A 57,671-nucleotide genomic window follows, 5' to 3' on the forward strand; every position below is an offset into this window, starting at 1 on the left:
GGCAGGGACCTGGTCCAGGGCAGCGCCTCATCCAGATGATCCAGCGTCTTCGGGAGAATCTGCTCCATGGCGGTACCGGAGGCGGCAGATACCTGGCGAGCCTGCTGCGCCTCGGCAGGGTCTTCGTCCGGCGGTCTGGACCGTTTCGACTTGCCGATCATGACGGCCGGTCCATCAGTTCACCGGCGCGGGCGCGGCGGCTCTGCCGGACCATGTCCAGGATCAGGAAAGGCACCACCATGTCCACCGGCAGCATGTGCCGTTCGAAGTTGTTGGCCGGAGCGGTGATCATGACCCCCATGATCAGCAGGAGGGGGAACCAGCACAGGACCCCGCGCCAGCGACCGGCTGCCAGGCGGGCGACGATCAGCAGCAGGGCGGCCACCACCCAGAAGTTGGCCCGTGCCACCAGGCCCAGCAGGGGGGTGTCGGCCCAGGTTCTGACGAATCCGGTCACCCCGTTGCGCCAGTCGTGGCACCAGGCCGCCAGCCAGGAGCCCGAGTTCTGCACGTAGCCATTGTTGAGGTAGTAGGACATGGCCACGTAGGCAGGATCCCCGGGGTCGAAGTAGCCGTAGGCCTCGGCCATGAAGGCGTCCAGGTAGATCACCGGATTGCGCAGTCCCACCTGGAGCCAGGCCCGGTTGAGCCGGGACATCTGCTCGGGCGTGACGGTCCTCCAGCGGTAGACGATCAGTTTGGGTTGGTTGCCCGAGGACTTGACCCGGTCGGCCTCCCAGGGGGTGTATTGGATGGCGGCATTGTCCAGGTCCATGATGGGCTCAAGATCAGCCCTTGCCTGGGCCGGAATCCCCTGGGGGTTGCGCTGGGCCACCCGGGCGATCTGCTGCAGCTGGATGCTGCGGCTCTCCACAGGGTCACCCTGAATGACTGTCCCCGTGGCTGTCAGGGCCCCGGTCACCCCTGTGAACAGGACCAGGGGCAGCAGGAGTCCTATCAGGATGGTGGCCCATTGGCGACGGCGGATGATCAGGGCCAGGACCAACTGGACCAGAACGATGTAGAGGGCGTACTTGGCGCTGATCAGCATGATCAGGGTGCTCAAGGCGAGGCCGGGCCGCAACTTTGCCGCCTGGCTGGCGTAGAGCGGCGAGTCCTTGTCCCCTGACTCCAGCTGGCGCCAGATGCCGAACCACCAGATGAAGGCGAAGGCGAAGAGGGGGGACTTGGTCAGGCTGAAGGTGCTGAAGACCACGAAGGGGGAGAAGAGGAAGAAGAGCATGACCAGGGTGCGGGCCAGGGCACCGACGTGTTCGGTTCCGCTGCCGCGCAGGAAGCGATCCGCGGTGACGGCGCAGCAAAAGGCCGCGAAGATCACCTGCAGCCCTGCCAGGAGCACGATGCCCGCGTCATAGGATCCGGTCAGATGGTTGGAGGCCATGATGGTCATCCCGTAGACCAGGGTCAACACCATGTTGTGCTGGTCGGTCAGGAAGACCGGGTGCCCTGGCAGCAGATAGTGGCCGATGGGGTAGACGTCCATCTGGGTGAAGGCATTGCCGCCGTAGGGGGGCTGATCGCCCTGCAGCTGGGCCAGGAAGTTGGCGCATTCCTGGGCCTGCGCGTACAGGTCGGCCCCATAGGCGGCCAGCAGGGTAAGAAAGGCCCAGGCCCAGCCCAGCAGAAGCAGGCGCATGATGGGCCGCCAGCCGCTGGTTTGCCGGGTGATGAAGACCGCGTAGGCACGCATCCGTGGGCGCTGCGCCAGGGCGGTCAGCCGCTGTGGCATTCGGATGGGTTCGCAGCCCAGCAGAATCCGGCGGCAGGCCAGGACCAGGGCCAGGCAGATGGCCAGGGTTCCCAGCATGATCAGCACCTGGGCCAGGCCAACCTGTGTCAGCGAACCCTCTTGACGGTAGATGGGGCCCAAACCAGTGCAGAAAGCGATCCAGAGGCAGGCCAGCAGGGCCAGGACCAGGCCGGCGGCCCGAGATGCGCGGGATCCAGGCCTTCCGGTCTGCAAGGCCGAAGTCTGCACAGGTTGTTCGCCCGCCTCTCTCGGTTGCGTCCTTCCGCTGTCTGCGCTCAAAAGAACCCCTTTCGCGGGTCGTGCCTGGTCTACGGCTTCCCCATTTTATCCAGTGCCCATCCGAGGATGCGCTCAAAGCTGTCCAAGGGTCTCCTGTGAAAAGATACAAAAACCGGCCGCCGCTTTTGTGGATGGTTCGCTACCGGGGCTGACCCCTTGTGCCGTATAGTGGAACGCGTGCCTCATCAGAATATCAAGTGGCAGCCATCGGCATCGCTGGACAGTGGCGTACTCTCCTCGATCGTGGTGCTCGACACCGTCGATTCGACCAATACGCTCGTGGCTCATGCTCTGGAAGCCTCGGCGTATTCGGATGCGCGCGACCGGGTCGAGCGGCTGTTTGGGGGCGGTGAATCGACAACGAGCACGGAGACCGTGAAGGGACTGGCCTCTGGCACATGGGGAAAAGCCGAAAGTACGCCTCGAAAAAACGCCCGTCAGGGTGTTTCTACGACTACACGGTACGAGGGAAGAGTCGCAAGTAAAGGTATTCGGCGATGGCCGGGCGCCGGGGGGAGCACCATGCCGCTGAGCGTAGCGGTTGCCGATGCGCAGACCCGGTGCCGCGGTCGTCTTGCCCGAACCTGGGTCAATCAGCCCCGATGCTCCCTGCTGGCTACTTGGGCCCTGCCGCTGCCCACTGAACTGCTGACTGGGCCCTTTGGCGGATGGATGCCTATGGTGGCGGGACTGGCCGCTCTTGAGGGCCTGCAGGATGTGCTTGAGTACCACGGCTGCCGGCTGGCCGACGGCGGCGCTCCTGAACGGGTTCTGACCCTCAAGTGGCCCAACGATCTGTTCTGCCGCGGGGCCAAGCTGGGCGGCATTCTCTGCGAGCTGGTCCGGGTGGATCAGGACTGGTCGGCCCTGGCTGTCGGCATCGGCATCAACCTCTTGCTGCCCCGGCAGGTGCTGCCTATTGCGGAGTCCACCTCCCTGCAGTTCCACTACCAGGACCTGCCCGACTACCAGACCCTGCGCGACGACCTGGTCGATGCCATCAGCTGGCACCTGAGCGGGGAGATGGCCCCCCTTGGCCTTGACGGGTCGTTGGACAGGGCCTTGAACGGGCCGCAAGGGCTGCGCTCGCGGATTGCCGCGCTCAGCTGGACGCTGGGCAGGCGGGTCAGGGTCGTCCCCGTAGCCGGTGAGCCCATAGAGGGCCGTGCCCTGCAGATCAATCCGGACGCTTCCCTGCGGGTGCGGTTGCCTGACGGCAGCCAGGTCGACGTGTCCACGGCCGACGTGGGCGTCCTGCCCGAAGTGGCCGTTGTGGGAGCCTAATTCCTGCCTTGTTCATGCTTTTCGTCAGTCCAATCGCCCTTGATCAACCAGTGAGGAGAGGGGAATGAAAAAACTGCTGATCGCCAACCGCGGCGAAATAGCCTTGCGGGTCGTGCGCACCGCCCAGGAGATGGGCATCGCCACCGTGGCCGTCTATGCTGACCAGGATCGGGACGCCCCCTATGCCCAGATGGCGGACGAGGCCTACCTCTTGCCTGGGGACACCAATATGGAGACCTATCTGAACGAGGACCTGATCGTCTCCATCGCCCGCCGGTCCGGCGCTGACGCCCTCCACCCTGGCTATGGCTTTCTGTCCGAGTTCTCCTCCTTCGCGCGCAAGGTGATCGAGGCGGGCATCACCTGGGTGGGGCCGGATCCCGAGATCCTGGACGAGCTGGGCGACAAGATCACCGCCTGCAAGGTGGCCGAGCGGGCCAGGGTGCCCGTGGTGCCAGGCCTGAGCGAACCCGTCACCGACATGCGCCCTTTGCTGGACTTCGCCGACGAGCACGGCTATCCGGTCATGATGAAGAAGGCTGACGGCGGCGGCGGCCGGGGGATCACCCTGATCAACGACAGCGACGAACTGCGCACCTTCTACATGAACCATGATGCCCTTCAGGGCGGCGACCTGGGCGACTACTTCATCGAGAAGTTCGTGGACCGGGCCCGGCACGTGGAGACCCAGTCCGGCAGGGACAGCCACGGCCAGTTCACCGTCTACTCCACCAGGGACTGCTCGGTCCAGCGCCGCAACCAGAAGCTGGTGGAGGAGGCCCCGGCCCCCTTCCTGTCCGACGACGTGATCGCCCAGCTGGAGGGATTCTCCCGCCGCTTGTTCGACACGGTGGGTTACGTGGGCCTGGGCACCTGCGAGTTTCTGGTCACCCCCAGGGACGATGTCTACTTCATGGAGGTCAACCCCCGGCTGCAGGTGGAGCATACGGTCAGCGAGCAGGTTTGCGGACTGGACCTGGTCCGCGAGCAGCTGCGGATCGCCGACGGCGGCTCCCTGAACGTGGCGCCCCCGCCCCGCGGCCACAGCTTCGAGCTGCGCATCACCAGCGAGGATCCGGCCACCAATCTGACGCCCAGCTCAGGGACCATCGAGTCGATTCAGTGGCCCTCCGGCCCCGGCATCCGCGTGGATTCGGGCGTCGAGGTGGGCGACACGGTCTCGCCCAGGGACGACTCCATGATGGGCAAGCTGATCGTGACCGCCCAGGACCGTCCGGCGGCCGTGGCCAGGGTTCGTCGGGCCCTGCGCGAGATGAGCATCAGCGGGGTCCCCACCCCGGCCGGCCTCTTCCAGAAGATCTTCACCAACCCCGAGTTCACCGCCGAGGACGGGCACTCCTTCGACGTGTCCACCAAGTGGCTGGAACGGGTCTACCTGAACGTGGAGCCTGCCTCCAACGGCAGCGGCCAGCCCGCCTCGGTCTCCGGCGCTTCGGCCCAGGAACAGGACCGGGACAGCGATCCCATGGAGACCTACAACGTGGAGATCGACGACAAGCGGGTCAGGCTCGCTCTGCCCCAGTCGCTGTTGGGCGGCATGGGCGGCGTCGGCGGCCACGGCGGTATTGCCCGGCCCCGGCAGCCCCTGCGCGGGCGCGGGCTGCGGGATCAGGAGCCCGGCGCACCCCGGCAGGATGCGGCCCGGTCCGGCGTCATCGTGGCCACCATGCAGGCGGTGGTCACCCGCATCAACGTGGCCCCCGACCAGGAGGTCGACAAGGGCGACCTGCTGGTGGTGCTGGAGTCCATGAAGATGGAGAACTACGTCTATGCCCCGGCCAAGGGCCGCGTGAAGACCATCGATGTGGCCGTGGCACAAGGGGTGGATCCGGGCCAGACCCTGGTCAACCTGGATCTGGGCGGGGAGGAGCAGGCATGAGCGTCACCGAATCCACCTTGGGCTCCCAGCCGGTGCGCCAGGGCATCCATCGGGCCGCCGCTCTGGCCAAACAGGCCGAGGAGCACGCCCGCGACCGGCAGCATGCCAAGGGCAAGCAGACCGCCCGTGAGCGCCTGGACCTGCTCTTCGACAAGGACACCTTCGAGGAGGTGGGACGCTTCGCCGGCGGTGACATCGCCGGGGACCGGGCGGGCTCTGCGGTCATCACCGGCTTCGGCCTGGTCTACGGGCGCAAGGTCGGCGTCTACGCTCAGGACTTCTCCGTTCGCGGCGGCACCCTGGGCCGGGCCGAGGGCGAGAAGATCTGCCGGCTCATGGACATGGCCCTGCGGATCAAGGTCCCCATCGTGGCCATGATCGACTCGGGCGGCGCCCGCATCCAGGAGGGTGTGGCCGCCCTGACCCAGTACGGCCGCATCTTCCGCAAGACCTGCCAGGCCAGCGGCTTCGTCCCGCAGATCTCCCTGATCCTGGGCCCTTGCGCAGGCGGTGCCGTCTACTGCCCGGCCCTGACCGACCTGATCATCATGACCAAGGAGAACTCGGACATGTTCGTCACCGGTCCCGACGTGGTCAAGGCGGCCACCGGCGAGACCATCAGCATGGACCAGCTGGGCGGCGGCTACGTGCACAACACCCGTTCCGGCGTGGCCCACTACCTGGGCGAGGACGAGGCCGACGCCATCGATTACGCCCGGACCGTGCTGGCCTACCTGCCTGCCAACAGCGACCAGGAGCCTCCCCGGTACGCCTTCATCTCCGGCCATGCCGAGCGCCAGGCCGCCAAACGCCTGGCCACGGTCATCCCCGAGAACGACCGGCAGCCCTACGACGTGCTGGACGTCATCCACGCCATCGTCGACTACGGCGAGCTGGTCCAGGTCCAGGAGCTCTACGCCCGGTCCATCGTGGTGGGCTTCGCCTGCCTGGAGGGCCGGCCGGTGGGGATCGTGGCCAACCAGCCCATGGTGGATGCAGGCAGCCTGGATGTGGAGTCATCCGAGAAGCTGGCCCGATTTGTCCGCCTCTGCGACGCCTTCAACCTGCCGGTCATCACCCTGGTGGACACCCCTGGCTACAAGCCGGGCTCGGATCAGGAGCACGCCGGCATCATTCGTCGGGGGGCCAAGGTCATCTACGCCTATGCCAACGCCCAGGTGCCCATGGTCACCATCGTGCTGCGCAAGGCCTTCGGCGGCTCCTACATCGTCATGGGCTCCAAGGCCATCGGCGCGGATCTCAACTACGCCTGGCCCTCCTCGCAGATCGCCGTGCTGGGGGCCCAGGGCGCGGTCAACATCATCCACCGGCGCGACCTGCAGGAGGCCAAGGAGGCCGGTCGGGACGTGGATGAGCTGCGCAACCGGCTGGCCCAGGAGTATGAAACCAGCACCGTCAACGCCAATCTCTCCCTGGAGATGGGCGAACTGGACGGCATGATCGACCCGGAGCAGACCAGACCGGTCCTGATCCAGGCCATGGACCTCCTGGCAGACAAGCAGCGCGTCAGGGTCAACGACAAGCACCACGGCAACCAGCCTCTATGAGCTTCCCCTCGTCATTATCAGCAATCCCCAACTCTCTATGAATAGGACATCATGACCAGTACATTCTTCATCAACCGTCTCGCCGAGCAGCCGCACGCGCTCATGTTCGCCGGCCAGTCCAACCCCTGGACTGTAGCCCTGGCCGATCTGCAGGGCGATCCCGACATCGACAAGGCCCTGAGGGAGCGGATGGCGGCGGCCACCGACCTGCTCAGGGCGGTCAAACCCGACCTGCTGGCCACCAATGGCCGTCAGCTGGACCTGTTCGGCTACAAGCCCGACCCGGTCAGACTGGGACCGGCCGCCGACGCGGCGGTCAGCGTGCCCGGCATCGCCCTGGTGCAGCTGGGCGCCCTCATGGACATGGACCAGCTGGGCTACGATGCGGCCCAGGCCCGTCCGGTGGCCCTGCTGGGACACTCCCAGGGCATCATCGGCGTCCACATGGTCCAGGAGATCCAGGCGGCTGGATCCATGAAAGCCGCCCAGGGCGCCATCGACCAGATCCTGGCCACCGCCATGCTGATCGGCGCGGCCGGCACCCGCCAGGCCCGTCGTCTGGGCATCCACCGCCAGGGTGAGGCCACCCCTATGCTCTCGGTGCGCGGCGCCACCCGCCATCAGGTGGAGGTTCTGGTCGACCGGGTGCCTGGCGCTCGCGGCCCCATCAGCGTGGCTGTGACCAACTCGGATCGCAACCTGGTCCTGTCCGGCTATCCGGAGGATCTGGCCGCCTTCGCCATCGAGGCGAGCAAGGAGAGCGAGCACCAGCGCCAACTGCGCGAGGACAAGGTCCGTGGCGGAACCGCCTTCTCGCCGGTTCTGGAGTACCTGGATGTGACCCTGCCCTTCCACTCGCCGCTCATGAAGGAGGCTGTGGATCTGAGCGTGGACTGGGCCTCCCGCTGCGGTCTGGACACCGAGCGTGCCCGGGTCCTTGCCGAAGAGGTCCTGCTCAACCATGCCGACTGGGCCGGCCGGATCGCCGAGGTCATGGACCAGCAGGATGCCGCCTCCCTCTGGCTGGTGGATCTGGGCCCGGGCGAGACCCTGGGCAAGCTGGTGGACAACCTGGTCCAGGGCACCGGCGTGGGCGTGGTCGAGGCCTCCAACCAGGCCCGGCGCGCACAGCTGTCCACCATGGAGGAGGATCCGGCCAGGACCCAGGACTGGTCCAAGCTGGCCCCCCGTCTGCTGGAGACCCCTGCCGGTCCCCGGGTGGAGACGGCCTTCAGCCGGTTGACCGGCAAGCCCCCAGTCATGCTGGCCGGCATGACCCCGACCACCGTGGAGCCCGAGATCGTCGCTGCGGCTGCCAATGCCGGCTACTGGGCCGAGCTGGCCGGCGGCGGCCAGGTGACCGCTGAGGTCTTCGACCGCCACGTGTCCCAGCTGGAGGACCAGCTGCAGGAGGGCCGCACGGTCGAGTTCAACGCCATGTTCATGGACCGCTACTTGTGGAACCTCCAGTTCGGCAGCCAGCATATCGTGCCCAAGAAGCGCGCCTCCGGCACCCCCATCGACGGGGTGGTCATCTCTGCCGGCATCCCCGAGCTGGACGAGGCCGTGACCCTGATCCGTCAGCTCAACGAGGAGGGCTTCCCCTACGTGGCCTTCAAGCCCGGCACGGTGGACCAGATCCGCCAGGTCGTGGCCATCGCCCGCAAGGTCGCCCCCACCCATATTCTCATGGAGGTCGAGGGAGGTGCCGCCGGAGGCCACCACTCCTGGGAGTCCCTGGACGACCTGCTCTCGACCACCTACGCCGAGGTTCGTGCCTGCCCCAACATCGTTCTGGTGGCCGGGGGCGGCATCGGCACCCCTGAGCGGGCGGCCGACTACATCAGCGGCCAGTGGTCCCGCGCCTACCACCTGCCGGACATGCCCGTTGACGGCGTCATGATCGGCACAGCGGCCATGACCGCCAAGGAGGCCCACACCAATCCCGAGATCAAGCGGGCTCTGGTGTCCACCCCCGGCATCGACAGCTCCACCCCTGATCCGGATCCCTTCGCTCCCATGGGCGAGAAGTGGGTGCCCAGCGGCAAGTCCGTGGGGGGCGTGGGCTCCGGCCTGAGCCACCTGCACGCCGATATCTACGAGATGGAGAACTCCTCCGCCGAGTGCGGCCGCCTGCTGGTCCGGGTCATGAAGCATCCGGAGGAGCTGGAGACCCGCCGCGGGGAGATCATCGAGGCCCTGAACAAGACCGCCAAGCCCTACTTCGGCGATCTGGAGACCATGACCTACCAGGACTGGGCCCAGCGTTTCGCCGACCTGGCCTACCCCTGGGCAGACGACACCTACATCGACCGTTTCCTGCACCTGCTGCGGCGCATCGAGGCCCGTGTCTGCGAGCGTCAGAGCGGCGAGTTCGACTCCATCTTCGCCTCCAGGCAGGATGTGGCCGAGCCGGAGCAGGCGCTTCGCCGGCTGCATGAGGCCTACCCCCAGGCAGCCGAGCTCAAGGTGGTGCCCACCGATGTGGCCTGGTTCCCTGTTCTGGTGCGCGAGTACCCCAAGCCCATGCCCTTCGTGCCGGTCATCGACAACGATCTGCTGCGCTGGTGGGGTCAGGACCAGCTCTGGCAGTCCGAGGACCCCCGCTACGGCGCCGACTCGGTCAGGGCCATCCCCGGACCCATCTCCGTGGCAGGCATCACCACGGTGGACGAGCCGGTAGCCTCCATTCTGGCACGGTTCGAGCAGGCGGCCATAGGCCGGGTGCGCGACCTGGGCAGCGGTCCCGCCAAGGCCTACAGCCAGCTGGCAGGCGCTGCTGATGCGCAGGAGTTCATCCGCCGCAGCCCCAACATCTCCTGGGTGGGCCATCTGATGGCCAATCCGGCCTACGGGACGGCCATGGACGACCCCAACTACACCATCACCGCCACCGGCCAGGACGACCTGGGCGAGCACTACGACCTGGACATCCATCTGGACACCTACTGGGACGACGACCCCGACGGCGGCCTGGACCGGCATGCGGTGCGCCACATCGTCGTGCCGCTGACCATCAAGAGCGACCAGGTCGGCCTCTTCCCGGTAGTCGACCGCACCCGCCTGCCCAAGGACGTCTACGCCTTGCTGGCCGACACTGCCGGCATCGGCAACACCACCATCACCGGCGACAAGCTGGCGGCCATGCCTGCCATCGAGAAGGACGATGACCCCGAGCACCCCTTCGGCCTGGCCCACAGCGGCTACACCCTGGCATCCAACCTGGGCTTCGACCATGAGGCGGCCACCGGAGGCGCCCTGCCCGATGCGCTGATCCCCTCTGGCTTCGCCCCCGATGCGCTGGTGGGTCCGGCCTGGCCGGCCATCTACGCAGCCCTGGGATCCGTCTATGTGGATGGCTTCCCCATCATCGAGGGATTGCTCAACGCGGTCCATCTGGACCATCTGATTGAGCTGGAGGTCAGCGAGAAGCGCCTGCTGGAGCATACCGGCCAGCGGATCGAGCTGACCAGCTGGGCCGAGCCTTACCAGGAATCTTCCTCCGGCCGGGTGGTGACCATCCACGTGGTTCATGCCGCCCAGGACGGGACTGTGCTGGCACGCGAGGTCGAGCGCTTCGCCATCCGCGGCCGCGCCTACAGCGACCAGCTGCCCCAGGAGGCTCCCGAGTACGGCGGCATCAGCGCCGACACGGTGGACACACCACGCAGGCTGCTGCGCCGCGTCACCGTCACCGCCCCCAAGGACATGACCGCCTTCGCGCGCACCTCCGGGGACTTCAATCCCATCCACACCTCCAAGCGGGGTGCCGCGGTCTCCGGCCTGTCTGCGCCGCTAGTGCACGGCATGTGGCTGTCGGCCACCGCCCAGTACGCGGCGCAGGCTACCGACGAGCAGGGCGTCCACTACGAGATCGCCGGATGGACCTACAACATGTACGGCATGGTCCAGCTGGGCGACAAGGTGGAGATCAGCCTGGAGCGCGTGGGCAAGGTTCGCCATGGCGGCCTGGTCCTGGAGGTCACCTGCAGGATCGACGGCCAGTTGGTCTCCCGCGGCACGGCCATCGCCCGCGCCCCACGGACCGCTTACGTCTATCCCGGCCAGGGGATTCAGCAGCAGGGCATGGTCCTGGACGAGCGGGCCAAGTCTCCGGCCGCCCGTGAGACCTGGGAACGGGCCGATGCGCTGACCCGCAGCAAGCTGGGGTTCTCTATCCTGGCCGTGGTACGCGATAACCCGCACACCCTGACGGCCAAGGGGGTCACCTATCATCATCCGGAGGGGCTGCTCAACCTGACCCAGTTCACCCAGGTGGCCCTGGCCACCGTGGCCTTCGCCCAGACCGCCCGCCTGCGTGAGTCCGGCATGGACATCTGGCCCGCCTACTTCGCCGGCCACTCCCTGGGCGAGTACAACGCCCTGAGCTCCTTCGCCGGGGTCATGTCCCTGGAGACGGTCCTGGAGCTGGTCTTCCACCGTGGGTCCACCATGCACTCCCTGATCGAACGCGACGAGCAGGGACGCAGCAACTACCGGATGGGCGCCCTGCGTCCCAACCAGTTCGGCGTGGGCGACTCCGGCGTCAAGCAGTATGTGGAGTCCGTATCCAAGGAGTGCGGCGAATTCCTGGAGATCGTCAACTACAACCTGGCCGGTCAGCAATACGCCGTGGCCGGGACCATCGCCGGTCTGGAGTACCTGCGCGCCGACGCCAACCGCCGGGCCAAGGAGGCGGGCGGCAAGCCGGCCTTCATGTACGTGCCCGGCATCGACGTGCCCTTCCACTCCACCCTGCTGCGCAAGGGGGTGCCCGAGTTCCGCGACACCCTGGATGCCCTGCTGCCCGAGCACATCGACTACTCCCGCCTGGAGGGTCGCTACATACCCAACCTGGTTGCACGGCCCTTCCAGATGACCAAGGAGTTCGCGGCCTCCATCCTGGAGGTGGTTCCTTCCGAACGCATCAAGCAGGCTCTGGACGATCCCCAGGTCTGGGATCAGTATGCGGCCGACGACCAGAAGCTGGGCCGCCTGCTGCTGACCGAGCTGCTCTCCTGGCAGTTCGCCTCTCCTGTGCGCTGGATCGAGACCCAGGCGATTATGTTCGATGCCCCTGAGCAGGGCGGCCTGGGCGTGGAGCAGCTGATCGAGGTAGGACTGGGCCATTCGCCCACCCTGGCCAACCTGGGCACCAAAACCCTGAAGCTGCCAGACTTCCGCGAACGTCACGTGAGCGTCTACAACCTGGGCAGGGACGAGAGCCGGGTCTATCTGACCGACACCGATCCCATGGCCCCGGTGGAGGAGGAGCCCGCAGCCCCGATCCAGGACTCCAGCCCTGAACCTACTCAGGCTGCTGCGCCCGCACCTGCATCGGCTCCGGCTCCTGCCCCTGCAGCAGTCGAGGATTCGGCTCCTGCTCCGGCCCCGGCGACCGGCGGCCCATCGGGTGCCGATGTGGCCGACCTGCCCTTCAAGGCCTCGGATGCCATCGCTGTCCTGCTGGCCTACTCCACCAAGATCCGCCCCGAGCAGATCGGGCAGACCGACACCACCGACACCCTGACCAACGGCGTCTCCTCCAGGCGCAACCAGCTGCTGATGGACATCAGCTCCGAGCTGGGCGTGGCCAGCGTGGACGGCGCCGCCGAGGCCAGCATGACCGACCTGAGCGCCCTGGTGAACAAGGTGGCCCCCAACTATCGGCCCTTCGGACCGGTGCTCTCCGACATCGTGCGTGAGCGCATCCGCGACCTCTTCGGCCCCTCCGGCCTCAAGCTGCAGCAGGTGGAGCAGCGGGTCTCCGACGTCTGGCAGCTGGGTGCCGGCTGGGTCTCGGCCACGGTGGCCAGCCTGGTCCTGGACACACGTGAGGGCGCCTCATCGCGTGGCGGCGACCTGGCGCTCCTGCCCACCGAGGCTGTCTCCACTGTGCCTGCGGCCAATGCGCTGATCGACCAGGCTGTTCAGCAGGTGGCCCAGCGTCACGGCGTCACGGTCTCCATGCCCTCTGCAGGCGGTGCCGCCGGCGGTGCCGTAGTTGACTCCGCCGCCCTGGATGCCTTCGCAGCCCAGGTGACCGGCTCCGAGGGTGTGTTGGCCTCCACCGCCCGCTTCCTCCTGGACAAGCTGGGGCTCAAGCCTCCGACCGTCCAGCCTGGCGAGAATGAGGATGCTGCCGTCGTGGCTGCCGTCGATGCCGAGCTGGGCAGCGACTGGCCCGAGCAGGTGGCGCCACGGTTCGAGGCCTCGCGCGCCGTCCTCTTCGACGACCGCTGGGCCAGCGCCCGCGAGGATCTGGCTCACATCTACCACGAGCACGATGATGACCGCAGTCATCTGAGCTTCGTAGGAGCCGGACGCGAGGTGCACGATCAGGCCGTCTGGTACGCCGAACAGGCGCGCAACCGTGGCGAGCAGGATCTGGCCCGGGTCTTCAGCGGCATCGCCGACCAGGCCATGACCCCTGCCGACTCGGACCAGACCGCCGCACGGTTCGCCAAGGACGTGGCCGTGGTCACCGGCGTGGCTCCCAAGTCCATCGCGGGATCGCTGACTGCCGGCCTCCTGGAGGGCGGGGCGACGGTCATCGCCGTCTGCCACTCCCTGAAGCCCCAGACCGTCATCTGGGCCCGCGATCTCTACCGTCGCCATGCCGTGGGCGGTGCCCGTCTCTGGATCGTGCCCGCCAACCTGTCCAGCTACCGGGATGTGGATGCCCTGGTCGACTGGGTCGGCAACGAGCAGCGCAAGACCACGGGGGCCACGACCACCGTGCTCAAGCCTGCCTACGAGCCTACCCTGCTGCTGCCCTTCGCAGCCCCCGCCATGCACGGGACCATGGCCGACTCGGGCCGGCTCTTCGAGTCCCAGGCCCGGCTCATGCTCTGGAGCCTGGAACGCCAGATCGCCGGGTTCGCCGGCATCGGGGCGGATACCGACGTTGACCACCGTCTGCATGTGGTCCTGCCTGGCTCACCCAACCGCGGCATGTTCGGCGGCGACGGAGCCTACGGGGAGGTCAAGGCCGCCCTGGACGCCATCGTCAACCGCTCCCGCCCCGAGCAGGACTGGTCCGGCCGGGTCACCTTCGCCCACCCGCTGATCGGCTGGGTCCGTGGCACCGGGCTCATGGGCGGCAACGATCCCCTGGTCAAGGTGGTGGAGCGCCACGGCATCCGCACCTACTCCACCGGGCAGATGGCTGACTCCCTGCTGGAGCTCTGCACTGTGCAGGCCCGCCAGCAGGCTCTTCAGGCCCCGCTCCAGGCCGACCTGACCGGTGGCCTGGGCTCCAGCCCGCTGGACCTTAAGGCCCTGAAGGCCGAGGCTGCCCAGGACGACAATCCGTCGACACCGACTCCAGCCGGAAAGTCCGGGGATGCATCCGCAGATGCCGACAAGGACCCGGACCGGGTCATCAAGGCCCTGCCCACACCTCGTGTGCCTGCCCAGGCCCCGGTGGATCTGCAGGACTGGCAGGGCGTGACCGCTCGGCCCGAGGATCAGATCGTCATCGTCTCCATCGGCGAGATGGGTCCCTGGGGCTCCGGCCGCACCCGCTTCGAGGCCGAGATGGGCATCCACTCGGATGGCCAGGTCGACCTGAGCGCCGCAGCCGTCCTCGAACTGGCCTGGAACATGGGTCTGGTCGAATGGCAGGACAGCCCCAAGCCGGGCTGGTACGACACTGATGGCGAGCTGGTGCCCGAGCAGGACATCGCCGAGCGCTACCACGACCAGGTGGTGGCCCGCTCCGGCATCCGTCCCTTCGATGATGGCATGGGCTCCGACTACCGCCAGGGCACCAATGAAGAGGAGGTGGACGTCTTCCTGGATCATGACGTGGCCTTCTCGGTGCCCACCAAGGACATGGCTCAGGAGTATGTGGCCCAGGATCCGGACCACACCAGCATCGCCCGCGACGAGCAGTCCGGCGAGTGGACCGTCACCCGCCTGCCCGGCTCCCGCATCCGCGTGCCGCGCCGGGCCACCATGTCCAGAACCGTGGGCGGCCAGTTCCCCAAAGGCTTCGACCCGGTCAAGTGGGGCATCCCCGCCTCCATGGTCGGGGACGTGGATCAGATCGCCCTCTGGAACATCGTGACCACCGTGGATGCCTACCTGTCGGCCGGATTCACCCCGGTGGAGATCCTCCAGGCTGTCCATCCCTCCAAGGTGGCTTCCACCCAGGGGACCGGTTTCGGCGGCATGGCCTCCATGCGCAAGCTCTACCTGGACCGCTTCCTGGGCAAGGAGATCCCCACGGACATCCTCCAGGAGGCCCTGCCCAACGTGGTGGCCGCGCACGTCATGCAGTCCTACATCGGCGGATACGGCAACATGGTCCAGCCGGTCTCGGCCTGCGCCACGGCTGCGGTCTCCCTTGAGGAGGGCGCCGACAAGATCGCCCTAGGCAAGGCGGACTTCGTGGTCACGGGCGCCATCGACGACATCGGCGTGGAGTCGGTCATCGGCTTCGGCAACATGAACGCCACCGCCGATTCCGCCGAGATGTACGCCAAGGGCATCCAGCCCCGGTTCTTCTCCCGGGCCAACGACCGTCGGCGGGGCGGCTTCCTGGAATCCCAGGGCGGCGGGACCATCCTGCTGACCCGAGGCGACATCGCCCTGCGCATGGGTCTGCCCGTGGCTGGCGTGGTCGGGTACATCCACTCCTTCGCGGATGGCGCCCACACCTCCATCCCCGCACCCGGGCTGGGGGCTCTGGCCGCCGGCATGGGCGGCAAGGACTCGGACCTGGTGCGCTCGCTGGCCAAGCTGGGGGTGGACCCTGACGACATCGCCGTGGTCTCCAAGCATGACACCTCCACCAACGCCAACGACCCCAACGAGTCCGAGTTGCACAACACCCTGGCTCACGCCATCGGGCGGACGGACGGCAACCCGCTCTACGTCATCTCCCAGAAGAGCCTGACTGGCCATGCCAAGGGTGGTGCCTGCATCTTCCAGATCAACGGGCTCACCCAGCTCTTCCGGTCCGGGGTCATCCCGGCCAATGCCTCCCTGGACTGCGTGGATCCGGTACTAAGGCGCGACGACCATCTGGTCTGGCTGGAGCAGCCTCTGAAGGTGGGCAGGGTCAAGGCCGGGCTGGTCACCTCCCTGGGCTTCGGCCATGTCTCCGGCATCGGGGTCATCGTCAGCCCCGGAGCCTTTGAGGCAGCCGTGCTCCAGACCTCCGGCCAGGAGGCCCTTGATGAGTGGCGTCGCCGGGCCAACGACCGTCTGGCCGCTGGTCAGCGCCATCTGGAGGAGGGCCGCATGGGTCGGGCCCCGCTCTATGAGCCCATCGACAACCGCCGCTTCCATGAGGATGGCCACGGGTATGTGGGCCACGAGATTGAGAAGGCTATGCTGCTGGATCCCCAGGCTCGCCTGGGTGCCGACGGCTACTACGACCGGGGATGAGAGCAGTGTGAACCAGCTGGACTTCCGTCTGAAGCAATAGGCGGGAGTCCGGTGAGGGAACAGTCATTGCGATGATCGGGGAGGTGGGCCAGACGGCTCGCCTCCCTTATTGTCTCGCCATTGGGTGCGGCTGTCCCTCGTCTTCATGCCGTATGTACAAAGGCTTCCTTGCAGGTATGCGAGCTATCTGGTCGTCAGGACTTATTGGTCATCGAAGCTGTTGTAATGGCTGCGCATAAGGGATTTTGTCCGAATATTGCCCGCATGTTGCTCAACCGGCGGTGTGCTATTGCCAGGCTGCGATTGGAGCCTTTTCACAAAAAGGTATAAAAAGTAGATGGGTGACCCAGATTTTACTTGGGATTATTGCTGGGCCACCCAAATGGCCGAACTCGTCTTGGGGGAGTGTCCGGCCTCTTACTCGTGCGAAGTTTTAGTGCTAGCGATCGCTCTAATGGAATTCCTACTGCTGAGGTTTGCTGCCATAATACTCATGGCAAGAAGCCCGATTATCATAGCCACGCCGATATTTTCCCCTTCAGCTGTGGGCAGGACGCCGACAGTCAGGGGGAGTTGCAGGTTGTTGATGTCGCCGGATCGGTCGATCGAATTGAACGTTTAGCGGATGGCCACTGTCGCCATAATTGGTTGTATGCGGGGGTTGGGGTGACATCCCAAGTGTCATCGCCGTTTCGTATCAGTCAGGTTCTCTGCTTCTGCTCAAGGAGCATCTCAGCGGACACACCGCTTGCAGGGAAAAGGAATTGCGGCGGTAAAGCGATTGACTGCATTGAGGGGATTGCCTGTTTCTAGTGGTCTATTCGGATTTGTTTCCTGGACATGAGTCCTTATGCCTGCAGCCAGGTCCTGGGAATGGAAGGCACCTATGCTGCATGGAGTGATTTGTAAGGAGTACCGTCTTATTATTCGGAACAAAGGCAGGCAAACCCTGCGTGTGCACGATGTTGTCGCCCAGCTCTCACTAATTATTGACGCCACACGGATAGGTGCCCCTCATAGGAAGCGGCAGCCAGTGAATAAGGGTAACTCGTACTGACCGAGCGTTTCCGCTTAGGAACCGCACTCATCGGTGCTCACTGCGCTCGCGTGCATAGTCATATTGCAGCAAGTTATCGTTCATGTCTAAGGGAATACAAGGAACATCGCGACACCGAAAGCGACACCGCACAATCCGAATATCGTAGCCCCAGCAAGTTGCTTCATGTAATTCGGCTTGCCCCAATTGTTTTTGAGGTCATTTGAACATGCTGACAGACAATGTTTAATAACTGATACCATTTCATTCCCTTTCTTAAGAAGGAGCTGCAAGATGCAAGACTGTCAAAATAGGTAGGGTCAATCCCGTCGATGCTGAAGCAGAACAAGTCGTGGCATAGGTTATGGTGCTAGCTGTGCATCAGCAAGCTAGCATCTGACCTTATCTGCAAACAAATTTCATCTCTTCGTTAGTCAAAGCAGAAGAACCTGGCTAACTTCTCGTCAATTATGTTTGGCTATAGTTCCCTTCTCAACTGTGATCAACTACTTGTTTCCCGCCATTCTCGTTTTTGAGAACCGCGTAATAGATATCTACTGATGTTGCTGTAAATGCTATCAGAAGAATTGATGCTCATACTGTTATCGCCAGCATGATTTCAACTTTTGTGATCGATGCTCGGGCATAGTGGAATTCCCATTTTCGAAAGATAAAGTTGTTGTGTGTGGAGAATTTGTCGACGCCAATGTCAATTATCTCTGATTTTCGTTCTCTAACATTGTATGGCAGTACGTTACCAGTCTGATTCCCCTTGCTCTGTAAGAATGAATAATCTTGCGGAAATCTGTCAGCCAAGTTCCGTGCAGAACGTTTATTCTTTCCATGCATATCCTTCGATAAGGAGTGGTCACCGCGTGAGCATGGACGATCCCGCAGTACTCCGGCAGTCGCTGGAACGGACGAGGTGTTCCTTGGATCCACGGGATTGATCCATGGATACGCAAAGAAGCTATACCGGCGACGGCGCGATCTCTTATTCATGGTGGGTGAACCGCCGGAGGCTAGTCCACAGCCGACAAGGGATCAGAATTTCTGTATGGATCTTCACGATTATCCGCAGAGGAGGGGTAATCAGCGCCGGTTTCCATGCCACCGAGGGGTTCTTCCCAGTGATGTATGCGTGCGTTTATTGCTAAGTTCAACCGCGCGATGACCAATGTACTGCATGTTCCGGCCGGCCCATGTGCTATGCTCTGTACCGAGCCAACGGCTTTGCGGGCGTAGCTCAATGGTAGAGCCTCAGTCTTCCAAACTGATTACGCGGGTTCGATTCCCGTCGCCCGCTCCACGATAATCGCTGATATTCCGCTATTCTTGGCGGGTTTTTCAATCGCTTGGAGCGGTCAGGATCGGACCTGACTGAGCGAGATTTTCCCCAGTATTCGGCATTTTACGGGCTAAATGGGTACACGATAGGGTGCACGGCGGATACTGCTGGATGGTAGTGGCTACAGAGCTGTCCAACAGCGTCATGCCAGCGTTATGACTCCTGCTGCTGATATAGCGAAATTCCTTTTTCCCCTCTGCAGTCGTTCGCTCAGGAACATAGCTATCAATGACGCAGTGGGGGGGGGGTGGGGAGTCCTCAATTACCGGCCGGATGATTTGCTGCATGGGACGATGAGGGGCATACTCGGGCCTATGGATGATGCCGGGTTTGGACAAGTGCTGGGGTTGGGACATGATCTGGTCGATCTGGAGGAGTTCGGCCAGCAGCTGGCTATGCCAGGCACACGTATGACAAGCTTGTTTTCGCCACGGGAGCGGCGGCAGGCCGAGCAGCGGGCCCTGCTCAAGCATGATGACACAGCGGCGCACTTGGCGGTGCGCTGGGCTGGCAAGGAGTCGGTGCTCAAAGCCTGGTCGCAGGCGCTGGGGCCTGAGCCATCGCCCTATGGTTTGGATGATTTTCCTTGGAGCGGGGTGGAGATCCTGGACGACGGCCGGGGTCGGCCGAGTGTCAATCTAGAATCCTCCGTGGAAGCCAGGTTTTATGATTCCTTGCTTCTGACCGGTGGTCAGGCCAATCGAGTGCAGTTGTGCTGGCACATCGCTCTCAGCCATGATGGACCGGTGGCTTCGGCGGTTGTGCTTCTGTGCAGGTGCGTCTGGAATTAGACTAAGACGTGGGCGTTCGGTGAATTCGTAACTGGCTCGTTAACCTATTCAAAACAGCAAGTTTGACAGACGCGATAATACTTTGATTTCGTTGGAGTTGTTTCGGATACTCAAGGTCTCACACAGGGTAGGTGGCGTGCAGTACATGCGTCATTCTAAGGGTTGACCATGGTTACCATGTAGACTATATACAGCCTCTTCTTGAGGTGTGTTCCCCGCGTGGGTGGGGATGATCCTAGGCGTAGGGGTATGAGGGGAGGGGCACGTATGTGCTCCCCGCATCTGCGGGGATGATCCTTGGTCATTCAGCGCAAAGGTCGCTTTGAACCGGTGCTCCCCGCATCTGCGGGGATGATCCGTGCAGCAGGAGTCGTCGCAAAGCAGCGGCGCCGTGCTCCCCGCATCTGCGGGGATGATCCGTCCGTAGGTAAACCGTCTGACAAAGGCTGCATGTGCTCCCCGCATCTGCGGGGATGATCCCAAGGCCGTGCTGGAACGGCAGACCGCCACGCAGTGCTCCCCGCATCTGCGGGGATGATCCCGGGTCTATAAGCCGCATTCAGCCGCAAACCCTGTGCTCCCCGCATCTGCGGGGATGATCCTACCACGCTTTAAATTTTTTGAGAAAAGGAGACGTGCTCCCCGCATCTGCGGGGATGATCCTCGTCGGTATCGTCCTGGGCCTTGGTCGTTTCGGTGCTCCCCGCATCTGCGGGGATGATCCCTCAACTACGCAAAGGAGGCCTGACATGGCTGGGTGCTCCCCGCATCTGCGGGGATGATCCTGCGATGGCTGACATACTCGACTGTGACTTCAGGTGCTCCCCGCATCTGCGGGGATGATCCCTCAGGCCGTTTCTACAAGACCGGGCCGTTGACGTGCTCCCCGCATCTGCGGGGATGATCCTGGGTGGGGCTCGCGTTCCTGCCTTTGCTGGGGGTGCTCCCCGCATCTGCGGGGATGATCCTCTACTTCCAGATTCTCCAGATTACCGGCATTCGTGCTCCCCGCATCTGCGGGGATGATCCTGTTTTTCAGCGTGGTGTCATCGCCATAGGCCAGTGCTCCCCGCATCTGCGGGGATGATCCTTATGCAGAGCACCGAACTTTTTCGCATTGTCCGTGCTCCCCGCATCTGCGGGGATGATCCTACGGTCTTTTTACCGACCAGATCATACGATGTGTGCTCCCCGCATCTGCGGGGATGATCCTAATTCTTGGCAGATAAGGCGGTATATCTAATGGTGCTCCCCGTATCCGCGGGGATGATCCGCACCGGACGAAGGGTTCTCTGCATTCCACCGCGTGCTCCCTGCATCCGCGGGGATGATCCCGACAAGACCATGGGCTTCATCATCCGCAACCGGTGCTCACCGCATCCGCGGGGATGATCCTGACGGAGAAGTTGCTGCTCGACCACATCGAGCGTGTTCCCTGCATCCGCGGGGATGATCTTAAAGGACATCTAATGGATGCCTTCAGGTTCACCAATATGAGAGGAGACGATCAGAAAATACTTGAGGATTTCATGAGAGAAAGGGCATCCAGGAATTGTGCCTGTACCTGTCATGACAACATTCATGAGGATCTGATCGATGGCTATCCGTCGAGACATCCCCTCATCGAGAAATGGGTGAAACCGAACGCCTGGTCTGGGATTCGCTGGATGATGCGGACAGGAGAATGATCCAATAGGATCGCATATACTACGGTACAGGCTGTGGCGGCGGCAAAGCAGAGGTGAATTTCTATGAAGTTATCGGTATAAGGCGATTCGACTAGTTCATTCCCGGGCTCCGACATACTGTTTCAATCAGTAAAAGAATCACTATTAGGAGTGTCGGCGAAGAATCCATAACCACTTCATGGTTTGAACATGAGTATGGTTTGAAGAGGATTGTTTGATTCTCTGGAGATGATCCGGCTGTCTATTCGGCCAAGGACGAGAATGCTGTGCGCTCCCTGCATATGCGGGGATAATCCCATTGGCGGTGTGGCTGGTGCGGCAGTAGGAAAGTGCCCCTTGGCATCCGCGTGGACAATCCTGCAGGGCATCGGATGGATACCCTCATGTTCGCAAAGATGAGAGGAGATGAATGGCTGTGGACGAGGGTTTTATGAGAAAATGGCAACCAAGGATAAGGCCTGTAGCACTTATGACCATATTCCCCAGAAGAGGATTGATGACTATACGTCAAAGTATCCCATTACTGATGACATGGATGATGCAGAGCGCAGAGTCTGGGATTCGTTGGATGATGAGGACAGGCGAATGATCCAGTCGGATCGTACATACTATGGGACAAACTATGGTGCTGGCTTCGGCGGCGACACCAAGGTGAGCTTCTACGATGTCCTCGGCATCAGGCAGTTCGACTGATTCATCCCCGGATTCCTGTATGCTGCTGTGATCAGCAAGAGAATCGCCGCTGGAGCGCTGGGGGAGAGTCCGTAACCGCTTCATAGTTCGTACATGAGTGTTTGATTCTCTGGGGATGGTCCAGCCGTCTGTTCGGCCAAAAATGAGAATGCTTTGTGTCCCCAGCAGGCGCGGGGATGATCCTGCAGGGCATGGGATGGATGCCCTGCAGGTTCGCAAAGATGAGAGGAGATGAATGGCCATGGATGAGGATTTCATGAGAGAAATGGCAACCAAGGATAAGGCCTGCACCACTCATGACAACATCCCCCAGGATCTGATCGACAGTTATGCGTCCAGGCATCCCATCACTGAGAAAATGGATGAAGCCGAGCGCCGGGTCTGGGATTCGTTGGATGATGAGGATAGGAGAATGATCCAGTCGGATCGCGTGTACTACGGCACAAATTACGGTACAGGCTGCGGTCCCGGTGACGAGTATGTGAGTTTCCGTGATGTCATCGGCATCAGGCAGTTCGACTGATTCACCCACCAGGCTCCCATATGCCGCTGCAATCAGCAAAAGAATCGCTATTGGAGCGCTGGGGAGGATCCATAACCGCTTCATAGTTCGAACATGAGTGTTTGATTCTCTCCAGCCGGAGTAATCGCATTGGTGTGCCCTGATTGAGGGTTTTGTCTGCTTCGCAGATGACTAGCAGGGTGCTTGAATACGGATTGTCATGGTTTTCAGATGAGCATGATCGGCTGGTCAGAAGACGCGGCCCGGGTGCTCATCGGATGCGTGGGGGATGAGTCTGGGTCTGCAGCATTTTTGGTCGCCGAAATCAGGTGTTCTTCGCTTCTGCGTGGGTGAGCTGTGTCGCTTTCAGGATGACTCCATTTATCTGCTATCGTCTGGATGCCGAGTGCCAGTGAATTGACCTTTTGCATTCTTGGGCGCGGGTGCGCCGCCCGGTATAAGCTTGTAGGCGATGTGTCCACGAGTAGCGGACTTGGAGGTGTGGTCGCCGATGGAGCAATTCGACGATGCGGATGGCGCGGAATCCGGCAGAAGCGATGCAACGGATTCCTCAGTCGTGCAACCGCACCCGGATGAGGCGACCGCAGTGAACAAGGTTTCGGCTCATCCTGAGGCGACCATTCCGGACTCTGAATACTCTCTGGCTGAGATTGAGCAGCGCCGTGCCCGCCCGGTCCGCTGGGTGGTCTTTGCACTGGCGATCCTTCTGGCCATCGTCATTCCTTATGGATATGGGCGCTCGCTGGCCATCAACCATACCCAGGGCGTGCTCCACTATGCCTCGGTCCTGGACCCGCGCGGCATTGCCCTGATTGCCTGGACCGTGACTGTGCTGACCTTTATGGGCATCGGCATGTCCATCATCGAGTCGTCTTCCTGGTTCTGGCGGGTGGTCTTCGTGCTGGGCCTGGCCGCCGAACAGCTGATCGCCGGCCTCTGCCTGCTCAAGATGAACTTCTGGTACAGCACCTTCGTCGTCTACCAGCATCAAGCCATCCTGGCCAACGCGGCTAACCTGGGCATCATCGCCGCTGGCTTGGGCGTGGCGGTCTTTGCGGTTATCTTTGTGGCCATCCTGGTCTGTGTGCGCAAGGATTCCCCTTGGAACACGCTGACCCACAGCTGGTCGGCCCTCTCCTTATTCTTTATCATCGAGCTGGTGGCCATCGCCATTGTCCTCTTCGGAGGCCTGATCACTGCGGCTTGACCTTATCGCCGAGTCCGTCAGGGATGCATGTGTTTCTCCTCCCATTCCGGCATCCGGTCCCATCGCTGTGTATAATGGACTTTTGGCGTGTTTCGCCCGCGGATCGAGAGCGCTTCAGCATAGGGCTGGTGCACCGCGTAACGGAAGAATGCAAGAGGAGGAGCCGTGGCTCTTACGAGTGAGCAGAAGCAGGCAATCGTCAAGGAATACGCGACCCACGAGGGTGACACCGGTTCCCCCGAGGTCCAGGTGGCTCTGCTGAGCAAGCGCATCTCCGACCTGACCGAGCACCTCAAGCAGCATCAGCACGACCATCATTCGCGTCGCGGCCTGCTGCTCATGGTCGGCCATCGTCGCCGGTTGCTGGATTACCTCAAGAAGGTGGACATCAACCGCTACCGTTCCCTGGTGGAGCGTCTTGGACTGCGCCACTAATATGCATGCTTTCGCCCGGGCCTAGCGCTCGGGCGCTTTTGCATGACTGAACCAGGCACCGTCGACCCCGGGATGGGGTTGCAGAAGATGGTGCCAAGCTGAAATGCAAGGCTGGTCCGCAAGGCATGAAGATGGCCGGACATGGGGTTCGGCAGGACCAGACCGAAGTAGAAGGATCTCCGGCAGTCAATTGATGCCGAGCATCCTGACATCAGGTAGTAAACAAGAAGTAAACAAAAGGAGGAACCCTATGGAGGGTCCCGAAATCACGGCTGTAGAAGCCACGATCGATAACGGATCATATGGCAGGCGCACGGTGCGCTTCGAGACGGGTCGTCTCGCCCAGCAGGCGGATGGGGCAGTAGCCGCCTATCTTGATGACGATTCCATGGTGCTGTCCACCACCACCGCCGGATCCAGCCCCAAGGAGAACTATGACTTCTTCCCGCTGACCGTTGATGTGGAAGAGAAGATGTACGCCGCGGGCAAGATCCCCGGCTCCTTCTTCCGCCGCGAGGGTCGGCCCTCCAACGAGGCCATCCTGGCCTGCCGGCTGATCGACCGCCCCCTGCGCCCCCTCTTCCCGCACACCCTGCGCAACGAGGTCCAGGTCGTGGAGACCATCCTGGCTGTCAACCCCGAGGATGCCTACGACGTGCTGGCCCTGAACGCGGCTTCCGCCTCCACCCTCATCTCCGGTCTGCCCTTCGAGGGCCCGGTCTCGGGTCTGCGCCTGGCCCTGATCGATGGCCAGTGGGTGGCCTTCCCCCGTTGGAGCGAGCGCGAGCGCGCCGTCTTCGAGCTGGTCGTAGCCGGTCGTGTGGTCGAGGGCGGGGATGTCGCCATCGCCATGATCGAGGCAGGCGCCGGCAAGAACGCCTGGAGCCTGATCTATGACGAGGGCCAGATCAAGCCCGACGAAGAGGTGGTCGCCCAGGGTCTTGAGGCCGCCAAGCCCTTCATCAAGGTTCTGTGCGAGGCCCAGAGCGAGCTCAAGGCCAAGGCTGCCAAGCCCACCAAGGACTTCCAGCTCTTCCCCGAGTACACCGACGAGCTCTACGAGCGCATCGACCAGGTGGCTCATGCCGACCTGGACCAGGCCCTCTCCATCGCGGAGAAGCTGCCCCGCCAGGATCGCATCCACGAGATCAAGGAGAAGGTCCGCGAGGCTCTGGCCGACGAGTTCACCGACATGGACGAGGCCGAGAAGGACAAGGAGCTGGGCAACGCCTTCAAGGAGCTCCAGCGTCAGATCGTACGCCGCCGCATCCTGACCCAGGACTACCGCATCGACGGCCGTGGCCTGCGCGACATCCGCACCCTGTCCGCCGAGGTGGACGTGGTGCCCCGCGTGCACGGCTCAGCCCTCTTCCAGCGCGGCGAGACCCAGGTGCTGGGCGTCACCACCCTGAACATGCTGAAGATGGAGCAGACCATCGATGCTCTGTCCGGCCCCACCACCAAGCGCTACATGCACAACTACGAGATGCCGCCCTATTCGACCGGCGAGACCGGCCGCGTGGGTTCGCCCAAGCGTCGCGAAGTCGGCCATGGCAACCTGGCCGAGCGCGCGCTGATCCCGGTGCTGCCCAGCCGCGAGGAGTTCCCCTACGCCATCCGTCAGGTCTCCGAGGCCATCGGCTCCAACGGATCCACCTCCATGGGTTCCGTTTGCGCCTCCACCCTGTCCCTGCTGGCTGCCGGCGTGCCTCTGAAGGCCCCTGTGGCGGGCATCGCCATGGGCCTGGTCACAGGCGAGGTCGACGGTCGGCCCACCTACAAGACCTTGACCGACATTCTGGGTGCCGAGGATGCTTTCGGCGATATGGACTTCAAGGTGGCCGGCACCTCCGAATTCATCACCTCCCTGCAGCTGGACACCAAGCTGGACGGCATCCCCGCCGACATCCTGGCCGCCGCGCTGCAGCAGGCCAAGGAAGCCCGGGCCACCATCCTCGACGTGATCAACGAGTGCATCGACGGGCCCGCCGAGATGAGCCCCTATGCGCCGCGCATCATCACCACCCAGGTCCCGGTTGACAAGATCGGCGAGGTCATCGGCCCCAAGGGCAAGATGATCAACCAGATCCAGGAGGATACTGGCGCCGATGTCTCCATCGAAGACGACGGCACGGTCTACATCGCCTCCGAGGGCGGCGAAGCAGCAGCCAAGGCCAAGGAGGTCATCGACCAGATCGCCAATCCGCATGTGCCCGAGGCGGGGGAGACCTTCAATGGCAAGGTGGTCAAGATCACCAGCTTCGGCGCCTTCGTCAACCTGACCCCCGGCACCGACGGACTTCTGCACATCTCGCAGATCCGCAACCTGGCCAACGGCGAGCGCATCGACTCCGTGGAGGACGTCCTCAAGGAGGGCGACACCGTCGAGGTCATCGTGCAGGGTGTGGACGACCGCGGCAAGATCTCTCTGGCCATCCCCGGCTTCGAGGACCAGGAGTCCGCAGGCGGCCGTGATCGCGGTGATCGCGGTGGTCGTGGTGACCGTCGTGACCGTGGTGGCGATCGTCGTGAGCGTGGCGGCCGTGGTGACCGTGATCGTCGTGATCGCCGCAGCCGTTCCTCCGAGCGTGATGATCGGTATGAGGCCCCGCGCCGTTCCCGCTCCGAGCGTGATGATCGCTATTATGACGACGAGGATCAGGAGGATCGTCCCCGGCACCGTCGTCAGAGCCGCGGCCGCGACTATGAGGATGGCGGAGACTGGTTCGAGGACGAGGACCGCGGCTCCCGTCGCGATCGTCGTCGGGTCTCCCGCGATGATGACGAGGATCGTGGAGGCCGGGGCCGCGGCGAGCGTCGTGGCCGTGGCGACCGCGGCGGTCGTCATGAGCGTCGCTCTTCCGGACGTGGCGGCTACCGTGGCCGCAGGGAGAACCCGCGTTATGCCGCCGACGAGCACTACGACGAGTACCGGGCCGACCGGGAGGAGCGCTCAGAGCGCCCCCGTCGCCGCGTGCGCAGGGATTTCGATCCCTTCGACAGTGAGGACTGATTCCCACTGATGCCGGGACCCCGTTCCATTGGACGGGGTCCCGTTTTTGTCTCTTCTGAATTTAGTGAGAGAATGATGGCATGTCCGTATCAATGATCGTGCTCATCATCATCGTTTTGCTGGTCGTGTTGCTGGTCATCTGGGGAATCGGTATCTACAACGGTCTGGTCAACTTGCGCAACCGGGTGGCCAATGGCTGGGCCCAGATTGACGTCCAGCTCAAGCAGCGTGCCGACCTGGTGCCCAACCTGGTCCAGACGGTCAAGGGCTACGCCTCACACGAGTCCACCGTCTTGGAGGAGGTGACCAAAGCCCGCGCCGACGTGGCCCAGGCCCAGACCCAGACGGCTGGCGGGGACCAGATGCAGGCCCGTGCCGATGCCGAGCAGCGGCTGGGCCAATCCCTGGTCACTCTGATGGCTCGGGCGGAGGCCTATCCTGAGCTCAAGGCCAACCAGAACTTCCTGGACTTGCAGCGTCAGCTCAAGGACCTGGAGGACAAGATCGCCTACGCCAGGCAGTTCTACAATGATGTGGTTCAGAAGTTCAACACCCGCATCGAGACGGTCCCCTCAAACATCATCGCATCCCTCTTCCACTTCCGTCAGGCCCAGTACTTCCAAGCCGACGAGGGTAGCCGCCAGGCGCCAGTTGTGGACTTCGGACAGTGAACGCCCCAGCAGCCTCCTCCGGGAAGGCGGCCTCGAATCATCCCTCCTGGAGCACCTCACGCTTTCTCGGGGCCTTGGCGCTGGCTCTGGTGGCAGTCTTGGTGACGTGCCTCGCTGTCCTGTATATCTCCAACAGGAATCGTCCCGACCTGGTATACGATTCGGTGGATTATGATGTCCAGGTCCTGGATAATGGGGATCTGCGTATCAGTCAGACCCTGACTGTCACCATGAATTCCCGCGAGGACGACCACGGCAAAAAACGCCCTTGGCGGGAGCTCTACCAGCGCTATCAGATCAAGCCTGACCGGCTGACCGGCATAAGCGACGTAAGCGTGACTGACCTCACTAATGGCTCCACATACAGGCAGACCAACCCGCTAAAGTATCCTGATGATGTCAAGTACATTCACGACTGGGACAAGAACTGGGCTGGCACCTGGTATATGGGCATGGTCTCGGATTGGAAGCTGAAATCCTACAAGCCGGGCGATGCGGGCCAAGGGTCCGCCTGCGGCGATCTGGGGAATCAATGCCAGGTGGAGCTGGGCTGGAACATTCCACAGACTGCCAAGGATTCAGGTCGGCGCTTCCGCATCGACATGACCTTCCACGGGGTCACCACTGCCCATCCCGATGTGGCCGAATTCCAATGGGAGCCCGTGGGCGACACCAACCAGATTCCCGTTGAGCATGTGAACGCCAATGTCAAGCTGCCCAAGCAGACAGGAACGGAGAAGGGCAAGGACACGAAGGCCTGGCTGCACTTCGCTGGCAGGGGTTCCTACGATGTGATAGATGACAGCCGTATCCGATTCTCCGCAGACCGCATCGAGCCGGGCCAGCATCTGGATTTGGTGGTGCTCTTCGATGCGGGGAGGACTTCCTCGGTGGTCAGGACCGATTCTCAGCCGGCACGTGACCGTATTGTTGGGCAGGAGCGTCCGCAGTACGAGCGCTGGCACGCTGACCAGACCAGGCGGGCGCGGATCGCACTCTTGACGGGCGTCTTGGTACTCTTGGCTGCTATCGGGCTGATTGCAGTGATGCTTTGGCATACCTTCCGCAATTATGGAGACTCCCAGTACCAAGGCGATATCATCTACTACCGTCAGCCTCCTGATCTGTCACCCGCCGTGGCTGCCGTTATCAACGATGTGATGCTGACCCGAGAATCCCCTATTGGCAGGCAATTGTCAGCAACCATTCTCTCCCTGGCCTCCAAGCGGGCCATCGCTCTTGTTCCCGTCAAGTATGAGGACCGGGCGAGTTTCGGCGAAGGACCCGTGACCCAGGTGATGCGCTTGCTGCTCAAAGGTAAACAGCAGTCCATGGAGGTGGTCATCAATCCGGTCTGCAGCAAGGATCGAGCATCCCTGGCCCTGTCCTCAAGCGAGGAAGCCTGCCTAAGCATGCTGGAAGGTGCCTCCACTCTGATTGGCTCCGAGAATAAACGCTTCGACCTGTATGAGATGATTGCGATCTTCGCCAAGACTGAATCCGATAATGGCAGGGCCTACCTGGATGCTTTCTACCAGGCTGTCGAGTATGAGACCAACAATGCCGACCTGCGCGCCTATCGTCATAATGTAGGGATCTTTGCCTTCCTGGCCGTGCTCTTGGCTGCTTTCATTCTGTTGGCCGGATTCCTGCCGGGCACCGTACTGGTACGTGCGCCCTTGGCCATGCTTCTGGTGGCTGTTGTGACATTCTCCTTGCGCTATAACTGTTGGCGGGTGCTGAGCAGGAATGGACAGCCCATGGCCGGGCAGGTGTCGGGACTTCGGCGCTATCTGCTTGACTTCAGCGATTTTAGCCACCGGGGTGTGGAGGATCTGGTGCTCTGGGACCGTTACCTGGTTTACGCTACGGCCTTCGGCATAAGCGACCGGGTCGTCGCTCAGCTGGCACAGGCCAGCCCTGAACTGACCGACTCCGACTGGCTGAGTGACAATGCGCGCGGCAGCCTGCTCTACTGGACCTTCCTGCCTTACAGCCAGGATGTTGCGGCGGCTTCCTCCCTGAGTGACCCTGAAGCATTGGCTGTCAATTCAGCGCTCGGCCAAGGTGGCGTGATTGATTTGGGTACTCAATTGACCCAGGGACTCGACCAGATTGGCGGCCTGATTGGCATGGCCAGCGGCAACGGCTCTGGCAGTGTTATTGGTGGGTTTGGCGACGGCGGTGGCTCCTTCGACGGTGGCGGCGGTGGTTCCGGTGGCGGATCCTTCGGCGGCCGCTGAGACCGGGCCGCCAGTTAAGCTCGATGGGAGGCCGGCGGCATTGAAGCCGGCCTCAATCTACAAGACGGGAGTACATGTATGACATCGTCGATGCGGGCCTTGGGGCCCTTTACTACGACAGCGGTCGGAATGGGTTGCATGGGATTGTCCATTGAGGGCAAGCCGGACCAGGGAACGGCCATCGACGTCATCCACCAGGCTTTGGATGCCGGTTGCCGACATCTGGATACTGCCTGGTCCTACTACGAGTCAGGTGGCCCTGAGCAGACCAATGAACGACTGGTTCGCCAGGCTTTGGACTCCTGGAAGGGACCCCGTCAGGATGTGCTGGTGGCCACCAAGGTTGGGCACTACCGCAACTTCACTGACGGACGGCCCACCTGGGCTGTGGACGGTCGGCCGGAGAGCCTGATCCGGCACGCAAAGGAGTCCGCTCAGGCCTTGGGCGTGGACACCATTGACTTGCTCTATATGCACCGTCCTGACCCGCAGGTGCCCTACCAGGAGTCGCTGGAGGCCATGGCTGAGCTGGCCAAGCAGGGCGTGGCCCGGACCCTGGGTGTCTCCAACGTAGATATTGAGCGGATGGACCTGGCTCGCAAGATTCTGGGCGATGACCTTGTGGCCGTGCAGAACCAGTTCTCGCCCACCTTCACCAGCTCCCGCCAGGAGCTGGGCCATGCGGCCGAACTGGGTCTGGCCTTCGTCTGCTGGAGCCCCCTGGGAGGGTTCCGAGCGCCCAAGGACGAGACCCGTTATGATGCCTTCCGGCAGGTGGCCCAGGAGCGCGGTGTCTCCCATCAGCGCGTGGTCCTGGCCTGGGAATTGTCCCAGAACAGCAACGTCTTCGTGGTTCCCGGGGCCCACAGGGCGGCCACCATTCTGGATTCCCTGCAGGCGGCCGACATGGAGCTGAGCGAAGAGGAGATGGACCGCCTGAACCGGGCGGCGACTGCATGAGTCCCAAGCCTGAACCAAGAGAGCAGGGCACTCAGAGCGCTCAGGGCCAAGCCTGGGATCGGGAACGGACCCTGCTGGACAGCAGTCCCCTGTCATCGCTGGACGATCAGGGTCGGCCAATCCCGGTCACCATTCCCATAGCCCTGGCGCCAGGGATCAAGGTGGTCTACACCACCAGGCTGGGCGGGGTCTCCTCGGGCGATTATGCCCAGCTGAATCTCGGCGGCAAGGGGGGCGACGACCCGCAGGCGGTGGCTGCCAACCGTCAGGCCCTGGGCCGCCAGCTGGACCGTCCCATGGTCCTGGTGGATCAGGTTCACTCAGCCAGGGTCTGGGACGCTGACCAGGGTCAACCCCAGGGGCGCTGCGAAGCCGATGCGCAGGTGACCACCCGTCGTGACCTGGCCCTGGGCATCTTCGCGGCCGATTGCCTTCCTGTGCTGCTGACCGACCCCCAGGCCGGCGTGATGGGTGCGGCACATTGCGGTCGTCGTGGTCTGGTGGCCGGTGTCATTCCAGCCACAGTCCAGGCCATGGCCGACAAGGGCGCCGACCCGTCCAGGATCGTGGCAACGCTGGGGCCTCGGATCTGCGCAGACTGCTATCAGGTGTGTTCGAAGCTGGCTGATGACTTCGAGAAGCGCTTCCCCGGCGCATCCGGACCATGCCGATTCGGCGGAATCGCCATCGACATCGCCACTGCAGCCAGGATGGAACTCAAGGCGGCAGGAGTGACCCGTATCGTGGACTCCACCCCGCGGGTCGCTGCCGCCACCAGCTACCTGCGTCAGGATCCGGACCTGGAAGAGCTCTGCAGCCATGACAGTGAGGGTCCCTCCCTGTCGAAGCGTCTTGAGGATCTGCGCCGACCCTTGTGCACGCTGGAGAATCCGCTCTGGTACTCCCACCGCCGGGCCTCGCTGACCAGCAAGGCGGGGGAGGGGCGCATGCTGGCCCTTATCCTGGCCGACGACTGATGCAGCATGTTGATTGATCTGGCTTCCGGCAGCTGGAGCAGGCCTCGGGTGCAGATGTTCGGTGCAGATAGCGCCGGGTCTGCGCCCCTTCCTGTCCTCGCGTGAGTACCGTTGAGTCTATGAGTGAGAGCAGAGCATCAGCAGCCCCGTCCGAGGTCAGTCAGGATAACGCAGAGCCGGAGGAGCAGATTCAGCCAGTTGTGGCGGTGATTCTGGCAGCCGGGCTGGGCGTTCGGTTTGACGAGAGCAACCCCAAGCAGCTGGTGCAGGTGGGCGGCAAACCCATCATCGCCTGGTCAATTGATGCCTTCCAGTTCAATGCCCGGGTCACCGACATTCTGGTCGTGGTCAACGATCGGGTGCGGGAGGCTGTCGAGGCCATCGTGGGCGATGACATCTACGACAAGGTCCGCACGGTCATCCAGGGCGGCATCGAGCGCATGGACAGCACCGAGGCGGCCCTGCAGACCCTGGCCGAAGCGGAGATCCCCCAGGACGCCAAGCTGCTCATCCACGATGCCGTACGCCCTTTCGTCAGCCAGGAGTCCATCAATGGCTGCATCGATGCCCTGGATACCTTCAACGCCGCAACCGTGGCCGTGGCCTCGACCGACACCATGCTGATGGCCGGCGACCTGGGCGAGCGCAAGGTGGTGCGCCAGGTGCCCGACCGAGACAGCATGTTCCGGGCCCAGACCCCGCAGGCCTTCCGCTTCGGCACCCTCCGCAAGGCCTACGACCTGGCCGCCGCAGACCCCGATTTCCATCCCACCGATGACACCCGGGTGGTGGTGGACCGCCTGCCCGAGGAGCCGGTGGCCATCGTGGCCGGCAGCGTGACCAACATGAAGATCACCCTGCCCTCGGACGTGCCCATGGCTGAATGGATAGCGCGCTCCCTGGCCGGGTGAAGCCCTGTGTACCATGGGGCACATGGAGCAGATCAAGGTCATCGTCGCCGGATACGATCATTACGAGGGTGTTGATGTCAACCCCTCCTATCAGGTCTCACAGGCTTTGGCCGAGCATGGCATGGAAGGCATGCGGCCAGTCGGCCCCACCGAGGAGGATCCCTTGGAGGGCGTGGATCTGGCTATTTCCTCCGTTACCATGCCTGTCAGCTTCGCCAAGGCCTGGCCCATCCTGCATGAGGCCATAGAGCGTGTGCGTCCAGATATCATCATCGCCACTGGTCTTAAGCGTCGGGCTCGCGGCATCGCCATGGAGCGCTGCGCCGTCAACCTCAAGGAGGACGACGCTGACGACCGTGAAAACCTGGGGGAGCAGGAGTCTCGAGATGCGGTCCGTCATGCCAGCCACCAGCCCATCGACCCCCAGGGCCCAGCCGCCTACTGGACCCGACTGCCGCTGAGGGCCATCCTGCATGACTTCGGCACCTGCGGCATTCCTGCCACCCTGAGCTCGGACGCAGGCACCTATGTCTGCAACGCGCTCTTCTACAACCTGCTGGCATGGGCTGCAGGACACAAGGACGTCCTGGCCGGGTTCGTCAGCCTTCCCTTGGTCAACGAAAGCGGCGGTCAGGAGTGCGGCCTGCCCCTGGATCAGCAGATACAGGCTGTGCGCGAGGTGGTCAATGAGACCATTCGCTACTACCGCAGGCCCTCCTCCAGTCCCATTCTTATCGCCTGAGACCCGTATGTAAGGCCAATGTGTCGGCGGCAGGTCAGACGGCGACTTTCGGCCGGTCATGGGGTAGAGTCGAGGTAAATCCACCGGACCGAAGACATTTCTGTCACGGGCCGGCATGTCCTGGTGGCGAAGAGGAGTGTTTCCATGGCCGAAGATCAGTTTCCCGTTGTCCTGCGAGGCTATGACAAGGAGCGGGTCGACCAGGCCTTGGCGGCCTCGCGGAGCAATCTGGCCCGGTTGCGTCAGCAGATCAAGGCCGATGACGATCGCATTCTGAAGCTGGAGGCGGAACTCCAGGAGGTCAAGTCCCGCAAGCCCGAACAGCCGCGCAACTCCTTTGCTTCACTGGGGGCCAACGCCCAGCAATTGCTGGCCTCGGCCGAGCAGACCAGCACCGAGCTGCTCAACCGCGCCAAGCAGGATGCGGCATCCACCAAGACCTCCGCCCAGGAGAAGGCGACGACCCTGGTCAACGAGGCTCGGCTTGAAGCCAAGCACATTGTGGACGAGGCCAACGCCAAGGCCAAGTCCATTGTTGAGGCCGCCAACGACGAAGCCAGGACCGTCACCACCACCGCCAAGCAGCAGAGCGAACAGAGCAAGTCAGCGGCCGATAAGGTGGTAGCCGAACGTCGTCAGGCCTTGGATCTGGAGCTGCAGAACTCCCGTGAGGAGCATGAGAAGCGGCTGGCCACCAGCAAGGCCACCCAGGACAGGGAGCTGTCCGAGCAGAAGGCCAAGGCCGCCAAGGAGATTGCCGACAAGCGGCGCAAGAACGACGAGGAGATCGCCAAGCTCAAGAAAGAGGCCAACGATCAGATCCAGAAGGCCCTGGCCGAGGCCAACAAGAAGCTGGCCGACGTGCGCGAGCAGGTCTCCAAGAGCCTGAATGACGCCCGTAGGCAGGCTTCGGAGATCACCGACAAAGCCAAGTCCGAGGCCCAGCAGATCGTGGACGAGTCCAAGGTCACCAGCGCCGAGACCATGGCCAAGGTCAACGCCGAAGCCGAGCAGGTCCGCTCCGACATCGCCGCCCAGCAGGAGGATGCCACCAAGAAGGTGGGCGAGCTGCTCAAGAGCCTGGAGGATCGGCGGGTCAAGACCGAGAAGGAGACCCAGGAGCTGATTGAACAGGCCAAGGCCACTCGCAAGGATGCCGATTCGTTCGCATCCTTCAAGCGTGAGGAGTCCGAGCGCAAGGCCAACCAGTTGCTGGAGGAGGCCAAGCAGCGCGCCCAGGCCGAAGTCGACGCCCATCGCAAGGCCGCCCAGGCCGAGCTTGACGGGCTCAAGGACCACATCACCAAGCTGCAGCACCGGGAGGCCACCATTACCTCCCGGGTCGACGAGCTGCGGAACATCTTCTCCAAGTCCTTCGGCAACTTCGACGGCTTCCACGATGAGGCTGTGGTCAATGACCAGGACGAGGGACAGGCGCCCAGCGTGCCCGTGGTCAACGCTGTGCCTGCCGCGGATCCGTTGCCGGCTCCTGCTGCGTCGGCTACGGCGGCATCATCGAAGGCTGAAGGCGAGGATCAGGCCGTCGATCAGCCCCTTGCCGACACCCAGGAAGAGGCCCCTCAGACATCGGTCGATCCGGCCCCAGCCAGCCAGCCAGCCGATGGTGTGGCAACTGACTCTGCCGATAATTCCGGGGATGATGTCAGCGCGGCTGCGGCTGTCAGGCCCTCAGCCAATATGCCTACTCAGGTTCTGCCTTCCCCAGCGCCGAGTGCACTTCCCGATGCCTCCGTCCAGGCCGATGACGCGCCGGCCCAGCGTGAGGACGGACAGGTGGAGAAGGCGGTCACCGATCAGGAAACGACGGTTATTCCGCCCATCAACGACGACGCTGCCCCGACCGATCGGGACTGATCAGCAAAAAACATTGTTCGTCAGGGCCGGATCGCAGGCATGGTCTGCGATCCGGCCCTGACGTTCTGTCTTGCCTGGAAGCTGGGCGGCTGCCTGCCGAAACCGGCGTGGCTGTCAATCTCGCCCCGAACCTCTGCCGAGGCCTAGAGTCGATGGTGAAGAGGTGTAGGCCAAGGGTCACAGGGTTGGGAGAGCGTCATGCATCAATCACAGCACGCATCATCACAGGCGTCTGCCACGGGGACATCCGGGTCGGCTGCGGCTTCACGCCCATGGAGTGCCCAGGTGCGCCGTGGGGTGGACCTGCAATCCCTCTATGCTCTGGTGTATCTGGTGGCGGCCAACCTGATCGCCGGGGTTCTGAATCTGCCCTCGGTGGCCGCGGCCATGGGCATTGCCCGTCAGCCGGGGCTGGCGGATCTGCTGGGTGATCTGGTCATGCTGGTCTTTCTCTTCGGCACCCGCAGCCAGGATCTGCGCGGGCGCGGGACCAACCCTGTGCAGTACAAGGCGCAGACCAATCCTGGCCCAGCCGTGCTGATCGGGGCCATCCTGCTGATTATGCTGGCCAGCAGCATCGAGACCGGCTTCACCTGGGTGGTCAACCAGGGATCCCAGGCCCTGGGGCTGGTCTACCATTCCACCACCTCCCAGATCGCGGCGGGCCAGCACGGGTTCCTGTCGCCCCTGGACACGGCTATCCTGGTCCCCGTCGTCGAGGAGTTCCTGCTGCGCGGCGTGGTCATGGGCCGACTGAAGCCCTACGGACGAACCTTTGCCATCGTCACCTCCTCCTTTATCTTCGCCTGCCTGCACGGAGACATCACCCAGAGTCTGTTCACCTTCCTGCTGGGCCTGGTTCTGGGTGTCATCGCCATGGAATACTCCATCCTCTGGTCCATGGCACTGCATATCTTCAACAACCTGGTCCTGGCTGACGCCATGATGTGGCTGACCCAGACAGTGCCGGCCCGCACCGGCTCGATGATCAACCAGGGCATGACCCTGCTGGGCCTGATCGGGGGACTGGTCGTCCTCTGGCTGATTCGCGGACAGTTGGCAGACCGCCTGCGCGCCAATCGCTCACGCCCCGGAACCTATAAGGGCTGGATCTCTCTTGGTCTGGCGGTCCTGGTGGCCCTGGCCGTGGTCAATGCGGCCCAGCGCTTCTCCCTGGCTTGACAAAGGCACAGTTGTCCACATCATCCGCCAGGCGAACCCATGAGGACCGATTCCCGCTATGCTGAATACAGGGATGCAGATACATCCGCATGAAAGGAAACAAGGACAGACCGTATGACATCAGTACTGACACCACTGGATCAGACCCGTTTGGAGGGCCTGCGGACCGCCTTCGATGAGCGGGAGGCCAACCATGTCGCCATGAATGCCGTCACTCAGGTAGGCATTGACGAAGTGGCCCACAACTATAACCGCTCCCGTCTGCTCCAGCACCGTTTTTCGGTCAGCATCGACAATGGCACGGTCACTTCGCAGGCGCACTCTGGTCGCTGCTGGCTCTTCAGCTCGCTGAACGTGGCCCGATTCGTGGCCCGCAAGGCTCTGAACATCGATGGTGAAAGCACTGCCAACCCCATGGGCGACTTCGAGCTGTCCCAGAACTATGCCATGTACTATGACAAGCTTGAGCGCGTCAACTACTTCCTGCGCGACGTGGCGGCTCTGGTGCGTGCCGGCGAGCCCGTCGACTCCCAGCTCATGCGCTTCCTGATGGGCGATGTCATGGGCGATGGCGGCCAGTGGATCATGGCCATGAACATCTATAAGAAGTACGGCGCAGTGCCCAAGCAGTTCTATCCCGAGACCGCTTCCTCCCAGAACACCAGCCAGATGAACGACCAACTGCGTCGCCTGCTCCACCAGGCCACGGCTCATATGGTGGCCAATCCGGACGGGATCGACGAGATCATTGATCGGACCCTGGAGGCCGGGCACCGTATGCTGACCATTCATCTGGGCACCCCGCCCACCAGCTTCGACTGGGAGTGGACCGACAAGGACGGCGTCTTCCACAGGGATGGGCGGATCACCCCACAGGAGTTCTGGAAGCGCTACGTGAATGCCGGACTCGAAGACTATGTCTGCCTGGTCGACGATCCGCGCCCCGAGCACCCCAAGGGCCGCAAGATCGGCATCGAACATCTGGGCAACGTCGCTGGCGGCGATCCCACCGAGTACCTGAACGTTCCGGTGGAGGTCATGAAGGACTGCGCCCGTCGTCTGATGAGCGAGCAGGGCCTGCCGGTCTGGTTCGGCGCCGACTGCCACCCCATGATGGACCGCAAGGCCGGTCAGTGGGCCACCGACCTGTTCGAGTACGGCCGGGTCTACGGTGTGGACTTCGACATGGACAAGGAGCAGCGGGTGCGCTTCGGAGATTCTGCCCAGAACCATGCCATGGCATTCGTGGGCGTGGATGTGGCCGACGACGGCCGGACCACCAACCGCTGGCGGGTGGAGAACTCCTGGGGCGGGGACATTGCCAACAAGGGCTACTTCACCATGAGCGACGACTGGTTCAGCCAGTATGTCTATGAGGTGGCCGTGCCCAAGTCCATGCTGCCCGAGGAGTATCGCCAGGCCTTCGACCAGGAGGCCATCATGCTGCCCGCCTGGGATCCCATGGGCGCCCTAGCCTGAGCAACGTCACCAATCTATCCATTGAGCTGTTCGTTCCCGTGGTCTGCATGGATCGCGGGAACGGACCGTCTGCATCGGCCCGGACGCGGATGGTTATAAGGAATTCGGGCAAGATCGTCGAAGTACGACAGAGAGGAGAGCGACCGTGGCATTCGTCAAGGAACCGGATATCATCCCGGAAGAGGAGCGGCAGTATTTTGCCGATACGGCCGTCTTTCCCGAAACAGTGGACGTCAACATTCGTCAGCTGGATCCCATCCCGGCCCCCAGGGTCTTTTTGCGCTCGCGGCCCCTGGATCCGGAGCGTATGGGGTTGGTGCGGGACTCCCGTCAGGCCATTCGGGATGTTCTGCATGGCCGGGACGACCGGCTGCTGGTCATTACCGGCCCCTGTTCAGTTCACGACCCGAAGGCTGCTCTGGAGTACGCCCGTCGTCTGTCGGCTGTCAATGAGCGGTTGAAGGATCGGCTGCTGATCGTCATGCGGGTCTACTTTGAAAAACCCCGGACCACGGTGGGCTGGAAGGGGCTGATCAACGACCCCGATCTGGATGGAACATTCAACATTCGCAAGGGGATTCGCCTGGCCCGTCAAGTGCTCTGGCAGGTTCTGGGACAAGGGATTCCGGCGGCCACGGAATGGTTGGATCCCATCACCCCGCAGTATCTCTCCGACGCGGTCAGCTGGGGGGCCATCGGGGCTCGGAACACGGAGAGCCAGGTCCACAGGGAACTGGCCAGCGGCATGTCCATGCCCATGGGTTTCAAGAATTCGACCGAGGGCAGCGTAAAGGCAGCGGTTGATTCCTGCCTGGCCGCAGCATCCGAGCATCACTTCCTGTCCATCAACCTGGACGGCCATGTCATCGCTGCCGAGACCAGGGGCAATCCAGATTGTCACTTGATTCTGCGCGGTTCCAGTCATGGCCCCAATTACGATTCGGAGTCCGTCCGGTCCGCCCTGGAGGCCATGCACCAGGCCCCGCTGGGCCCTGGTGCCTGCCGGGGGCTGATCGTCGACGCAGCCCATGGCAACTGTGGCAAGGATCCAGTGCGTGAGGCCCAGGTGGTCGAAGAGCTGGCAGAACGTATCGCCAAGGGTGAGCAGGGCCTGTCAGGCATCATGATGGAAAGCTTTCTTGAGGGCGGTAACCAGGCTCCGGCCCCGCTGGATCAGCTGGTCTTCGGCCGATCCGTCACCGATGCCTGCATTTCCTGGGACAGGACCGAGGAACTGCTGCAGATCCTGGCCGATGCCGTGCAGGCTCGTCGGGAAAGGAGAAGGCATGAGCCGGATCAAGGATGAGCCACAGGAGCCTTTGCCCCGACCCAGCAAGGCCTACGAGGTTGAACTGGTGCACAAGGCGCTGGCGGCAGGCGTCAACCCCCTGCAGACCGGGAACGTGCCCAGGTGGGAGGACGAGGTAGGCATAGGCCGGATCGTCAACAGGAGGGTCTTTGAACTTGACCGCCTGCCTTCGCCCGCGCAGATGCTGACCAGATATCCCTTGGACGGGTCGGCCAAGGATCTGGTCATCCGCTCCCGGCAGGAAATCGTGGACTGCCTGCATGGGCGGGATGATCGGTTGCTGGTCATTGTGGGTCCCTGCTCCATTCACGACCCCGATGCCGCCCTGGACTATGCTCGTCGTCTGTCGGCCGTCAACGAGCGGTTGAAGGATCGGCTGCTGATCGTCATGCGGGTCTACTTCGAGAAGCCTCGGACCACGGTCGGTTGGAAGGGCCTGATCAACGACCCCGACCTGGATGGCAGCTATAACATCCAGAAGGGCCTGGTCCTGGCGCGGCGCATTTTGCTGGGTGTGCTGGAAACCGGACTTCCGGCGGCCACGGAATTTCTTGAGCCCACATCGCCGCAGTACATCTCCGATGCGGTCAGTTGGGGGGCCATTGGCGCCCGGAACACGGAGAGCCAGGTTCATCGGCAGCTGGCCAGCGGCATGTCCATGCCCATCGGCTTCAAGAACGCCACGGATGGCAGCGTGGATGTGTCCATTGATTCCTGCTATGCGGCCTCTCAGCGCCACACCTTCTTCGGAATAGACCATGAGGGTCAGGCTGCGGCCGTGGCGACCATGGGCAACCCCGACTGTCATTTGGTCCTTCGCGGCTCCAAGTCCGGCCCCAACTATGATCAGGATTCGGTGCGGGCAGCCCTTGCCGTGCTGCGCCAGCGCATGCCTGAGGACAGCGCGGCTGCCCACGGACTGCTCATCGATGCTTCCCATGGCAATTCCGGCAAGGACGAGCGACGCCAGATCCAGGTTGTCCATGAGCTGGCCCAGCGGATAGGCGACGGTGAGGAAGGTGTCACTGGCCTGATGATGGAGAGTTTCATACGTGGAGGCAATCAGCAGCCGGCCCCATTGGACCAGCTGGTCTACGGATGTTCGATCACCGACCGTTGCATCTCCTGGCCTGATACCCAGGACCTGCTGGAGGAGCTGGCAGGAGCCGTGGGTCGTCGTCGAAACACGGCTCGTTGACTTGCGCCTGCAGTAGTCTGGTCGGGCTGCAGTTGCAGGTGAAATCTTGGATAAGGAGTCAGGTATGAGCGAAGCGGATGCCTCCCTGAAGGGTGAGGATCGGCGGCCGGTTGCCGTCATCGGGGCCATGGATGAGGAGGTGGCCCTGATCGGTCGAGGTCTGCAGCAGGCGGATCAGGATCCCCAGGCTGGTGATGCTGGCCTGAAGGTCATATGCGGCACCCTGAATGGGTCACACGGCCCGGTTCGTCTGGCTGCCACCGTGGGCGGCATGGGCACGGTTAACATCGCCGCCACCACACAGTATTTGATCGATGCCTTCCATCCCGGGGCCGTTATCTTCTCCGGCATTGCGGGCAACCTGAACAAGGACCTGCACATCAACGACGTGGTTCTTGGCGGTACCCTGCGTTATTTGGATACCGACATGCGCTTGGTGGCCCAGTCGGCCCCCGGCACCGAGGAGTTCCACTCGGACCCTCACCTGCTGGATCTGGCAAGCCGGACCCTGGACTCCATGGGGATCAAGCACATCGTCGGCACCATTGCGACAGGTGACTACTTTGTGGACAGCCCAGAGAAGATCGCCGAAGTCAAGGAGCAGACCGGGGCCGACGCGGTCGAGATGGAGGGGGCGGCCGTTTGCCACGTGGCGGCCCGCAACAAGGTGCCAGCCCTGGTCATCCGCGCTCTGAGCGACAACGCCGACACCGACTACGAAGTCTTCCGGGAGTTCGACATCTCCGAATATGCCGACACGGCCGCCAGGCTGGTGCTGGGCATCGTCCGCGAGCTCTGAGCGCAGGTCAGCAAGGGGCCCTCGGCCGTGCGGCCCGTCACCTATGGGCCTGCGATCCGATGGGTTGCGCCCGTCAAGGCTTGGATGCCGTGAATCTGCTGTGGTTCTGCAGTCCCCGGATCCGGCTGGCTCCCAACTTGCCGTGCCTACGAACTTGACGGTTGCAGACGATCTGTGTAGTATTGCCCCTTGCATACCAAAGACCGTTGGTCGGGACCCTTGGGTCTCCTAAGTTCGGTTGATCGAGCCAGCACAGGTTGAGTTTTCAATCGGTCCTCGTGACCTGTTTTCTGCTCTGCCTGTCGGCAGGGCTTTCTTTTTGCCTGTCAGGCTCGGTCGCCCGGCTCCCTCCAGAGGTCTGTCTAGGAAGGAACGCCATGAAAAGGCCCGAAAAGGAAGAGGCTGTCGCCAGGCTGACGGACAAGTTCCGTGACGCCGACGCCATCATCCTCACCGAGTACCGCGGGCTCAGTGTTCCGCAGGTCGCCGATCTGCGAAACAAGCTAGGCCGCGATACTTCCTACAACGTGGCGAAGAATACGCTAGCCCGGATTGCGGCCAAAGAGGCTGGAATCGAGGGTCTCGATGAGATGCTTGCCGGCCCCTGCGCCATCACCTTCGTCAAGGGTGATTACGTCAATGCCGCCAAGACGCTGCGTGATTTCGCCAAGGACAACCCGGCACTGATCGTCAAGGGCGGCTTCATTGATGGAGCTGTTGCTGACGCGGATGCCATGAAGAAGATCGCGGATCTGGAATCCCGCGATGTTCTGCTCTCCCGGATGGCCGGCGCGCTCAAGGGCACCATGTCCAAGGCCGCCAACCTGTTCGTCGCTGTGCCTACCAAGGCCGTGCGCACGTTCGACGCCCTGCGCGAGAAGCAGGAAAAGGCCGCCTGAGTCCACGGCCACTGGCCCGGATTCATACGGCAAATACAAAAGAAGATGTTCGGTGATCGGCCTACCAGTCAATGCCGGTCGCCACAAATGAAAGGAAGCCATTATGGCCAAGCTCTCCGCTGACGAGCTCATCGACGCGTTCAAGGAAATGACTCTGGTCGAGCTGTCCGACTTCGTCAAGAAGTTCGAGGACGAGTTCGACGTCGAGGCCTCCGCCCCCGTGGCCGTGGCCGCTGCCGCCCCCGGTGCTGCTGCTCCGGCTGAGGAGGAGAAGACCGAGTTCGACGTCGTCCTCTCCGCCATCGGCGACAAGAAGATCCAGGTCATCAAGGCTGTCAAGGCCATCACCAACCTGGGCCTGGCCGACGCCAAGGCTCTGGTTGACGGTGCCCCCAAGGCCGTCCTGGAAGGTGCCAAGAAGGAGGACGCCGACAAGGCCAAGGCCCAGCTGGAAGAGGCCGGCGCCACCGTCGAGCTCAAGTAGTCATCGGCTCTTTCTGAGCCCTTGCATGCTGGAAAGCCCTGTGCCGTCACCGACGGCCCGGGGCTTTCCCATATCCGGCCATGCCATGGGGGATAGGTGTGCCTATTTGTTCGGAGACTATTTGTACCAGGGTGGACCAAAGTGTCTGAATTGATTCATGGCAGGCAATGAACCACGTGCCGTTTGCGCAATCAGGTTTGTAGATACTGCCGATTCGGAGGGCTCCAAGTGGTGCGCTATGCCTGCGAGCCTCTCATGTGTCCTTTATCAGGTAATTCGGCACGCAATCAATCCTATCTCTGGGTTTCATGACAGAATAGGCGATAGTACCGAGTGAAGGCGGCTGCAGATTTGGGAGGTCGAAAACGTGAGTGACGATCGGCGACCGGGGCAGGTGTGGATAATCAAGTTCAATGGGGCGGAAGAGACCCGGCTCAAGCCTGGCGAGACCGTCGAGATCGGCCGCAAGCCTCTGCGTCCGTTGGCCGATGACGGTCGGCGTCGTCTGGAGGTGCCCGATCAGACTAAATCCATGTCCAAGCGGCATGCCATTTTCACCGTCGACCAGGACGGTCTGGCCACCCTGCGCGACATGGGTTCCACCAACGGGTCCTATCTGATCCAGTCCGACGGATCGCTGGTCAGGCTGCCCGTGGACGCCGCCTTCCCCCTGTCCAGCAGTTCGGCCCGCTTCCAGTTCGGTGATGTCCCCGTCGACTTCGTGCGCATCAGCAATCCCGAAGAGGATAAGACTGATCCCTCGCCCCGGGTGCCTGACCTCTTCTCATATTCCACACAGCCCCGGGGCATGGTGGAGCCTGACGCGGCCGAAATGTCCGTCGATGACATTCTGGACATGCGCGCCGGCGAGCCCACTGGCATCTTCAAGGCCGACGGGGTCCGCAACCGGGTCACTGCCCTTCACGATATGGCTTTGGGCGCTGCCAAGACAGCCGATGCTTCCCAAGAGACCGGCGGTGCTTCACAGGATCGGCCCAGGACCGGCTCGGTCGCTCGCGGTTCGGAGGGCAATCCGTCGCCGCCTTTCTCAGGAAGATCAGAGCCCTCAGGCTCGCGAGGCCCGCAAGTTCGGTATTCTGACGATGCTGATTCAGCCGATCATGGCCAGGCTGACAGGGCATTCGAAGCCCGCGAAGGCGATCGCCGTGGAGGGGATTCCCAGACCCAGGACGCCCGTGGCGAAGCCCGCCAGCCTCTGCCATGGCAGGAACACGAATCCGAGCAGAGTCTGCCCTTGGTCGGCACTCAGGAGGAGAGCCAGCCAGTCGACCGTGACCTTTTCGCTGATGCTCGTCGTTCCCGTTCCGCTAAATCCGCCCCTGATCAGGATCGCTACGACCAGGATGCTCGCGATGCCCATGATGATCGTCGGCATCGCGATGATCGTGCAGCTTCCGGCCGCAGGGGCTATGCAGATGGTCAATCTCGGCAAGGCCGGGGGAGGGAAGCGGACACCGCCCAGGGATTCACCCCGCTGGGAGCCGTAGAGCTGGCCCGCCTTTCCAAGAAGGAATCGGTCCAGGCCCGACGTCCTCAGCCAGCGGATCAGCCGGATGATGACCAGCAGTATCAGCCGGCCTTCGAGCCCGGATCGGTCTTCGAGCGGGTCTCCAAGGGTGACTATGACCGTGGCCAGGAGGCCATCGTGGTGGACGGAATGAGTTCCGATGATGCCAAGCGTACTGGTGACTTCGCCCTGCAGTTCGCCATGGCCAAGCATCGCCAGCTGCTGCCCTTTCTGGCGATGAATCCGGCCCTCTATGATGATCTGTACGCCTGGTTGGAGGCTCAGGGCGACCAGGACATCGACGCGGCCCTGCGCAACAATGACGGGTATCACGAATATCTGAACGCCGTGCGGAAGTGAGTGGACGGATGAGCGAGACGGTAATGAGCACCGGGGGATCGGAAGATGACAAACGGGCTGAAGATGCACAGGCATCAACGGCCGGGTCCTCCTCCGACCGTGCGGCAGAAGAAGTCAAGGCCCCGTTGACGCCCCTAGAGCGAATCCGGGGATGGCGCCAGGACTATCAGAACCAGGTGGGACTGACCCCCTTGGAGAATGTGTCGCAGCTGGCCGCGCAGATGGACCTGACGCACGCGCATCCTTCAGGCATTGCCCAGCTTTTCGCCAGCGGCCAGGTTCATCTGGATGCGCTGTTCCGGGACCGCGGCATGCTGCGTGCGGCCCACCGCCGCATGGAGCGGGTTCTGGACGACCAGGCCGCCAAGGAGCGTGCCAGCGGTTTCGCCCAGCTTTCCATGGTCGTAGGGGTGGCTGCCTGGCAGGGGCGCGACATGCCCGTACTGCTCTATCCCGTGCGCATCGATGAGAGCACACAGGGGGCCTCCAGGGCTTCCATCAGATTCACAGGCAAGGTGGATCTCAATCCTGCCTTGATCTCGGCCATGCGCGAGCGTGGCATCACCCTGGATCCGGATCGCCTGTTTTCGGCCTCCCATTATCAGGGCGGCACCCCTGAAACCTCATCGCTTTTCAAGGACATGACGGCTCTGATCACGCCGCACATCAGCGACTTCACCATTGAGCGGAAAATCGTTCTGGGGTGCTTTATCGAGCCATCGGCCCAGTTGCTGGGCGAAAGCCTTCGGATTCTGGACCGGATGACCGCTGGGTCCACCGGCAACGATCTGCTGGATGCCTTGGCTGGCGACCAGGCAGCCTCCGAGCGGCTCAAGGGCGGACCAGTGCCCGACTACAGCCCCTTCGATGCTGACCCTCACAGCGAGTTTGAGGCTGGAGATGTGGACAACCGGGTCCGTTATGCCGCCCAGCTGGTGGCGACCGGGCACAGCGTGCTTGTGGATGAGCAGACCGGCCACCACAGCGCCGACGATGCCCTGGCCATCGCCTCGCGTTGCGTCACCGCCGGCAGAACCGTGCTCTATGTGCCCTGCGTGGTGGAGGAGAAGCGGCGTTTCCAGCATCGTTTGGATGCTGCCGGGATGGCTGACATGGCCCTTGATCTGACCGATGACCAGCTGGGCAGGGTCCTGGACCAACGGCTGATCGATGCAGTGGGGTTCAAACCCGGCAAGGCCAGCGAGCATTTTGACCAGGTGGCTGATGAGCTTGTGGGTGTCCGCTCCCGACTGACCCGCTACCTGGGCGATCTGCATGGGGTGGATTCCAGCTGGGGGGTTTCGGCCTACCAAACCATCCAGAATCTGGCCAACATCGCCAATATGCCTACGCACCCAGCCACCCGTGTCCGTCTGGGCGCGGCCACCGCCCACGATCTGCAACCCGATTTGGATACGTGGGCGGACAAGCTGGAGAGGGCTGCCGAGCTGGGCGAATTCGTCATCGGCCCCCAGGACACCCCCTGGTTCGGCGCCACCCTGGTCAACGAGAACGAGGCTGTGGACGCGTACTCCCGTGTGGTCCGTCTTCTGCAGCGGCTTCTGCCGGACACCCGTGAGCAGGTTAAATCCACGGTAGAGACCTGCGGATTCCCTGTGCCTGCCACCGTCAAGGATTGGGGACGGCAGGTGGTGGTCCTCAAGAACCTGCGCCGGGTCTTGGATGTCTTCCAGCCTTCCATATTCGAGCGCGACATTCCCGCCATGATCGAGGCCACCAAGTCCAAGGCCGATCGCAAGGCCAACGGCACCAACCTGGGATTCTGGGAACGCAGACGTCTGGTCAAGGAGGCCAAGAGCCTGCTCAGGCCCGGCGCCCAGGTCGAGGATCTGCATGAGTCGCTGGTGGTGGTCTCCAAGCAGGCCGAGCAGTGGCGGACCTTCGTCCCCCACGGCGGCTGGCCGGTCCTGCCGCCCAAACTGGACGTCATCATCGACACGCAGGAATCCCTGATCCGCGACATGACAGCTCTGGACACCGTCCTGGACTCGACTCCGGCCGGGGGCGATCTGGAGACCATGGATCTCAACAAGGTGGAGGAGCGGCTCAAGGCGCTCTTTGACGACCATACAGCCTTGGATACCTTGCCTGAGCGCTGCGCTTTGGAGGGTGAATTCAGCAAGGCAGGGCTGGAGGAGCTGGTCCAGGACCTGCGCAACCGTCAGGTTGAAGGCAAGGCGGTGCGGGCCGAGCTGCAACTGGCCTGGTGGACCACGGTCTTCGACGACATCATGCGCTCCTCGCAGATCATCTCCAATCAGGATGGTTCCGCCCTGTCCAACGCCGCCGACCGCTTCAGCCAGGTGGATGCCCAGCACGTGGCCAGCGTAGGCCCCATGGTTGCCCAGGAGAGCGAAAAGCGTCTGTCAGAGCTGCTCTTCTCGCGCACCCAGGAGGCTAATCAGCTGCACACCATGCTGGCCGGCAACCCCGGTGCCTCCCTTACGGTCTTCCAACAGGCCCACCCTGGTATCCTGTCGGCGGCCAAGCCCATCATCATCGCGACTCCGGCCACACTGGCGACCAGGACCAATCCGACGCAGCTGGCCGACACGGTCATCATCGATGCCGGAGCCCATATGCCTTCCATCCAGGTGCTGACTGTGTTGGCTCGGGCCCGGCAGGTGGCGGTCATCGCCCACCGGCCTACCATCACTTCGGATGGCCTTTTGCAACTGGTCGGCCATCTGGTCCCGGTCACCGTCAAAGCCCGCCCCTCGCGCCGCTCGGTTCGCTTGGACACCTTCCTGAAGGATCACGGCTATGGGGATCTGTCGGCACCTGTCCCTGATTGTCGGGAACCTGGCAGAGTGACCCTGACCAGGGTGGAGGGCGCTGGCGTCCCGGTCATGGCCACCGGGCTGGTCGAGTCCAGCCAACAGGAGGTCGCTGCCGTTGTCGACATGCTCAAGCGCAGGGCCGGATCCTTCTCCCTGGTGCCGAACAGTTATCTGCTGACTGTGGTCACGCTGTCGGCAACCCATCGCTCCCGGCTGGGCGCTGAACTCAAATCGGCGGCAGCCAAGGACAGGGTTTTCGCCAAGTTCCTGCGGCATGTACGCATCGTCGGCATTGACGAGGTCTGTGGTGCTCGCGCCACGGACGTAATCCTGACTCTGGGGTTTGCCAAGACCACTCACGGCCGTCTCCTGCAGCAGTTCGGCGATCTGGAAGGCGAAGGGGGCAAGGGCATGCTGCTGGATGCTCTCGTTCTGCCGGATCGGAATCTGGACATCGTCGCGGCATTTTCCGCTGAGGATCTGGAAGACGACCGTCTTCACCAGCCCGGGCCCCGTCTGCTCAAGGATCTGCTGACCTGGGCTGAGCACCCCGACGCGGAACCGGTCCGGCCCGAGCAGGCCGAGCAGTCCACTAATGTGCTCTTCCGGGATCTGGCCCAGCGGCTGCGAACCCGGGGGCTGGATGTAGCCCTGGACTACGGGTACGACCAGGCGCCCCGAGTTCCGTTGGTGGTCGGGCTCAAGAACAAGCCCTATGCTTTGGCGGTGCTGACAGACGACGCCGAGTTCATGCACACCCAGTCCACCCGGGAACGTCACCGGTTCACCACCGAGGACCTGCAGTATCTTGGATGGTCGGTCATGACCGTCTGGAGTGTTTCGGCCTTTGTCAACCCTGACAAAGAAGCCGACAGGATCGTCGCCCGCCTTGCCGATATCTACCAGCAGGCGCGTTAATGGCGAAGGATGACCAACCAGAGCGCGGGAAGCAGCCCAGCGAGCCTGCAGCTTCGCACCCGCGTCGATATCGCCGGGTAGTTCGTCCAGGCAGGGAACGGTTTGATGTTGATGGCACCGAGGAAGATCCTCAGGATCGGGTCTGTGCGCAGGATCGTCTTGACGGGGATGATCGGCGGATCCTGGGCGAGCTGCCCCCGCATTGGGGGCTCTTTCCCCATGAGCGCGGCGACTGACCGCTGATCCTAATCCTGGCCCTTGGGCAGTTCGGTTCCAGTCTGTTGACTGTCGCCTGCACCTGTTGACCGGTGGATGTCTTCGGCGATCTGGCGCAGCAGCTGAAGGGTCTGGTCCTGAGGGCTGGGTGCGTTGGGCTGGTCCTTGATGCCCGAGGCTGCCCGGCTCAGCTGCCGCAGTTTGTTGATGGGCATGATGATGCAGAAGTAGACGGCGATGGCGATCAAGAGGAAGTTGAGCAGGGCCGTCAGAATGGCGCCAAAGGAAATAGTGGCGTTCCGGTAGCTGATGGTCAGGAGTCCCGACAGGTCCGGTTTGCCGAAGATCATGGCGATCAGCGGGCTGATCAGATTGTTGACGATGGCGTTGACCACACTGGTCACCGCCGAACCCATGACCACGCCCACGGCCATATCCACCATGGAACCGCGTGAGATGAACTGCTTGAACTCGCCCAGCACGCCCTTGTTGCTGATCTGCGAGATTTTGTGGACTGCTTCGGCGGTATCCTTGGCCGCCACCTGATTGATCGAGGCCATTCTGCATCCTTCCGTAGCTGATGTGAGGCATGGAGCGCCCATGCCTGCTTCTTCCTCCATTATCGCGGGCCCAGAATGGTTTCGGTTTTCCGACATGATTGGAGGGTGTCGGTGCAGAAGTTCTGTCGGAGCGGATGGCGATGACAGGGGTGGAAGGATCCAGCGACAGCAGGAGCAGAGCCTGGCCGGCATCCAGAGCGAAGACGGCCTGGGACGCTTGCCGGACTTGGTTGCCCTCCCGCCCTTCCGGGTCGGATCGGTCCTTGGGGATTGTCTGCGCCGGTTGTAGAGCCAGAGCTTTCTCGGCTATCATGCAATGTCCGCCGCCAGAGGCCTGCCCGGAATTCGGCTGGACAGGGTGCGGGCCGGCATCAGCAGGGCAGTCCCCTGAAGCCAGCAAACTCACCTTGTCCCCAGCCTGCAGGTCTCCCGGATCGTCAGTCAAGCGGACGGTCACCGGAGTGGTCCCGGGCGGCTGTGTCGGTCTGGCGCTGATCATGGCCGTCGTTAGCGGTTGTCCCGTATGGACGCTGATCATCAGCCGCCGTCCACGGACTTGCCCATATGAGGAGATCAGGCCGGGCAGCCGCTCCCTGCCATGCAGGATCCGCCTTTCAACCATGGCAGGTTCGATGGCTGATCCGCGTGCAATGGGCCGTGCGGCGACCAGTATAGACAGGCGGCCCTGGGCCTGGACCAGGATCTGCAGGGTACAGAACACTGCCAGCCCCAATGCCAGGGCGGTCCCCACACGCCTGAGCCGAAAAAGTCGCCGCCGGCGGGTCAGGGATCCGGCTGCCGATGAAGGCTTATCCTTCTTGCTGAAGATGGAAAAATCGACCATGCCCCCAGCCTGCCAGGATCTTGGCCGGCCTATGGGTCTGCATGGTCGATGTGGTCGAATGTGCCTCTCGGTCTACTTGCTGCTTGTGGAGCTCGAAGAGGAGGATGAGGCTCCGTCGGTCCGGTAGAAGCCATGACCCTTGAACTCGATGGGCACTGCGGAGAAGATCTTACGGACCTGCTGTTGCCCGCACTTGGGACAGATGGTGATGGGTTCGTCGTTGAAGGACTGCTCCTTGGTGAAGTCGTATCCGCAGTTCTTGCAGCGATAATGATAGGTGGGCACCGTTCTTTCCCTCCGCTGATGGTCGGTTCGCGCGACGATTGGTTCAATACCCAATATCCTAGTGGTGGCTTCGACCAGAAGAATCGGCACCGGGCCTCTCGTCAGCCTTGTTCATCACCATTATGGTCTGTGCCGGGCCTTCGTGACAGACCTGTGGCTGTGGGCGTGAAACCTTCAGGCGTCAGGACTGCATCCACGGGGAGATCATGGTCCAGGTGGGGCAGAGGGGCTTCCACGAATTCGCCGGGCCAGCAGATGCCTACTACTGGGGTCCGGTCTGCACGCAGGGCCAGAGCACGGTCATACCAGCCGCCGCCCCGTCCCAGGCGAATGCCGGCATGGTCGATGGCCAGCGCTGGCACCAGAATCAGATCGGCTGTGCCCAAGGCCTGCGCCGGCAGGGCAGGCATATCGGGTTCATCAGGCCGCCAACCTGGAATCCGCTTCATGTCACCCAGATCCTGCCCTGATTGCAGTCGACCCCAACCTACTTCGGTGCCTGTACCCAGCATGGGAATGAGCACCTGGTCGCCCCGGCCCAGGAGGAGTTCCAGGCTGGGGTCCATGGCTATCTCCCCTCGAATGGAGGCAAAAGCAGCCACGGTCAGGCCTTGGCCGCCTCGGGAGCGTTCGACCCTGGCAAGCACCTGGCCTGCCAGCAGGTCGGCAAGCTTGCGGCCTGCGTCCAGGCATTGGGCCGGGTCGATACGCCGTCGGGCTTCAAGCAACCGGCCGCGTCGATCCTGCTTGTCCACATCGATGCGTTCCTGCTCGTTCATGCCCTCAGTTCTACCAGCAGGGGGCTCTCCCTGGTGGACGCATGCCCGCCTCGGCTGCCGTTCGGTGAGAACATGGAGTCATGTCGGTTCTGCATACCTTCCGCCAGGTCTGGCAGGGTTCCCGAGCCCGTTCGGACCATGCCCTGGATCTGCCTGATCGTCTGACTTCGCCCCCGGGCCATGGGGACTTCCTGCTGAGGCCCATCCGCGAGGGCGACCAAGCAGCCTGGAACGCGGTCCGATGGAGGAATCGCGATTGGCTGGCCCCATGGGAGTCAGGGGATCCCCGCCATGGACCTGGCATGACCTATGCCCAGTGGATGCAGGAGCTGGAACGTGCCCGGCAGGAGGGCACTTCAGCGGTCTTTCTGATGGAGTTTCATCAGAGCATCGTGGGGCAGATTTCCTTGGGTGCCATCCGCTACGGGTCCATGCGTACAGCGACAGCGGGCTACTGGGTGGGCCAGGATTGGATTGGTCATGGGTTCGCGCCCCTGGCTCTGGCCATGCTGGCTGACTGGGCATTCAGAGACAGGAGGGGCCCCCATCTGCACCGGCTTGAGGTGGCGATTCTGCCAGAAAACGAACGGTCCCTGCGCGTAGTCCGGAAGCTGGGCATGGAGCCGGAGGGGCTGCGCCGCAGCTACATGTACGTCAACGGACAGTGGCGGGACCACCTGACCTTTGCCTGGATCAGTGACCAATTCGATCCGGATTTGCTGGCTCGTCTATGAGCTCCTGGGACGTACATGGTCGACACGCTGGGTTTGACTTGCCGCTTGGGGCATACCGTCAACTAACGTAGTACCTATGGTTTATGAATCACTCAGCAGCATCGTGGTTTTGGTGATTGCGGTGATTCTGGTGCTGGGTTGGCTGCCGTTTCGCACCGTCAAGGGCATGAAGCGGGCCTCGGAGCATCGCCAGGACAGGCTTTCCACCTCCCTGCACATGGTGGGTCGGGAAGACGGCATGAGGTTCTGCGACAGGCAGTCGAGGACGGTGAAAGGGTTGGTCATGCAGCAAGGGCAGCAGGATGGCAACCGGCGCAGTCAAGCCCAGCGCATCAAGCAGATCAGACAGTTGCGCCGCGCGGCCATACGTCGTCGTCGCATCCTGGTTCTTGCCCTCTTGGTCATCACCCTGCTGGTGGCCGGCTGCTCCTTCCTTGTGGACTACAGCCCATGGTTTACGCTGGTTCCTCTGGCGCTGGTGGTAGTGGTGTTGGCCGCCGGCGCGCATGCCTCGGCCCAGGCCCGGGCCTGGGAGCGCAATTTAGCCCAGCGGCGTGCCCGGCAGCGTCGTCAGCAGGCAGCCAGTCTGACTAAGAGCAAGACCTCCGGCAAACCCGGTCAGGCCAAGAGTGAGGGCCGCACGGAAACTGCCACGGATGTGCTGGACCAGGGCGAGATCCGTCGAACGCTGGCCCAGGCCAAGGCTGATCAGCAGGCAGCTCTTCAGGCCAGACAGCACAATTCCTCCAAGCCTGCAAATCCGGCAGTCGGCAGCAGTAAGACTCAAGGTTCGGCTGGGTCCGTCAAGTCGACCGAGAAGGCCGCTGCGCAAACCGGGCATGCGACGAGCAGGCCATCCGCTGCCAAGAAGGCCTCTGATCGGACCCCATCCAAACAAGCGGCTTCTCGGCCGAAGGCTTCCAAACCGGCAACCACCAAATCTTCAACGGCCGCAAAGGCTGCCTCCAAGCCCGCAGCGCCCAAGTCGTCGGTGGACAAGTCCGCTGCCTCCAAGCCTGCAGCCCGGTCCGCCGCTGCCCAGTCGGGCAAGTCGGGACCGGTCTCTACGTCTGTTGGCAATGCGCGCCCAGCTTCGTCGGCCCAGGACGATGCCACTAATGAGCTCAAGCGCATCAGTCCCTCTCCGGCCTTGGATGCCTTCGGTATGGCGGCGGGCCAGGATCTGATCTCCTTCTCCCTAGGATCAGCCAATGGCGAGGGATCGGACATGGATGGCAAAAAGAGCGAGGATGAGGGTCCTCACAGCCTGGAGATCAAGTCCACCCGGCAGGTCTCCGTGGCCCGTCCCCCTGAAAAGAAACAGGCGGATCAGAAGAAAGCCGACAAGCGGCCCGACGACTTTCACAAGCAGGAAATGCAGGCCCAGGTCGAGGTGCCCGACCGCAGCGAGGACTCCCTGTCCATCGGCGTGGAGGCCATCCTGGCCCGGCGGCGTCCGGCATCTAAGTCCTGAGGGGCCGATCGGGTATTGATCTTTCACCACCAGCGTTAGCACTCAAGTTGGCAGAGTGCTAATTTCGCGCTACTATGACTTGTAGCGCAAAGGAATGCGTGGTGAGTGTTCGTCAGCCTCTCATCGACGTTCCGGCGTGGGTTCATTGGCTGTTCTCACAAGATGTAGGAGGTCCACAGTGTCGATTTCACTCACACCGTTGGAAGACAAGATCGTCATCAAGCAGGCTGAGGCGGAGACCAAGACCGCTTCCGGGCTGGTCATTCCCGATACCGCCAAGGAGAAGCCCCAGCAGGGCGAGGTGCTGGCGGCAGGCCCCGGCCGTCGTGACGACAAGGGCGAGCGCATCCCCATGGATGTCAAGGTTGGCGACAAGGTTCTGTACTCCAAGTACGGCGGCACCGAGGTCAACTACGGCGGCGAGGACTACCTGATCGTGTCCGCGCGCGACGTTCTGGCCATCCTCAAGTAAAGAGAGGGTGATTGTGGCCCCCGGTCCTGCGGAAGGACCGGGGGCCATTCGCGTCTCGGGAGGACCGTGCAGCGGAACAGACCCCGCAGGGACATATGGCGGCCGCTAGCATGGTGCCCATGTACTATCGTCATCGTCCCAGCATTGATGCCCTGCCCGGTTACCGGCAGGGCAGCCCGGCACCAGCTGTTCCCGGGTTCACCAGCTACAAGATCTCCAGCAATGAGAACCCCTACCCGCCCCTGCCCGGCGTGATCCAGACCGTCTCCGAGCAGGCCCTGAGCCATCTGAACCGCTATCCGGACATGCATGGCACCCGTCTGGTGGAGCGGCTGGCCCAGCTGCATGGGGTGGATCCTGCATGCATTCAGCTGGGATGCGGGTCCACCGAGGTCATCACCCAGCTGGTTGATCTGGTGGCCGGTCATGGCGATCAGGTGGTCTATCCCTGGCGCAGTTTCGAGGCCTATCCCATCATCGTCACCTCGGCTGGAGCCACCGGGGTGCCCGTGCCCTTGGATACCGAGGGGCGGCATGACATCGAGGCCATGATCGCCGCGGTCAACGACCGCACCAGACTGGTCATCGTCAACAATCCCAACAATCCGACTGCGACCAACGTCGACCGCGACCAGGCCGAACGGCTGCTGCAGGCCCTGCCTGCGGATCTGCCGGTGCTCTTTGACGAGGCCTATATACAGTTCAACGACGATCCTGATCGCGCTGACGGGTTGTCGCTCATGCGCGAGCATCCCAATGTGATCGTGGCCCGGACCTTCTCCAAGGCCTACGGACTGGCCGGTCTGCGGATCGGGTACGCCGTGGCTGCCGAGCCAATCATTGCCGGCATGAACAAGGTGGCCCTGCCCTTCGGCGTCACCGATGTGGCCCAGACGGCGGCAATGGCCAGCCTGGATGCACAGGACCGCCTGGCCGAACGGGTCCAGGCACTCAAGCAGGAACGGGCCAGGATCCTGGCTGGTTTGCAGGAGCAGGGGTGGAAGATTCCTGAACCTCGGGCCAACTACTACTGGCTGCCTCTTGGCCAGGCTGCGGCGCAGGCTGATCAGCATTTCCGCGACGCAGGCCTATCGGTCAGAACCTTCCCTGGCGAGGGCATCCGCATCACTGTGGGGGAGCGGGAGGCCAACGACCGGGTCCTGGAGGTTTGCGCCGACCTGCGTCGACAGGGTTTGCCGCAGGATCTGATCTCCGGCTGAAGGTTGCACTGGCGCAATCGTCAATGCATTCGACTGCGGTCTCCGTTCTTGTATGGAATGTCACAGCGGGGACGGTTTTGCTCCTGTGAACTTGTGTCGTCTTGGATAAACCTATATATTGTGGTTGGCTGGCCAAGTCAATCCAATATATAGTGTTTACCAAGGAGCAGCAGTCTCTATGTCCTTAGCAGATGTGGATCGGCACGATCCTCCCGATGGTGCCTCCAGGCTGGTGTATTTCTCCAGCGTCTCCAACAATACCCACCGCTTTGTGCAGCGGCTGGGCGTGGAGGAGCCTCTCCGCATCCCCCTGTACGAGCGGCGCCAGCCCATGCTCGTCATGGATGCGCCCTACCTTCTGCTGGTGCCCACCTATGGCGGCGGGTCAGCCAAGGGGGCCGTGCCCAAACAGGTCATCCACTTCCTGAACAATCCGGTCAACCGCGGGCTGATCCGCGGGGTCATCACCTCGGGCAACCGGAACTTCGGCAGCGCCTATTGCGCGGCCGGACCGCTGATAGCCCACCGGTGCGGCGTCCCTGAGCTCTATCGCTTCGAGCTGCTGGGCACCGCGGAGGACGTTCGGGCGGTCAGGGCCATTCTGGCCGGAATGGGAGTGCAGCTCCAGCAGCAGTCGACTGATTCACGAAAGGCGGTTTTGTCATGAGCCAGCAGGAAAGCACCAAAGAAAACACCAAGGCAGAGTCCAGCGTCTATGCCGACGATGAGATGATGCGCCAATCCATCACCCCGCCCCAGTACCGGGTCACCCCTGAGGCCAGGATCCGCCCGGTCAACTGGAACAAGATCACCGACGAAAAAGATCTCGAGGTCTGGAACCGCCTGGTCTCCAATTTCTGGCTTCCCGAGAAGGTGCCCCTGTCCAATGACATCCCATCCTGGAACACCCTGACCGATCATGAGCGCCAGACCACGGTCCGCGTCTTCACCGGGCTGACCATGCTGGACACCACCCAAGCCACCATCGGCGAGCTGGTGCAGATCGATCACGCCCGCACCGAGCAGGAGCAGGCCATCTACACCAATATCGCCTTCATGCAGTCGGTCCATGCCCGCTCCTACTCCTCGGTCTTCTCCACCCTCTGCTCCAGCGAGGAGATCGACAAGGCCTACCGCTGGGCCGTGGCCAACGATGTCCTCCAGGAGCGCGTCCACACGGTCCTGCACGAGTATGTCAGCGAGGATCCCCTGAAGCGCAAGGTGGCCTCCACCATGCTCTCCTCGCTTATGCTCTATGCGGGCTTCTACCTGCCTCTCTACTTCTCCAGCCATGCCAAGCTGATGAACACGGCTGACATGATCCGGCTGATCCTGCGCGACAAGGCCATCCATGGCTATTACTCGGGCTACAAGTATCAGCGGGGTCTGGAGGAGAGGACCCAGGCCGACCAGGCCATGCTGGAGAAGTTCACCAACGATTTGCTGGACAAGCTCTACGATCTGGAGATGGTCTACTCCGGGCAGATCTATGAGGGCTTCCCCTTCGTCGAGGATGTCTTCGCCTTCGTCCGCTACAATGCCAACAAGGCGCTGATGAACCTGGGTTACCCGGCCCGGTTCGCAGCCGACCAGACCGATGTCAGCTCGGAGATCCTGGCGGCCCTGTCGCCATCGGCCAACGAGAACCATGATTTCTTCTCGGGTTCGGGCTCCTCCTACGTCATGGGGCATTCCGAGTCCACGGACGACGATGACTGGGACTTCTAGGCCAGGTGGAGACGGTGTGATATTGGGCACAGAAAACCCTATATATGCTCACCGTTTCCGATATCAACAGCACATATAGTAGTTCAGGCTCGCGCTGGGCGGGTTCTGATCGGTCCGTCCTCAGGGCGGGCGTCACCGTCAAGACAGGCTCTGGATGGCCTGATCAGGAGGAAGCATGGAGCAACAGCAGACCGCCGGAACTGATTCGGAGCTCAGCGCTCCCGAGTTCGCCGCCCAGGGTCAGCGCCTGGGGGCTGTGGTCTACTTCTCATCGGCCTCGCGCAACACTGCCCGGTTCATCGCCAACTGCCATTTGGATGAGGAGGGGATTGACGTCTTCCGCATCCCTTTGAGGCCCAAGGACCCGCCGCTCAACATTCGACAGCCCTACATCCTGATCGTCCCCACCTATGGGGGCGGATCGGCCAAGAAGGCGGTCATGCCGCAGATCAAGCGCTTTCTGAACGACCCGGCCAACCGGGCCGGCATCCGCGGGGTCATCGCCTCGGGCAACACCAACTTCGGGGAGGCCTTCTGCATGGCGGGGGACATCATCTCCCGCAAGTGCAATGTTCCCTTCCTCTACTATTTCGAGCTCATGGGCACCAAGGAGGACCAGGAGAAGGTCCGCCGCGGGGTTGTGGATTTCTTCCGCAACCACCCCGAGTCCTGAGCCAATTTCATTACACGCATCATCACCGCAAAACTCATGAAAGGACACCCGATGGGAGCAAACGAGGACACGTCCCTGGCCCTGGACAGGACCGCATCCGAGGATGAGGAGACCTTCGATCCGGCTCACGACTACCATGCCCTGAACGCCATGCTGAACCTGTACGACAAGGACGGCAGGATCCAGTTCGACAAGGACCACGAGGCCGAGCGCCAGTACATGGACCGGCACGTGCGGCCCAACACCATGACCTTCCCCTCCACGGCCGAGAGGATCGCCTACCTCCTGGATCACGAGTACTACGACCGGAAGGTCTTCGATCATTACACCCCTGAGTTCCTGGACAGGATCTACAAGCATGCGGCCGAGAGCGGCTTCGAATTCGAGACCTTCCTGGGCGCCTTCAAGTTCTACACCT

General features: G+C 62.7%; 39 protein-coding genes, 1 tRNA gene, 3 pseudogenes and 1 CRISPR repeat array (2 of these 44 running past the window's edge). Of the genes and pseudogenes, 37 read left to right on the top strand and 6 right to left on the bottom strand.

Features of this window, described 5'->3' with window-relative positions; genetic code table 11:
• Together AC0AII_RS00965 and AC0AII_RS00970 are read right to left on the bottom strand one after the other, a co-directional pair.
• Positions 1-161: the 5' portion of a PucR family transcriptional regulator gene (locus tag AC0AII_RS00965; protein WP_490445784.1), read on the bottom strand. 1,072 nt of this gene lie to the left of the window's left edge; only the first 161 of its 1,233 coding nucleotides appear in the window; its start codon is at positions 159-161; the stop codon falls past the left edge of the window.
• Positions 158-2,050, bottom strand: coding sequence for a DUF6020 family protein (locus AC0AII_RS00970; protein ID WP_490445785.1), 1,893 nt, complete (start codon positions 2,048-2,050; stop codon positions 158-160). The genes AC0AII_RS00965 and AC0AII_RS00970 overlap by 4 nt, the downstream gene beginning before the upstream one ends.
• Before the next feature lie 177 nt (positions 2,051-2,227).
• Between AC0AII_RS00970 and AC0AII_RS00975 the strand changes: the two genes are divergently transcribed.
• The 29 genes and pseudogenes from AC0AII_RS00975 (at position 2,228) to AC0AII_RS01115 (ending at position 48,504) form a co-directional block, all read left to right on the top strand.
• Positions 2,228-3,334, top strand: a complete 1,107-nt coding sequence (locus AC0AII_RS00975; protein ID WP_490445786.1) for a biotin--[acetyl-CoA-carboxylase] ligase — start codon at positions 2,228-2,230, stop codon at positions 3,332-3,334.
• Between the two features lie 64 nt (positions 3,335-3,398).
• A complete protein-coding gene (locus AC0AII_RS00980; protein ID WP_490445787.1) occupies positions 3,399-5,234 on the top strand; it encodes an acetyl/propionyl/methylcrotonyl-CoA carboxylase subunit alpha in 1,836 nt (611 codons plus the stop codon).
• Complete coding sequence (locus AC0AII_RS00985; RefSeq protein WP_490445788.1) at positions 5,231-6,802, top strand: acyl-CoA carboxylase subunit beta; 1,572 nt, start codon at positions 5,231-5,233, stop codon at positions 6,800-6,802. Before AC0AII_RS00980 ends, AC0AII_RS00985 begins: the two co-directional genes overlap by 4 nt.
• Positions 6,803-7,165: 363 nt before the next feature.
• A pseudogene (locus AC0AII_RS00990) lies at positions 7,166-9,850 on the top strand (fatty acid synthase subunit beta domain-containing protein); the annotation flags it as partial.
• Between the two features lie 603 nt (positions 9,851-10,453).
• Positions 10,454-16,198, top strand: a pseudogene (locus AC0AII_RS00995) (acyltransferase domain-containing protein); the annotation flags it as partial.
• Between the two features lie 2,271 nt (positions 16,199-18,469).
• Positions 18,470-18,543: transfer RNA gene (locus AC0AII_RS01000), tRNA-Gly, on the top strand.
• A 332-nt stretch (positions 18,544-18,875) separates the two neighbouring features.
• A complete protein-coding gene (locus AC0AII_RS01005; protein ID WP_490445789.1) occupies positions 18,876-19,373 on the top strand; it encodes a holo-ACP synthase in 498 nt (165 codons plus the stop codon).
• A 208-nt stretch (positions 19,374-19,581) separates the two neighbouring features.
• Positions 19,582-20,829: a CRISPR direct-repeat array (repeat unit 28 nt; unit sequence GTGCTCCCCGCATCTGCGGGGATGATCC).
• A gap of 670 nt (positions 20,830-21,499) precedes the next feature.
• Complete coding sequence (locus tag AC0AII_RS01010; RefSeq protein ID WP_490445790.1) at positions 21,500-21,754, top strand: hypothetical protein; 255 nt, start codon at positions 21,500-21,502, stop codon at positions 21,752-21,754.
• 256 nt (positions 21,755-22,010) lie between these two features.
• Positions 22,011-22,277 (top strand): hypothetical protein, encoded by a 267-nt coding sequence (locus AC0AII_RS01015; protein WP_229131898.1) that lies wholly within the window; start codon positions 22,011-22,013, stop codon positions 22,275-22,277.
• A 490-nt stretch (positions 22,278-22,767) separates the two neighbouring features.
• Positions 22,768-23,484: a hypothetical protein gene (locus tag AC0AII_RS01020; protein WP_463427670.1), complete on the top strand. Its 717-nt coding sequence runs from the start codon at positions 22,768-22,770 to the stop codon at positions 23,482-23,484.
• Between the two features lie 165 nt (positions 23,485-23,649).
• On the top strand, positions 23,650-23,919 hold the full coding sequence (gene rpsO, locus AC0AII_RS01025) for a 30S ribosomal protein S15 (RefSeq protein ID WP_024626835.1): 270 nt from the start codon (positions 23,650-23,652) through the stop codon (positions 23,917-23,919).
• Positions 23,920-24,169: 250 nt separating this feature from the next.
• A complete protein-coding gene (locus tag AC0AII_RS01030; RefSeq protein WP_490445791.1) occupies positions 24,170-26,932 on the top strand; it encodes a polyribonucleotide nucleotidyltransferase in 2,763 nt (920 codons plus the stop codon).
• Between the two features lie 80 nt (positions 26,933-27,012).
• Entirely contained in the window at positions 27,013-27,603 is a 591-nt protein-coding gene (locus tag AC0AII_RS01035) for a LemA family protein (RefSeq protein ID WP_490445792.1), read from the top strand.
• Entirely contained in the window at positions 27,600-29,846 is a 2,247-nt protein-coding gene (locus AC0AII_RS01040; protein WP_490445793.1) for a DUF2207 family protein, read from the top strand. The genes AC0AII_RS01035 and AC0AII_RS01040 overlap by 4 nt, the downstream gene beginning before the upstream one ends.
• Positions 29,847-29,924: 78 nt before the next feature.
• Positions 29,925-30,806 (top strand): aldo/keto reductase, encoded by an 882-nt coding sequence (locus AC0AII_RS01045; protein WP_490445794.1) that lies wholly within the window; start codon positions 29,925-29,927, stop codon positions 30,804-30,806.
• Positions 30,803-31,783 carry a purine nucleoside phosphorylase YfiH/LACC1 family protein gene (locus tag AC0AII_RS01050; RefSeq protein ID WP_490445795.1) on the top strand — a complete coding sequence of 327 codons (981 nt, stop codon included), beginning with the start codon at positions 30,803-30,805 and terminating at the stop codon, positions 31,781-31,783. The genes AC0AII_RS01045 and AC0AII_RS01050 overlap by 4 nt, the downstream gene beginning before the upstream one ends.
• Positions 31,784-31,902: 119 nt before the next feature.
• Positions 31,903-32,694 carry an IspD/TarI family cytidylyltransferase gene (locus AC0AII_RS01055; protein ID WP_490445796.1) on the top strand — a complete coding sequence of 264 codons (792 nt, stop codon included), beginning with the start codon at positions 31,903-31,905 and terminating at the stop codon, positions 32,692-32,694.
• A 22-nt stretch (positions 32,695-32,716) separates the two neighbouring features.
• On the top strand, positions 32,717-33,436 hold the full coding sequence (locus AC0AII_RS01060) for a pyroglutamyl-peptidase I (protein ID WP_490445797.1): 720 nt from the start codon (positions 32,717-32,719) through the stop codon (positions 33,434-33,436).
• 144 nt (positions 33,437-33,580) lie between these two features.
• A complete protein-coding gene (locus AC0AII_RS01065; protein WP_490445798.1) occupies positions 33,581-35,311 on the top strand; it encodes a cell division protein in 1,731 nt (576 codons plus the stop codon).
• Between the two features lie 198 nt (positions 35,312-35,509).
• Positions 35,510-36,493: a CPBP family intramembrane glutamic endopeptidase gene (locus AC0AII_RS01070; protein WP_490445799.1), complete on the top strand. Its 984-nt coding sequence runs from the start codon at positions 35,510-35,512 to the stop codon at positions 36,491-36,493.
• Between the two features lie 114 nt (positions 36,494-36,607).
• Positions 36,608-37,972, top strand: coding sequence for a C1 family peptidase (locus AC0AII_RS01075; protein ID WP_463427679.1), 1,365 nt, complete (start codon positions 36,608-36,610; stop codon positions 37,970-37,972).
• A 145-nt stretch (positions 37,973-38,117) separates the two neighbouring features.
• On the top strand, positions 38,118-39,278 hold the full coding sequence (locus AC0AII_RS01080) for a 3-deoxy-7-phosphoheptulonate synthase (protein WP_490445800.1): 1,161 nt from the start codon (positions 38,118-38,120) through the stop codon (positions 39,276-39,278).
• Positions 39,259-40,479 (top strand): 3-deoxy-7-phosphoheptulonate synthase, encoded by a 1,221-nt coding sequence (locus AC0AII_RS01085; RefSeq protein WP_490445801.1) that lies wholly within the window; start codon positions 39,259-39,261, stop codon positions 40,477-40,479. The genes AC0AII_RS01080 and AC0AII_RS01085 overlap by 20 nt, the downstream gene beginning before the upstream one ends.
• 64 nt (positions 40,480-40,543) lie before the next feature.
• Positions 40,544-41,278 carry a 5'-methylthioadenosine/S-adenosylhomocysteine nucleosidase gene (mtnN, locus tag AC0AII_RS01090; RefSeq protein WP_490445802.1) on the top strand — a complete coding sequence of 245 codons (735 nt, stop codon included), beginning with the start codon at positions 40,544-40,546 and terminating at the stop codon, positions 41,276-41,278.
• Positions 41,279-41,655: 377 nt separating this feature from the next.
• Positions 41,656-42,177: a 50S ribosomal protein L10 gene (gene rplJ / locus AC0AII_RS01095; RefSeq protein WP_024626821.1), complete on the top strand. Its 522-nt coding sequence runs from the start codon at positions 41,656-41,658 to the stop codon at positions 42,175-42,177.
• A 103-nt stretch (positions 42,178-42,280) separates the two neighbouring features.
• Positions 42,281-42,661, top strand: coding sequence for a 50S ribosomal protein L7/L12 (rplL, locus tag AC0AII_RS01100; protein WP_045924837.1), 381 nt, complete (start codon positions 42,281-42,283; stop codon positions 42,659-42,661).
• Between the two features lie 367 nt (positions 42,662-43,028).
• Complete coding sequence (locus tag AC0AII_RS01105; protein WP_490445803.1) at positions 43,029-44,549, top strand: variant leucine-rich repeat-containing protein; 1,521 nt, start codon at positions 43,029-43,031, stop codon at positions 44,547-44,549.
• A gap of 8 nt (positions 44,550-44,557) precedes the next feature.
• Entirely contained in the window at positions 44,558-48,268 is a 3,711-nt protein-coding gene (locus AC0AII_RS01110) for a helicase (RefSeq protein WP_490445804.1), read from the top strand.
• The gene (locus tag AC0AII_RS01115) at positions 48,268-48,504 is read left to right on the top strand and encodes a hypothetical protein (protein WP_463318010.1); all 237 of its coding nucleotides are present in this window, start codon (positions 48,268-48,270) and stop codon (positions 48,502-48,504) included. Before AC0AII_RS01110 ends, AC0AII_RS01115 begins: the two co-directional genes overlap by 1 nt.
• Before the next feature lie 9 nt (positions 48,505-48,513).
• Here AC0AII_RS01115 and mscL read toward each other — a convergent pair whose 3' ends face one another.
• From mscL to AC0AII_RS01135, 4 genes and pseudogenes are all read right to left on the bottom strand, one after another.
• Positions 48,514-49,044: a large conductance mechanosensitive channel protein MscL gene (mscL, locus tag AC0AII_RS01120; RefSeq protein ID WP_490445805.1), complete on the bottom strand. Its 531-nt coding sequence runs from the start codon at positions 49,042-49,044 to the stop codon at positions 48,514-48,516.
• 505 nt (positions 49,045-49,549) lie between these two features.
• Positions 49,550-49,888: pseudogene (locus AC0AII_RS01125) on the bottom strand (SAF domain-containing protein); the annotation flags it as partial.
• A 72-nt stretch (positions 49,889-49,960) separates the two neighbouring features.
• A complete protein-coding gene (locus AC0AII_RS01130; protein ID WP_024626815.1) occupies positions 49,961-50,173 on the bottom strand; it encodes an FmdB family zinc ribbon protein in 213 nt (70 codons plus the stop codon).
• Positions 50,174-50,274: 101 nt separating this feature from the next.
• On the bottom strand, positions 50,275-50,952 hold the full coding sequence (locus AC0AII_RS01135) for a 5-formyltetrahydrofolate cyclo-ligase (RefSeq protein WP_490445806.1): 678 nt from the start codon (positions 50,950-50,952) through the stop codon (positions 50,275-50,277).
• Positions 50,953-51,032: 80 nt separating this feature from the next.
• Here AC0AII_RS01135 and AC0AII_RS01140 point away from each other — a divergent pair, with 80 nt between their 5' ends.
• The 8 genes from AC0AII_RS01140 to nrdE form a co-directional block, all read left to right on the top strand.
• Positions 51,033-51,686: a GNAT family N-acetyltransferase gene (locus AC0AII_RS01140; RefSeq protein WP_490445807.1), complete on the top strand. Its 654-nt coding sequence runs from the start codon at positions 51,033-51,035 to the stop codon at positions 51,684-51,686.
• Positions 51,687-51,762: 76 nt separating this feature from the next.
• Positions 51,763-53,160, top strand: a complete 1,398-nt coding sequence (locus AC0AII_RS01145; RefSeq protein ID WP_490445808.1) for a hypothetical protein — start codon at positions 51,763-51,765, stop codon at positions 53,158-53,160.
• A 178-nt stretch (positions 53,161-53,338) separates the two neighbouring features.
• Positions 53,339-53,632, top strand: coding sequence for a co-chaperone GroES (groES, locus tag AC0AII_RS01150; RefSeq protein WP_015022393.1), 294 nt, complete (start codon positions 53,339-53,341; stop codon positions 53,630-53,632).
• Between the two features lie 119 nt (positions 53,633-53,751).
• Complete coding sequence (locus AC0AII_RS01155) at positions 53,752-54,852, top strand: histidinol-phosphate transaminase (RefSeq protein WP_490445809.1); 1,101 nt, start codon at positions 53,752-53,754, stop codon at positions 54,850-54,852.
• A 178-nt stretch (positions 54,853-55,030) separates the two neighbouring features.
• On the top strand, positions 55,031-55,519 hold the full coding sequence (gene nrdI / locus AC0AII_RS01160) for a class Ib ribonucleoside-diphosphate reductase assembly flavoprotein NrdI (protein ID WP_144085034.1): 489 nt from the start codon (positions 55,031-55,033) through the stop codon (positions 55,517-55,519).
• A 65-nt stretch (positions 55,520-55,584) separates the two neighbouring features.
• Positions 55,585-56,580 (top strand): class 1b ribonucleoside-diphosphate reductase subunit beta, encoded by a 996-nt coding sequence (gene nrdF, locus AC0AII_RS01165; RefSeq protein WP_045925134.1) that lies wholly within the window; start codon positions 55,585-55,587, stop codon positions 56,578-56,580.
• A gap of 175 nt (positions 56,581-56,755) precedes the next feature.
• Complete coding sequence (gene nrdI, locus AC0AII_RS01170) at positions 56,756-57,253, top strand: class Ib ribonucleoside-diphosphate reductase assembly flavoprotein NrdI (RefSeq protein WP_101432834.1); 498 nt, start codon at positions 56,756-56,758, stop codon at positions 57,251-57,253.
• Between the two features lie 51 nt (positions 57,254-57,304).
• On the top strand, positions 57,305-57,671 hold the 5' end (the start) of the coding sequence (gene nrdE / locus AC0AII_RS01175) for a class 1b ribonucleoside-diphosphate reductase subunit alpha (RefSeq protein ID WP_490445810.1). Its footprint extends 1,829 nt past the window's final position; the window shows 367 of its 2,196 coding nt (coding positions 1-367); it begins with the start codon at positions 57,305-57,307; its stop codon lies beyond the right edge, outside the window.

The sequence above is a fragment of the Bifidobacterium sp. VU/mBH4 (B4) genome, from assembly GCF_058199535.1.

Bases quoted from the DNA above. Each gene is read 5' to 3' on its own strand.
- AC0AII_RS00980 (WP_490445787.1), top strand. From the start codon at position 3,399: ATGAAAAAACTGCTGATCGCCAACCGCGGCGAAATAGCCTTGCGGGTC.
- AC0AII_RS00985 (WP_490445788.1), top strand. From the start codon at position 5,231: ATGAGCGTCACCGAATCCACCTTGGGCTCCCAGCCGGTGCGCCAGGGC.
- AC0AII_RS01005 (WP_490445789.1), top strand. From the start codon at position 18,876: ATGAGGGGCATACTCGGGCCTATGGATGATGCCGGGTTTGGACAAGTG.
- AC0AII_RS01010 (WP_490445790.1), top strand. From the start codon at position 21,500: ATGGCAACCAAGGATAAGGCCTGTAGCACTTATGACCATATTCCCCAG.
- AC0AII_RS01015 (WP_229131898.1), top strand. From the start codon at position 22,011: ATGAGAGAAATGGCAACCAAGGATAAGGCCTGCACCACTCATGACAAC.
- AC0AII_RS01020 (WP_463427670.1), top strand. From the start codon at position 22,768: ATGGAGCAATTCGACGATGCGGATGGCGCGGAATCCGGCAGAAGCGAT.
- AC0AII_RS01030 (WP_490445791.1), top strand. From the start codon at position 24,170: ATGGAGGGTCCCGAAATCACGGCTGTAGAAGCCACGATCGATAACGGA.
- AC0AII_RS01035 (WP_490445792.1), top strand. From the start codon at position 27,013: ATGTCCGTATCAATGATCGTGCTCATCATCATCGTTTTGCTGGTCGTG.
- AC0AII_RS01045 (WP_490445794.1), top strand. From the start codon at position 29,925: ATGACATCGTCGATGCGGGCCTTGGGGCCCTTTACTACGACAGCGGTC.
- AC0AII_RS01050 (WP_490445795.1), top strand. From the start codon at position 30,803: ATGAGTCCCAAGCCTGAACCAAGAGAGCAGGGCACTCAGAGCGCTCAG.
- AC0AII_RS01055 (WP_490445796.1), top strand. From the start codon at position 31,903: ATGAGTGAGAGCAGAGCATCAGCAGCCCCGTCCGAGGTCAGTCAGGAT.
- AC0AII_RS01060 (WP_490445797.1), top strand. From the start codon at position 32,717: ATGGAGCAGATCAAGGTCATCGTCGCCGGATACGATCATTACGAGGGT.
- AC0AII_RS01065 (WP_490445798.1), top strand. From the start codon at position 33,581: ATGGCCGAAGATCAGTTTCCCGTTGTCCTGCGAGGCTATGACAAGGAG.
- AC0AII_RS01070 (WP_490445799.1), top strand. From the start codon at position 35,510: ATGCATCAATCACAGCACGCATCATCACAGGCGTCTGCCACGGGGACA.
- AC0AII_RS01075 (WP_463427679.1), top strand. From the start codon at position 36,608: ATGACATCAGTACTGACACCACTGGATCAGACCCGTTTGGAGGGCCTG.
- AC0AII_RS01085 (WP_490445801.1), top strand. From the start codon at position 39,259: ATGAGCCGGATCAAGGATGAGCCACAGGAGCCTTTGCCCCGACCCAGC.
- mtnN (WP_490445802.1), top strand. From the start codon at position 40,544: ATGAGCGAAGCGGATGCCTCCCTGAAGGGTGAGGATCGGCGGCCGGTT.
- rplJ (WP_024626821.1), top strand. From the start codon at position 41,656: ATGAAAAGGCCCGAAAAGGAAGAGGCTGTCGCCAGGCTGACGGACAAG.
- rplL (WP_045924837.1), top strand. From the start codon at position 42,281: ATGGCCAAGCTCTCCGCTGACGAGCTCATCGACGCGTTCAAGGAAATG.
- AC0AII_RS01110 (WP_490445804.1), top strand. From the start codon at position 44,558: ATGAGCGAGACGGTAATGAGCACCGGGGGATCGGAAGATGACAAACGG.
- AC0AII_RS01115 (WP_463318010.1), top strand. From the start codon at position 48,268: ATGGCGAAGGATGACCAACCAGAGCGCGGGAAGCAGCCCAGCGAGCCT.
- mscL (WP_490445805.1), bottom strand. From the start codon at position 49,044: ATGGCCTCGATCAATCAGGTGGCGGCCAAGGATACCGCCGAAGCAGTC.
- AC0AII_RS01135 (WP_490445806.1), bottom strand. From the start codon at position 50,952: ATGAACGAGCAGGAACGCATCGATGTGGACAAGCAGGATCGACGCGGC.
- AC0AII_RS01140 (WP_490445807.1), top strand. From the start codon at position 51,033: ATGTCGGTTCTGCATACCTTCCGCCAGGTCTGGCAGGGTTCCCGAGCC.
- AC0AII_RS01145 (WP_490445808.1), top strand. From the start codon at position 51,763: ATGGTTTATGAATCACTCAGCAGCATCGTGGTTTTGGTGATTGCGGTG.
- AC0AII_RS01155 (WP_490445809.1), top strand. From the start codon at position 53,752: ATGTACTATCGTCATCGTCCCAGCATTGATGCCCTGCCCGGTTACCGG.
- nrdI (WP_144085034.1), top strand. From the start codon at position 55,031: ATGTCCTTAGCAGATGTGGATCGGCACGATCCTCCCGATGGTGCCTCC.
- nrdF (WP_045925134.1), top strand. From the start codon at position 55,585: ATGCGCCAATCCATCACCCCGCCCCAGTACCGGGTCACCCCTGAGGCC.
- nrdI (WP_101432834.1), top strand. From the start codon at position 56,756: ATGGAGCAACAGCAGACCGCCGGAACTGATTCGGAGCTCAGCGCTCCC.